Genomic DNA, 56,818 nt, shown 5'->3' with positions numbered 1-56,818 from the left:
AGAACTGTTTGAAGAGCCGCGCCATGCCGTCCGCGTCCCGGGTGACGTCCGGGTAGGTCTGTGTGTATGACCCCTCCAGCCAGGAGTTGGCCACCACGGCCGGTCCGCCGTGGCCGGGGCCCCAGATGCACAGGGCGTCCAGATCGCGGGCCTTGATCACCCGATTGAGGTGGGTGTACACGAGGTTCAGGCCGGGTGAGGTGCCCCAGTGGCCGAGCAGCCGTGGCTTGACGTGCTCGGGCCGCAGCGGCTCGGTCAGCAGCGGGTTGGCCATGAGGTAGATCTGGCCGACGGCCAGGTAGTTGGCCGCGCGCCAGTGGGCGTCCAGTGTCTTCAGTTCCTCGTCGGCGAGCGCGGCGGGCGCCTGCCGGGTGTCGACGGACATGGAGAGTCCCTTCCGGGTCGGGGCGTCGGTCGGAGGTGCGTGCGGTCCGTTCTTCCCACCCTCCGCCCGCTCCCGGGTACCCGACAGGGCCGTTCGGACCACCCTCGGGGGGTCACAGTGCCCGCAGGCCGTGTTCCCGGAACTGCTCGCGCACGCGCTCGGTCGGTTCCCGGTCGGGCGTCGGGTTGTCGCGCAGAAGGAAGGGCAGGCCGAGGGTGTCGTACTTGTGGGCTCCGAGCTTGTGGAACGGCAGGACGTCGACCCGGTCGACGTCGCCCAGCCCGGCCAGGAAGGCGCCGAGGCCGTCATGGCTTCCGGGTCGTCGGTCCAGCCGGGGACCAGGATGTAACGGACGTGGAGCGGGAGGCCGAGCCGGTCCAGGCGGGTGGCGAAGCTCAGGGTGGGGGCGAAGGAGCCGCCGGTGAGCCTGCGGTAGGCGGCGACGTCGAAGGACTTGATGTCGAGCAGGACCAGGTCGGTGTCGGCGAGGAGTGCGTCGGTGGCGCGGGCGCCGAGGGAACCGGAGGTGTCCAGGGCGGTGTGCGGGCCGGCCTCCTTGCAGCGGCGCAGCACCGCGCCGGTGAAGGCGGGCTGGAGCAGTGGCTCGCCTCCCGTGAGGGTTACTCCCCCGTCGGCGGTGGTGATGAAGGGCCGGTACTTGTCGATCTCGGTCATCATCTCGTCGACGGTGGCCCGACGCCCGTCGCGCAGGTGCCAGTGTCGGGGTTGGCGCAGTACAGACAGCGCAGGGGGCAGCCCTGCGTGAACAGCACGAAGCGGGTCCCGGGCCCGTCCACGCCGGTGGACAGGTCCCAGGAGTGGATCCGGCCCGAGACCTGCCCCGTGACGTGTGCCGTCGCGGTGTTCACCGTGCTCCGTGGAAGGTACGGCTGATCACGTCGAGCTGCTGCTCGCGGGTCAGACGGACGAAGTTGACGGCGTATCCAGAGACCCGGATCGTCAACTGCGGGTACTTCTCCGGGTGTTCCATGGCGTCCTCGAGCGTCGCCCGGTTCAGCACATTGACGTTCATGTGGAAGCCGCCGCAGGCCATGTACGCGTCGAGGACGCCGGCCAGGTTCGCCGCGCGTTCGGCCGGGTCGGTCACCACGGTGGCCCTGCCGGTCACGACGACACTCCAGCCGGCGCGGGCGGAGGTGTCGACCTCGTCGGCCTCGAAGGCGACCACGGCACCGTTGACCGCGCGGGCCGGTGCCGAGGCCCCGGAGGTGAGAGGCCATCGGTCCCGCGTGCGCAGGAGAGCGGCCCTGAGCGCGGCGAGATCGATCTGCTCACGGCGGCCCCCATTGCCGCCCGTCTCGACACGCTGACCGCTCGTCCGCATCCGGGCCCGGTCCGGCCGGCGCTTTCGAGGTGCTCCCCTGCTTGCCCGAGGCTCTTGTCCATATGGTCGAGGCCGGTTTCCTCGGCGCCATGGCCGCGCTCGCCCTCGGAGGCGCGATCTTCGGTACCGGTTCCGCCGTACGGTGGTGGCTCACTCGGCGGCGCATCGACCGGTGGGGCAGGGAGTGGGAGCTGGTCGGCCCGAAGTGGGGGCACAAGATGGCCTGGCCCGCGGCCTCAGCGAATGGCGCTGAATACCCGACAACGGCCGCCGGCCCTCCGAGCAGGGCACCGACGATCGTCTGGCTTCGGGGAGTCGCCGCTGGGGACTGTCCGATTGTCAGCCGTCAGCGTGAGGGAGGCTCTAGTGTCCTCGCTCGTGACCGAACTTTCCTCGCATCACCGTGCGACGGCTGACGCATACGATGCCGTCGCCGTTCGCTATGCCGAATTGCCCCGCGATGACCTCCACACTCTTCCGCTGGATCGCTCGGTGCTCGCCGCGTTCGCCGAGACTGTGCGGGCAGCCGGCTCCGGCCCCGTCGCCGAGTTGGGATGTGGCCCTGGACCTGTCACCGCACACCTGCGGGATCTGGGGCTGGACGTCTTCGGCGTCGACCTGTCGCCCGTGATGATCGATCTCGCCCGCGAGGCATACCCGGACCTGCGGTTCGAGGTCGGTTCCATGGACGCCCTGGACCTGGCCGACGGCCGGCTGCAAGGCATCGTGTCCTGGTATTCGGTCATTCACACCCCGCCGCAGGACGTGCCCCTGTACTTCGCCGAGTTCCGTCGGGTACTCGCGTCCGACGGAACTCTCCTGCTCGCTTTCTTCGAGTCGGAAGGTGAGCCGACCACGGCGTTCGACCACAAGGTGGCGACAGCCTACCGATGGCCGATCGACGACCTCGCCGAGCTGGCCGGTGAAGCCGGCTTCACCGAGGTCGGCCGGATGCTGCGTGAGCCACGCGAGGGGGAACGGTTCCGCCGGGGGCATCTGCTGATGCGCGCAGGCGAGTAACGCGGGTTGTCGCATGCCGCCGTGGAGGGCATGCGACACCTGGACTGCCTCAGCCGCGTTGGTCCAGAGCTCTGGTCAGGTCCCGGTTGGCCGACTGTTGCGGGCCTGGGCGTTGGCGAGGTCGGCCTGGAGCGAGGCCCGGCTCACCGGCGAGCCGCCGGTCGGATCCTGAACTGCCGGTTCGAGCTGGGCGGCATGGACGAGTTCGAGCGGGGCGCGGTGACGGTGGAGGAAGCCGCGGTCCACTACTCCAACTTGCCTGGCGATGGCCGAGTACTCCGGCTTGCCGGGCGATGGCCGAGACGCTGATCGGGGTGCCGTTCTTCGCGGCGTTCTTGACCACCATGGCCACCCGCCGGCGGCGGCGCTCGATGTCGGCCTGGCGGCCATCGCGCCTGGCGGGGATCACGGCGGCCTCCAGGGCCTACCATCGGGAAGTGGCCGGCCGATGCGGGGCATGCCTGAGCCCGGCTCTGACCCCGACGAGCTCGCCGAGACTGTCCTGTGCCTCCGACCCTGAGCAAGTGCCGAGGGACCTTGAGCGGTTGGAGTCCGGATGCGACGCGACGAAGGGGAGAGCCGTGGCCAAGGTCAACATCAGTCTGGACGCCGAGTTGGTGGTAGAAGTGATGGTCCTGGCCGGGGTTGGATCACCCCAGGACGCCATCGAAGTGGTCGTGCGCGACTACATTGCCCGTGGCCATCGCACGGAGGCACGTACCGAACTCAAGGACCAGGGGCTGCGTGAGGTCGAGGTGAAACCGCAGGACCCGCAGGGCTGATCACTTGGCGGCCATGTGGTGCCTCCATGCGGTGTGCTGCTGGTACCTCCCGATGGACGACCTCGCTGTCGATTCCCTGTGGAGCGATCGTTCGCAATTCCTCATGGGCAGCCGAGTCGTCGTGGGGCGTCGAGCGGCCAATCGGTCGAGCGGCCAATCGATGGAAGCCACCAGCGGCAGAAGTTCGAAACCCACACCCGACGCCCCTGCGTGGGCCAACCGTACGAAGGGCTCGCCCGGTCCCGGAGAAGAACGTAGGGAAAGTCGATGACCAGCGAGTTCCTGCCATTGAAGTGGAGCGGCACGGAGTGCCACGTCACAAACGGCGGGTCACCCGCGACTACCGTGGCTCCCCATGACCCACACCGAGATCGAGATCACCGCAGAACTGGTTCGGGATCTGCTGCGCGATCAGCACCCCGACCTGGCCGATCATCCCTTGAGACTCGGCGCGCGTGGCTGGGACAACCAGCTGTGGCGGCTCGGCGACGATCTCGCCGTCCGGTTGCCCTGGGCGACGCAGTCCGCGGACGCGTTGCTGCGCAAGGAGCACACCTGGCTGCCCGCCCTCGCTCCGCGGCTTCCCCTGCCGGTCCCCGTTCCGCAGCGTCTTGGCGAGCCCTCCGAGCGGTTTCCGCGGCCCTGGATCGTCACCACCTGGGTGCCGGGCTCGCCTGCCGACCGCGCCCCCGCCACGCGTGCTGCGGAGGCGGCCGACACCTTGGCCGCCTTCCTGACGGCCCTTCACCGACCTGCCCCCGAGGGGGCGCCCGCCGGCCGTGACCGCGGGGGGCCGCTGGCCGACCATGCCGAGGGTTTCGCCGAGGGGCTCGCCTCGGCCGCCGAGTTGGGGCTGCTCCCCGACCCGGACGCCGTCCGCGCGGTCTGGGAAGACGCCGCCACCGCGCCCGAGTGGGCGGGCCCGGCGCTGTGGCTCCACGGCGACCTGCATCCGGCCAACGTCCTGACCGCGGACGGCACCTTCTGCGGCGTGATCGACTTCGGCGACCTCTTTGCGGGCGATCCGGCCTGTGACCTGGCCGCCGCGTGGATACTCCTGCCGGACGGCGCCGTAGACCGCTTCTACGACGCCTACCAGCCGGCCCCGGACACAGCGACCCGACGCCGCGCCCGTGGCTGGGCGGTGTTGAAAGCCCTCGCCTGCATCTTCATCGGAGAGGCAGGCGTCCACGGCCGCCCGGGCGGCAAGCGCACCTGGGGCCCACCCGCCCACGCCGCGCTGCGACGCCTCACCACGACGATCCACCGCTGATCAAGCCTTGGGATCGCGTCGCGGCCGTTTTGGCCGCGCGAGCACCGTCGCCGGCTGCGGGCGCCGTTACGAGAAGGGCGGGGTGATGGGTCGGTTCGTCGAGGCGGCCTGGTTGTGGTCGGTGTCGTTGTCCTGGCCGGCCGTCCAGGAGGCGAGCAGGGACAGGTTGTCGTGTGAGGCCGTTCAAGGACGTTCGCTTCGTCGACGCCGGCGACGAGGTCAACGCCGGATCGGAGAGCGTGCTCTTGCGGTGCTCGCCCCAGCCCGGACAGAAGGTGATGCCGCCGATGGGCGACCAAGCCTGGGCGAGGATGCCGGACCAGCGGGCCGGCGGGGCTGGTGCCGGCTGGTCTACTCCAGCTCCGCGAAGGTCTCCACGGCCCGGGTCCTGCCCGTGACGATGATGACGTCCCCGGGCTGGACGACCGTCTCGGCGGTGGCGTGGGTGAAGTCGGCGCCCGGACGCTTGACGCCGACGACGGTCACGCCGTACGTGCTGCGCACCCGGCTCTCGCCGAGCGGCACCCCGCCGACGACCTTCGGGGCGAGGGTCTTGATGAGGGCGTAGTCGCTGTCGAAGGTGATGAAGTCCAGCATCCGGCCGGTGACCAGGTGGGCCACACGCTCGCCCATGTCGTGTTCGGGCAGGACGACGTGGTGGGCACCCACGCGTTCCAGGATCTGGCCGTGCTGCCGGCTGGTGGCCCGGGCCCAGATGTTGGGCACGCCCGCGTCGACGAGGTTGGAGGTGGTCAGGATGCTGGCCTCCAGGTCGGTGCCGATGCCGACCACCACCCGGGAGAACCGGTTGACGCCCAGCTGGTCCAGGGCGTGGGGGTCGGTGCAGTCCGCGGCGGCGGCGTGGGTCAGCTCGTCGCCGACCCTCTGCACGACTCCGGCGTCGGCGTCGACGCCCAGCACGTCCCAGCCGCGCCGCATCAGCTCCAGCGCCACGGAGTGGCCGAACCGGCCAAGACCGATGACGGCGACCTTGGAGTCCTGGGAGGGGCGCCGCTCGGCGGCGAGGCGCCGACGGCGTACGAGCAGGGTCTTGAGGTAGTCAGCCAATGACGGGTCGCTCCTCGGGCAGGGTGTATCGACGGTCGCGTCGGCGCAGGGCGAGCGCGCTGGCCAGAGAGATCGGGCCGAGGCGCCCGGCGAACATGAGCAGGATGACGACCAGCTGGCCCACGGCGGGAAGGTCGCCGGTGATGCCGGTGCTCAGCCCCACCGTGCCGAACGCGGAGACGACCTCGAACAGCGCCGCCTCGAAGGTCTCCTCCGTGACGGTGAGCAGGACGAGAGTGCCCGACACGACGAGTCCCACACCGACGAGCGCCACGGTGAGCGCCTGACGCAGCGCTGCCGCGGAGATGCGGCGGCCCATGATGTCCACGGCGGTGTGCCCGCGGACCTCGGCCAGGATCGCCGCCCCCAGCACCGCGAAGGTGGTGACCTTGATGCCGCCCGCGGTGCCCGCGCTGCCGCCGCCGATGAACATCAGCACGCAGATGCCCAGCAGGGTGGCCGGTTCCATGGCGCCGATGTCCACGGTGTTGAAGCCCGCGGTCCGCGCGCTGGCGGCGGCGAAGAACCCGTTGAGCAGCTTGTCCCACCACGGCATCGGGCCCAGGGTTCCGGGATTGCCCCACTCCAGGACGCAGGTCATGACCGTGCCCAGGACAAGAAGAACCGCCGAGGTGACCAGGGTGAGCCGGGTGTGCAGCGACCAGCGGTGCCGGGTGCCGCCGCGTACCGCGCCCGCGCGTCCGCGGCGCCGTAGCTCCAGCAGCACCGGGAAGCCGAGGGCGCCGAGGATGCAGGCGACGGCGATCGGCAGGACGATCCAGGCGTCCTGCGCGTAGTCCACGAGATTGTCGTCACGCAGCCCGAAACCGGCGTTGTTGAAGGCGGAGATCGCGTAGAAAAGGCCGTGGTAGAGGGCCTCACCGACCGTATCGCGATAGCCGAGGCGGAAACGGAGCGCGAGGATCGCGGCCACGGTCAGCTCGATGGCGAGGGTGGAGCCCGCGATGCCCACGAGCACCCGACGGATGTCACCACCCCCCAGGCTCGTGGTCTCGGCCTGAGTGGTGAGCTGCGTCCGCAGCCGCAGCCTTCCGGAGACGAGCAGAGCCAGCAGGGAGGCCAGGGTCATGATGCCGAAACCGCCGGCCTGGATCAGGGCCAGGACCATGACCTCGCCGAACGGAGTCCAGTGGCTGCCGGTGCCCACGATGGACAGGCCGCCGCTGATCGCTCCCGTGGCGGTGAACAGGGCGGTCAGCACGCCGGTGTCCCTGCCGGGCTCGGTGGCGGCCGGCAGCATCAGCAGACCGGTGCCCACCATGACGACGAACGCGAAGGCCAGCACGACCCCGCGCGCGGGGTGGACGGCCAGCCGGGACCACCGAGCCCCCGTAGTACCCGCCGCCACCGAACGCCTCCCGACTTCCCCGACACCACGCCTCGACCGTGCTCCGTCACCGCACGACCGGTGAACGCGGCAGTGCTGACACAGCATCCCCGCCAGGGCCGGTGTCCGGAACGCGGCACGGCGTCAAGAAAGCGCAGGACAACACGCGCGCCGTACCTGGCGACCTGTGCGTCGGTCACTGTGCGGCGTCAGGAACTCAGCCGCTCACCGGAATACGGGGCGTGTGCGGGTGGGCAGGGTGGTGCGGGCGGCGGGGCCAGAACGGGGGCGTCGCGGCGGCGTACGCGCTCCGCTGGCCGTCGCCGACACCGTCAAGGACGACTCCGTGCAGGCGATCGGTGCCCTGCACGACCTCGGCCCGGACACCGTCATCCTCACCGGCGACAACGCCCGCACCGCCGCCGCGATCGCCGCGCGGGTCGGCGTGCGGCGATCGCGGCGGCCGAAGTGCTTCCCGAGCACAAGCCGACGAGATCCGGCGCCTCCAGGGCGAGGGCCGCACCGTCGGGATGGTCGGCGGCCTCGTCTCCGGCTCGCCCGCCGGCGTCGTCACCGCGATCCGGCTCTCACGCGTCACCATGCGCAACATCGAGCAGAACCTGTTCTTCGCGCTGGTCCACAACGCCGTCGGGATCCCCCTCGCGGCCGGCGGCCGACCGTCGAGTCCGCCGCCGACCGCGTCGCGCACGAAGGGCACGAAGGGCACGAAGGGCACGAAGGGCACGAAGGGCACGAAGGAGAGGGGAACAGCGGGACACAAACCGCGACGGATCCGGTGTGCGGCATGCAGATCGCCCCGGCGACCGCACCGGAACACCGAGAGGCCCCCGACGGCCGGCTCCCCTTCTGCTCCACCCACTGCGCGACCACCTACGACCAGGACCCCGATCGCTACGCCGCTCTCTCGGCCGCACACGGCCACGCGCACCACCGCAGCACAGAACACTGAGCGAGCGCATGGGCAGGACGGCGTGTCAGTGAGGCGGTCGGGCCTCCTCCGGGGCGCGTCGCTGGGCTGGAGCGGAGAGCCGGCGAGCGTCTGAGTCGCTCGCGGCGTCGTCCGACTCCGGGCGCAGACACTCGATCAGATAGTCGCCGGTGTCGGGGTCGAGGGTCACCCCGTGGGTCTCGCTGCGAAAGCCGGGGAAGCGGCGGTCGAAGGACTCCAGCGCGGTGAGGTAGCGCAACAGCGGGCCGTCCTTGTCGCCGACACTCTCGCCGGGCATCAGCACGGGGATGCCGGGCGGCGTGACGGTGACCATGGCGGCCGCCACCCGGCCGGGCGCCTCGGCCAGCCGCACCCGCTCGGTGCCGCCGCGGATCAGGCGCTGGTAGCACAGTTGGGGCGGGGCGACGGGCTCCGGCAGTTGCTGGAAGGCGGTGTCCAGCAGCTCCACCAGGCGGACCGAGCGCAGATGGTCGTGCATCTCCTGGCACAGCTCGCGCAGGGTCAGGCCGGAGTAGCGCCTCGGGTGCTCGGCGATCAGGGCGGGCAGGACGCGGTCGAGCGGGGCGTCACCGTCGTAGAGGGCCTTGAAGTCCATCAGGGCGTCCAGCAGGGTGCCCCACTTGCCCTTGGTGATGCCCATGGAGAACAGCACCAGCGTGGTGTAGCTGTCGGTCTTCTCCACGACGATGTTCCGGGTGCCCAGGTAAGCGGTGAGCACCCGGGCCGGGATGCCCCAGTCGGCCATGTCGCCGGTGGCGGTGATCCCCGGGCAGGTCAGGGTGACCTTGATCGGGTCCAGCATGCAGTAGCCGTCGGTCAGCCCGGGGAAGCCGTGCCAGTCCGCTCCCGGTTCGAGGTGCCAGCAGGACGGCTCGGTGCGCAGCAGGTCGGCCGGGGCCTCGTCGAAGGGCAGGCGTGCGCCGCTGTCCGCGTCGGTCACCGTCTCGGGCTGCCACACCCCGAAGAACCACGGCGGCCGGTCCCCGGCGGCCTCGATGCGCCGCCGGAGGCGCACCATCTCCTGACGGAACCGGATCGCCTCGGTCACCGCCTCGTCGACCAGCCAGTGGCCCTGCGGCCCGTCCATCATCGCGGTGGCCACGTCCAGCGAGGCGATCATCGGATACAGCGGGGACGTGGTGCCGTGCATCATCAGCGCCTCGTTGAACCGGTCGTGTTCGACCGGGGCCCGGGGCGCCGGCCGGACGTGCACCATGGCGCTCTGCGACAGCGCGGCCAGCAGCTTGTGGGTGGACTGGGTCGCGAAGACGGTGGGACGTTCGGGGCCGGGGAAGGTGTCCGGGCCCACCGACATGCCGTAGCGGCCGGCGTAGAGCGGATGGAAGCGGGCGTAGGCGAACCACGCCTCGTCGAAGTGCAGCCGGGGCGTGCTGGGGGCGAACGCGCGGGCCGCCGCCACTGCGTCGTAACAGACGCCGTCGTAGTGGAGTTGGTGAAGACGGCGTACTGGGCTCCGCTCGGGAGGGCGTCCCCGGCCAGCGGGTTCGCGGCGATCCGGGCCGTCACCGAGCCCGCCTCCGTCTCGGCCGGGGCAGTGGCCCGGCGAGGCCGTAGCCGTTGCGGGTGGGGATCAGTACACCGGCCGGCGCCGAGACGACGAGGCCTGCAGACGACTTGTGGCAGTACGTCCACAGCGCGATCTCGTCGCGCGTGACGCTGAAGTGGCGACCAGCCGTTGCAGTGAGTCGCCGTGCAGACGAAGTAGGTGTGGTCGGAGCCGAAGACCCGGGCGGCGTTGTGCTCCGCCTCGCCGATCGGGCCGGTGTGCTCGAACAGCGACCCGAGCTCCCCGACCGAGATCGACAGGTCGCTGCGCAGCAGCCGCTCACCGAAGTAGTCGTGGAACGCCCGGCCCACGGGCGACTTGAGGAAGGCGACGCCGCCGGAGTGGGCGGGGGTGTGCCAGGAGTACTCGTGCGCGTCGTCGAAGCGGCGCAGCGCGCGGAAGAACGGCGGCAGGACGGCTTCCCGGTAGGCGCGGGCCGCGGTGGTGATCCGGCCCGCGATGAACGCCGGCGTGTCCTCCAGCGGCCAGACGTAGCCCACCACCGACTCCGACACCCACAGCGGCAGGTTCCGCATGTCCTCGTCGGTCATGACCAGGAACACCGGCAGGTCCTGGAAGCGGCGGCCGATCCGGCGCAGGACCGCCGCACCGCCCGGCTCGCTGTCCGCCCCGGGACCGGGTGGAAGGTCCCAGGCCACCAACGCGGCGGCCAGACCCGCCTCGGTGCGCAGCACCGCCTCGGCGTCGGCCGCGCTGACCGCCCAGCGGGTCCCGAACCCCGCTGACTCGATCGCCTCACGGATCTTCACCAACTGCTCGGCGCCGGCGCCCTCGTCCTGCGGATGCTCGCGCACCGCCACCAGAATCCTGCTGTCGGCCATCATGTCCCTCCCCGGCGGCGGGCGCCGCCCAGGCCAGTGTCCGGACGGCACACCGGGCCGACGGAGGTCACAGCGATAAACCACCCCGACGACGGAATGCCCCGCACCCGCCTTTGACCAGGGGTGCCGGTCAGCGCCGGTCACCAGGCCGACGACTCTCGGACGCCGGGCACCTTCGCGCGCCGGCCCAGACCGACCGCCCCCGTACACCCGGCACCTCGGACGGCCTCATGGAACACCCTTGAGTGTTCGAGGGCAGCGTCAGCCGCGCACCAGGCGGATCATGTTCCAGGACATGGGCTCGAGTTCGGCGCGCAGGACACCGTCGGTGACGGTGGTGCCGTTCGCGGGGTGCGGGGCGACGCGGTCCTGGTGGTCCAGGGTGTTACGTGCCTCGGGGTCGGCATCGGCCAGGACCAGGTGCTCGGCGACGGTGTGGGCCTCGACCCCGCGCAGGTCGATCTCCAGCGGAAGCGCGGTGCTCTGCCCGCGGTTCACGGCGAAGACGGTGACCGCGCCGGTCTCGTCGTCGGTCACGGCGGTGGCGTGCAGCAGCGGCACCTCGCCGAACTTGGCGGTGGTGTACGTCGGGCTGTCCGCCTCGACGCGCAGTACCCGGCCGCGCCCGTACGTCGCCGCCTGGGCGAAGGGGAAGAAGGTGGTCTGCCGCCAGGCCGGGCCACCGGGCTCGGTCATGATCGGGGCGATGACGTTGACGAGCTGGGCGAGGGAGGCGGCGGTGACCCGGTCGGCGTGCCGCAGCAGGGCGATGAGCAGCGAGCCGAAGACGACGGCGTCGGTGACGGTGTAGACGTCCTCCAGCAGGCGCGGGGCCTGCTGCCAGTCCTCGACCTGGTGGGGGTTGGGGCGCTTCTGGTACCAGACGTTCCACTCGTCGAAGGAGAGGTTGATGCGCTTGGTCGCCTTCAGGCGGGCGCGGACGTGGTCGCAGGTGGCGACGACCGACTCGATGAAGTGCTCCATGTCGACGGCGGACGCGAGGAAGGAGTCCCGGTCGCCGTCGATCTCCTCGTAGTAGGCGTGCAGGGAGATGTGGTCCACCAGGTCGTACGCGGCCTCCAGCACGGTGGCCTCCCACGCGGCGAAGGTGTCCATGCCTGACCCCGAGCTGCCGCAGGCCACCAGTTCCAGATCGGGATGGATCATCTTCATGGCGCGAGCCGTCTCGGCGGCGAGCCGCCCGTACTCCTCGGCCGTCTTGTGGCCGATCTGCCAGGGGCCGTCCATCTCGTTGCCCAGGCACCACATCTTGATGCCGTACGGCTCCTTGCCGCCGTCGGTGATGCGCCGGTCGGACAGTTCGGTGCCGCCGGGGTGGTTGCAGTACTCCAGCAGCCGTACGGCGTCCTCGACGCCGCGGGTGCCGAGATTGACGGCCATCATGGGCTCCATGCCCGTCTTGGCGCAGAAGTCCATGAACTCGCCGAGGCCGAACTCGTTGGTCTCGGTGGACTTCCAGGCCAGGTCCAGCCGGGTGGGCCGCTCTTCGCGCGGGCCCACGCTGTCCTCCCAGCGGTAGCCGGAGACGAAGTTGCCGCCGGGGTAGCGGACGGTGGTGACGCCCAGTTCCCGGACCAGTTCCAGGACGTCCTGGCGCAGGCCGTCCGCGTCGGCGGTGGTGTGGCCGGGTTCGTAGATGCCGGTGTAGACGCAGCGGCCGAGGTGCTCGACGAACGATCCGTACAGCCGGGGGTGGACGGCACCGACGCCGAACGCCGAGTCGAGGGTGAAGCGAGCGGGGGTGGTGGGGCGGGACATGACTGCCCTACTTTCTTGATTGTTGGGTTCGAACTGGTCATTCGTAAGATCAGCGGGACCCAGGGGCTCTGGGTATGGCTGTCATGGCGGCGCCGTGAGATGGCTGGAAAGGCTTGGCCGCCCGGAGCCCCGCGACGACTCGACCGCCAATTGGGAGATGCGACTCGATCGCTGCGTAGGGCAACGTCGGCGAGGTCGTCTGCTGGGCTGTGAACGCGCGACGAGCTGGCGGAGGTGACCGTGCCCCGGATATGGGCCGGAGTGGACATCGGCAAGGAACATCACCACTGCGTGGTGATCAACAGTGACGGCGAACGGCTGCTGTCCCGCCGGGTCCTGAACGACGAGTCGGCCCTGCTGGAACTGATCGGGGACGTCCTGGCCCTCGACGAAGACGTGCTGTGGGCCGTCGACCTCAACCACGGTGGCGCCGCCCTGCTGATCGGACTGCTGCTCGGCCACAGCCAGCCGATGGTCTACATCACCGGCCTGACCGTGCACCGCGCATCGGCCTCTTACCGGGGCGAGGGCAAGACGGACGCCAAAGACGCCTTCGTCATCGCCGGCCAAGCCCGCATGCGCCGTGACCTGGGCCTGCTGCGGCCTGGCGACGAGATCGCCGTCGACCTGCGCACCCTGACCACCCGCCGCACCGACCTCGTCTGTGACCGCACCCGGCAGATCAACCGGCTCCGTGCCCAACTCCTGGAGATCTTCCCCGCGTTGGAGCGGGCGCTGGACCTGACCAACAAGGGTCCGGTCTTGCTGCTGACGGGTTACCAGACCCCGGCGGCGATCCGCCGCGCAGGCGTGAAGCGCATCGAGGCGTGGCTGAAAAACCGCAAGGTCCGCGGAGCTGCCGCACTGGCCAAAGCGGCTGTGGAGGCTGCCGAGGCCCAGCACACGGCCCTGCCCGGCGAGCAGCTGGCCGCCGCCATGGTGGTGCGCCTCTCGAAGGGGGTGATGGCCCTCGATGAGGAGATCGCAGAACTCGAAGCCCTGATCGAGGCCCGGTTTCGCGAGCACCCGCACGCCGAAGTGATCGTGAGCCTGCCCGGGATGGGCAAGCTGATGGGCGCTGTGTTCCTCGCCGCGACCGGTGGCGACATGGACGCCTTCGGCAGCGCCGACCGGCTCGCCGGCTACGCCGGCCTGGCCCCGGCCCCACGCGACTCCGGCCGCGTCAGCGGCAACCTCCGCCGACCACGCCGCTTCCACCGCGGCCTGCTCAACGCGATGTACCTGTCGGCCCTGTCGAGCCTGAAGAGCTGCCCGGCCTCGAAGGCGTACTACCAACGCAAACGCGCCGAGGGGAAAGGCCACAAGCAGGCGCTGCTGGCGCTCGCGCGCCGTCGCGTCAACGTCTTGTGGGCCATGATCCGCGACGGAGCGTGCTACCAAGCCACACCACCTGTCACAGCAGCGGCTTGACATCAGCATTGGGAAGCCTTTCATTGGGCTCTTACAGCCCGTCATGAGGGCTCCCCCCGCTCGAACACGGTCGAGAACCGGGGGGAGTCTCAGGGCGAGGCCGTTCAGGCCGATGGTGATGGTTGGGTCCGGGGGCGGCAGCCCCCGGAGAAGGGAGGAGCGGCGAGGGCGGAAAGCGGGGGCTGAAACGGTGGTGTCAGAGGGCGAGCGCGCAGACCACCGACGGAAGGGACGTCGCCGGGCCGGCCTGCCGCAGTGCCCCGTCGTCCAGGACGCGCAGCGCGGCGAGGGTGCCGCTGTGCTGGTTGGCGACCAGCAGATGACCGGCCGCGTAGGTCAGGCCGCGGGGCCAGGTACCGCCGGCGGACACCTCGTCGACCGGTTCCAGGGCGGTGCCGGTGACCCGGAACGCGGCCACCGTGTCCGCGCCCCGGTTGGTCACCCATACGAAGCGGCCGCAGGGCGAGGCGATGATGCCGCCGGGCTGGTTGGGGATGTCACGGGCCGCTGTGGCGGGCACTGAGGACAGGCCCGTCAGGGTGCCCGTGGCGGCGTCGTACCGGTGGCAGGTGACGGTGGAGGAGAGTTCGTCCGCGCTGAACACCAGCTCACCGCCGGGGGCGAAGGCGAGGTGGCGCGGACCGGATCCCGCGCGCAGCCGGTTCACCGCGACCGGCTCCAGGATGCCGGTCCGGGTGTCGAGCCGGTAGGTGAAGACCGCGTCGGCGCCCAGGTCGGTGGCCAGGATGAAACGGCCGGCCGGGTCGACGAGTACCTGATGGGCGTGGCTGCCCTCCTGCCGTCCGGTGACCGGGCCCGATCCTTCGTGGACGGTGACGTCGCTCTGCTCCAGCAGGCTTCCGTCCGTGCCGAGGCGGTGCACGGCCACGCTGCCGGGCGCGGTGTCGCTGCCGTAGTTCGCGGTCAGCAGCCAGCCCCCGTCCGGGTGGACGGTGAGGTGGCAGGGGTTGGCGCCGCCGCTGGGCAACTGGTCGCCCAGCGGGGACAGTTGGCCGTCGCCGTGCCGGACGAGGGCGCTGACGGTGCCCGGATCGGTCTCGTTCGTGCTGTAGACGACGTCGAGCGAGGGGTGCGCGGCCAGGAAGGACGCCCCGCTGACGGGTACCGGCGGCACTTCGGTGTCGTACGTCAGATGGCCGGTCGCCGTGGCGAGTCGCAGGGCGGCGACCCCGGCGCCGTCCCCGCCGGAGTCGGGTGTGTAGGAGCCGGTGAGGACAGGGATCTCGTCGGCGGAGGAGCTCGTGGGCATGGGCGTGTTCCCCTGGAATTTCCTTGAGCAGGTGGGTGAGTGAGCGGGTGGGACGGTGGGAGGGCTCAGCGCACGATGTCGTCGTGGTGGTCCAGCAGCCCCAGTTCGGAGCGCCGGGGCAGGCCTTCCCAGTCGCCGGTGGTGCTCACGGCGAAGGCGCCGAGCAGGGCCGCCGTCCGCAGCCGCCGCTCCGGCGGTTCACCCGCGAGGAGTTCGGCGAGGTATCCGGCGGCGAACGCGTCGCCGGCCCCGACGGAGTCCTGCACGGTGACGGGCACGGCGGGCTGCCGGTACTCCCGGCCGTCGAGGAGGGCGTACGCACCCTCGGCGCCCAGCTTGATCACGGCTCCGGCGGGACCGAGGTCGCAGATGCCCTTGGCGAGCTCCTCCGGTCCGTCGACGTCGGGCACCATGAGCCGGCCTTCGTGCGGTCCCGCGAAGACCACGTCGCTCCGGCGCAGCAGCGGCAGCAGGGTGCGCCCGGCATCGGCCTCGTTCCACAGCAGGGAGCGGAAGTTGATGTCCAGTGAGACCGGTACGCCGGCGTCGACGGCGATGTCCACCGCCCGGGTGACGGCCCGGGACGGTCCCTCCCCCAGCGCCGGGGTGATCCCGGTGATGTGCAGCACCGCCGCTCCTGCGACGAGTTCCTCGGGGATGTCGTCGGTGGACAGCCGGGAACCCGCGGTGTGGGTGCGGTAGTAGCGCGTACGGCTGTGGGTGGCCGTACGGCGTTCTCGCAGCAGCAGCGAGGTGGGGGCGGGGTCGCGTACGGCGACCGTGGTGACGCCTTCCGCGCGCAGTTCGCGGAGGATGAGGTCGCCGAGTGCGTCGTCGCTGACGCGGCCGATCCACGTGGCGGATCCGCCGAGCCGGCTGACACCCACGGCGACGTTCGACTCCGCTCCGGCGAGCCCGAGACGCAGACCGGAGCCCACGGTCAGCGGGCCGGTGTCGGGCGCGGCCAGGACCGCGAGGGCCTCTCCGACGGTCACCAAGTAGCGTTGCCGGGCAGGGGCGTTCATGGGCCCACCTCCTGACCACGGGGCGTGGCCCGGATCGCGTCGAGCAGTGTGCGGGCCCTCGCGGTGAGGGCGTCCAGGTTCTCCGGTGCCGGGTTCCGGTCCGCCCCTCGCAGCAGCGGTGAGCCGATGCCCAGGGCGTAGGCGCCCGCGTCGAGGTAGTCACGCGCCTGGTCGATGCCGACTCCGCCGACGGCGACGAGCGGGACCTGTGGCAGCGGGGCCCGCAACTGCCGCAGGTGAGCCGGGCCGCCGGTGCTCGCCGGGAAGAGCTTGACGGCGGCGGCGCCCGCCCGCCAGGCGGTGGACACCTCGGTCGGCGTCCAGGCGCCCGGGTAGCAGGGGATGCCCCTGGCCGCGGCGGCGCGGATCACCTCGGTGTCCACGACGGGAGCCACCAGGAACTCGGCCCCGGCCGCGAGCGCGTCCCTGGCCTCGTCGGTGGTGATCACCGTGCCGGCGCCGACCGCCACCTCGGGACCGAGTTCGTCCCGGATGGCGGCCAGCGCGTCAAGGGCGCCCGAGGTGGTGAGGGTGACCTCCAGGCAGGTGACGCCGCCGTCGGCGAGGGCCCGGGCCACGGCGGGCAGTCCCGTCGCGTCGGCCGACCGCAGGATGGCCATGACGCGGGTCCGGTCCAGCTGCGGGGTGAGAGCCGGACGCTCCGTCATGACCCCACCGCCGCGGACGGCGTGCCTGAGCCCTGGGTAGTGGTCATGTGAAGTTCCTTTGCAAGATGGTGCGTTGGTAAACAGCGTTACTTCAGTCCGGAGGTGGAGATGCCCGCGACGAAGCCGCGCTGGAGGATCAGGAAGAGCACCAGCACCGGCACGACGTACATCACGGTGCCTGCCGCGACCAGGTTGTTGAGCTGGGCACCGTGCGCGTTGACGTAGCCGTAGGTGAGCTGGACCGCGAGGGTGGTGCGGCTGGTGTCCAGCAGCAGTGCGGGCGCGATCCAGTCGCCCCATGTCCAGGAGAAGGACAGGATCAGGCTGGTGGCGATGACCGGCCACGACTGGGGCAGGAAGATCCGCCAGAAGATGCGGATCTGCCCGCAGCCGTCGACGATCGCGGCCTCTTCCAGTTCCTTGGGCATGTTGGAGAAGAACTGCCGGAAGAGGAAGATCAGATACGGTGCGCCGCACAGGCCCCACAGCACCCAGGGCATGTAGGTGTTGATGAGGTTGACCTTGGCGAACAGCAGGTAGGTCGGGATGAGGGTGATGATCTGCGGCAGCATCATCGTCGACAGCAGCACGCCGAAGATCACTCGTTTGCCCGGTGCCTCGAGCCGGGCGAAACCGTACCCCGCCCAGGCCGAGGCGAGGGTGGCGAGGACCGAGTAGATGACGGCGATCGTCAGGGAGTTGCGGGCGTAGCCGAAGTAGTCCCAACTGGTCAGCGCCTCCACGAAGTTCCCCGGGCTCGGGTGGTGCGGCCACCAGTGGATGGGGACGGCACGCAGCTCGGAGGGGTCCTTGAACGCGGTGATGACGAGCCAGGCGAAGGGGCTGAGCATGAGGACGAGGACGCTCACCAGGAGCATGTAGACGGCACTGCGCCGGGAGAGCACCATCACGCGCCTCCGATCGTGCGGGTCTTGGTCTTCGCGCGCTCCGGCTCCACGGAGTAGAAGACCGCGCCTTTGCTGAGTTTGAAGACGAGGAAGGTGACCGCGATGATGATCAGGAAGAGCACCCACAGCAGGGCGGAGGCGTACCCGTAACGACCGTCGACGAGGTATTGGTTGAGCACGTGGATCATGAAGAAGGAGTTGCTCTCCGGGACGGTTCCGATGCCCTTCGGGGTGGGGTCGAGCGAGATGAGCAGCGGTGCGAAGGTCTGCAGCGCGGCGATGATCCCGGTGACGACCTGGAAGAAGATGACGGGTGAGAGCAGCGGCAGGGTGATCCGGGTGAAGGACTGCCAGGGGCTGGCGCCGTCCACCCGGGCCGCCTCGTGCAGTTCCTTGGGGATGTCCTGCAGTCCCGCCAGCGAGATGATCATGACGTTGCCCACGCCCCACATGGTCAGGGCGATCAGCACCCAGCGGGCGTAGGGATCCGCCAGCCATGCGAGCCCGTTGACGTTGAAGAGGTCCAGAAGGCCGTTGGCCGCCCCCGAGTCACGGTCGAAGATCAACTTGAAGGTGACCGCGGCGCCGACCGGTGGCATCACGGCGGGCAGGTAGAGCAGCGTGCGGAACAGGCCGCGGGCCCGTATCGGCTGGTTCACCAGCACCGCCAGGAACAGTCCCGCCACGATCGTGAGCGGCACGGTCAGCGCGGTGAACAGTCCCGTGCGTGCCAGGGAGTGCAGCGTCTCCGCGTCGGAGAAGACCTCCTTGTAGTTGTCCAGTCCCACGAAGCGGGTGGTCGGGGAGAGTCCGTCGGAGTTGGTGAGGCTCAGCCACAGCGCGTACGCGAGCGGAAAGGCCGTCAGTGCCACGAACCCCAGCACCCAGGGACCGGCGAAGACATAGAAGGCCCAGGCCCTGCGCGTCGTCAGCGAGCGGTGCCGGCGCGGCGGCCCGTCGGCCGCCGCCCCGGCCGGGGCCGGGCTGTGTGCGCCCGACCCGGCAGTGGTTTCGGTGAGCTGTCCGGTGCTCACCCCAGTGTCTCCTTGCCCTTGGCGAGCAGGTCGTTCATCTGCTTGTTCAGCTCGTCCGCGACCTTGCCCGCGGAGGTGCCGGACTTGACCGCGCCCGGCAGCGCCTTGCTGATCACTCCGTCCAGGGCCGCCAGCTGGGCGTACGGGGTGAACGGCAGGACCGAGAAGTGGGCGAGCTCCTGCTCCTGCACCTTGAAGGCCTGCTTCTGGTACGGCTTTTCCTGCGGCATCTTCGAGCGCAGCGACTTCAGGGTGGGAATGCCCCAGCCGCCGGCGGCCCGGGCCTGGGCGGGCTCTCCGCCGAAGAACCACTCGAAGAACTTCCAGGCCTCGTCCTTGTTCTCGGCGTCCCTGGGGATCCAGAAGCCGGTGGCGCCGAAGCAGGGGCTGACGCGGTTGCTGCCGAGCTGGGGTGCGGGCGCCAGGCGCGAGACCTCGGCGACCTTGGCGTCCGCGGCGATCGCCCCGCCGAACCAGTAGCCGTCGGTGGCCATCGCCATCCGGCCGGCCTGGTAGGTGGGCCAGTCCCAGCCGTCCGGGTTGGGGTTGACGACGCTCGGTCCGATGTCGGCCTTGGTGTACTCCAGGTACCACTTCAGCGCCTTGAGCGCCTCGGGGGACGAGAAGTCCACCGAGGCCAGGTCCTCGGCGAACAGGCTGCCGCCGGCCGACGCGGTCATGCCCATCATCTGGCCGAAGTAGCCGAGTCCCGTGGCGTTCATGCCGTACACCTTCACCTTGCCCAGCCGGCGCTTGACCAGGCGCTTGCCGAGGTCCAGCCACTCGTCGGCGGACAGCGGCTCGGTCTCGCTGGGCAGGTCCAGCTTCGCGGCCTCGAGTATGTCGGTGCGGTACCAGAACATCGAGTCCTGCGAGAAGTCCTTGGCCATGCCGTAGCGGGGGCCCGCGCCCTGCTTGCTGCCGTCGTAACGCCAGAGGTCGTTGACCGGGTCGAGGTCGGAGGGCTTGAGCACCGTGCTCTTGGCGAAGTACGGGTCGAGGTCGGTCATCAGCTTGCGGGCGGCGAAGTACGGGGCTTCCGTGGCACCGAGCCCGCGGACCACGTCCGGTGGGGTCTTGCTGGCCAGCAGGGCGTTGAGCTTCGTGGCGTCGGTCTTGAGCCACCTGATGTTCACGCCCAGCGCCTTCTGGGCGGCCTTGATGTCGATGTCCTCTTTCTCGCACATGACGGTGAGCGTCTTCCTGCCTCCGCCCGAGCTGCTTCCGTCGTCGACGGAGGCGGCACATCCGGGCAGGGCCGTGGCCGCGAGCGCGGCACCGGCGGAGGCGGCGAGGAAACGCCGTCTGTCAAGAGAACCTGTGGTCGGAATGGGCACGTTGGGGACCTTTCGTGCACTGCGCTGGACACGCGGGAACGGTGTACGGGGGTTGCTGCTGGGGTCGGCAGACTCAGGGAACCCGGGTGAGTGGAGGCAGGCGCCACACTCACCCGGCGGTGCGAGGCGTGTCACGGACCGGGTGCGCGTACGTTTCCGCGCACAGGCACCCGAACCGTTGTCGTGAAGACCGTGAGCGCGACGGTGGTCGCCTCCGCGGCACGCCCCTCAGGGCGCTTCATGACACACCTCAGTCGGCATCGGTTTCGGCCGACGCACGACTATGGGTGAATTGACCGGCTTCCTTGGCTCTGCCCGGACTTATCGTCTATTTCCGTCCGGGGAAACCGGTTGACTGAAACTTCGGCGAACGTTAGGTTGCGACGCCAGAAGGTGTCAAGAGGTCAGAACGCGTCAGTCGCCGCACACCCCGAGCGGCCCCGGCGCACAGCGGAAAGGGGGGGACCCACGTGCCTGAACAGCCCGTCAGGGCCAGGCTGGTGGACGTGGCGGAGAGGGCAGGAGTCTCCAAGGCCACCGTGTCCAAGGTGCTCAACGGCAAGCAGGACCTGTCCGTACGGCCCGAGACCCGACGCCGTGTCCACGAGGCCGCCGAAGCACTGGGCTACCGTCCCCACTCGGGGGCACGCGCCCTGGCCGGCGCCAGCACGCACGTCCTGGCCCTGCTGGTCCCCGCCCTCGCCAACCCCACGTACGTCACCATCGCTCGCGGCGCCTACCAGCGCGCCCGTGAGCTGGGCTATCTCTCCCTGCTGGCCGAGGACTTCGACGGTCAGGAGGCCGACGAGTCCTTCAACGACCTGGTGCAGGAGGGCAGGGTGGACGGACTGCTCATCGCCTCCGCCCGCCCCGGTCACCCCCTGCTGGACGCCTTGAGCCGCAGCCCCGTCCCGCATGTCTTCCTCAACCGCTCGGTGGAGGGATCCGGCCGCAACGTCACCATGGACGTGGCCCGCTCCAGCGTCACCGCCCTCGACCATCTGCACGGCCTCGGCCACCGGGCGGTCGGCCACATCGCGGGCCCACCCGGGATCACCCCCAGTGAGGTCCGCAAGGAAGCGTTCCTACGACGCGCCCGGGAACTCGGCCTGGACGCCGCGCCGGTCGCCTCCGGGGACTTCACCGAGGACGGCGGCGGGTCCGCGGCGCGGGAACTGCTGCGCACCGCCGACGGCTCCGCCCACCCGCCGGTCACCGCCCTCTACACCAGTTCCCTCGCCCAGGCGATAGGCGCCATGGCCGCGATCCGGGAGCTCGGCCTGCGGATCCCGGAGGACGTCTCCGTCGTGGGCAACGACGACCTGCCCGTCGTCGCGCATCTCCACCCTCCGCTGACCACCGTGGCGATGCCCCTGTACGAGCTGGGGACCGCGGCCGTGGACTCCCTGGTGGCCACCATTCAGGGCGCACCGATGGGGGACGTCGTCGTACCGACCGAGCCGCGGCTGGTGCTGCGCGGCTCCACGGCAGGACCGGCAGGACCGGCAGGACCGGCAGGACCAGGAGGAACGCCATGACCGTCGCCGCCGCACCGGCGCGTTTCACCGGCCGTACGGCCCTGCTCACCGCGGCTGCCTCGGGCATCGGGGCGGCCACCGGCCACCGGCTGGCGGCGGAGGGAGCGTCCGTGCTCGTCACCGACGTCGACGCCGAGGGCGCCCACAAGGTGGCCGAGGAGATCCGCGCCCGGGGAGGACACGCCCGGGACCGGCGGCTCGACGTCACCTCGCCCGACGAGTGGGCCGCCGTCGTCGCCGAGGCCCGGTCCTGGACCGGGCGCCTCGACGTCCTGCACCTCAACGCCGGCCAGAACCTGCGCGGCGCGGCGCACGAGTTGGACGACGCCACCTGGCACGACCAGCTGCGGCTCTGTCTGGACTCGGTGTTCTACGGTGTCCGGGCCACGGTCCCGCTGCTCCGGGACGCCCGCGGGGCAGTGGTGATCACCTCGTCCATCCACGCGGCCATCGGCTTCAAGGGCTTCCCGGCGTACGCGGCGGCCAAGGGCGGCATCGACGCCCTGGTGCGCCAGCTCGCCGTCGAGTACGGCGGACAGATCAGGTTCAACTCCGTTCTCCCGGGGGCCGTGGTGACGGCCCTGTGGGCGCAGGTCCCGGCGGAGTACCGGGCCCTGACCGCCTCGTACGCACCGGTCGGCAGGCTCGGCACCCCGGAGGACATCGCTGCCGCCGTGGCCTTCTTCGCCTCCGACGACGCCTCTTTCATCACCGGCCAGAACCTGCTCGTGGACGGCGGTCGCAGCATCAGCTCGCACGAGTAGCCCGGGACGGCCACCACCGGCCGGAAACGGCCCGCGAGCCCGTTCCTCTCCCCTGCCCCACCCTCGATCCGACTCAATCCGACAACAGCGTGAACCCCTGCACACGCACCCGCACCCCATCGGCCTTCGGGCCGTGCTCCAGGACCCGGAGGTCCGCACCGTGAAGATCACTGGATACGAACTCTTCCTCGTCGAACCGCGCTGGCTCTTCCTGCGTGTCGACACCGACGAAGGCATCTCCGGCTGGGGAGAGCCCATCGTCGAGGGCAAGGCCCACACGGTCGCGAAGTGCGTCGAGGAGATGTTCGACTACCTCGTGGGGCAGGACCCGGCCCGCATAGAGGAGCACTGGCAGGTGCTCGCCAAGAGCGGCTTCTACCGTGGCGGTGTCGTCCTCAACAGCGCCCTGGCCGGCATCGACCAGGCCCTGTGGGACATCGCGGGCAAGGCCCACGGCGTCCCGGTGTACCAACTGCTCGGCGGCCATGTGCGCGATCGGGTACGCGTCTATGGCTGGGTCGGCGGGGAGAACCTGGAGGAGCTGGCCGAGTCGGCGGCCTCGCAGGTCGCCAAGGGCATGACCGCGGTCAAGCTCAACCCCTGCGGGCAGCTGGAGCCGCTCGCCACGGCCGCCGCGATCAACGCCATCGTGGACAGTGTGACCACGGTCCGCGAGGCCATCGGCCCGGACCGCGACGTGGCACTGGACTTCCACGGCCGCTTCAGCGGCGCGATGTCCCGGCGCGTACTGCCGCTGCTGGAGCCCCTGCTGCCGATGTTCGTGGAGGAACCGGTACTGCCCGAGTTCACCCAGGACCTCGGGGCCGTCGTACGCTCCACCTCGATCCCCATCGCCACCGGTGAACGGCTCTTCTCCCGTTGGGACTTCCGCTCCGTGCTCTCGGACGGCATCGCCGTGGCCCAGCCCGACATCAGCCACGCCGGAGGCATCTCCGAGACCCGGCGCATCGCCTCGATGGCCGAGGCGTACGACGTCCTGGTGGCTCCGCACTGCCCGCTCGGCCCGATCGCGCTGGCCGCGAGCCTGCAACTCGACTTCGCCATCCCCAACTTCCTCATCCAGGAACAGGCGCTCGGCATCGGCTACGGCGACAGCAGCGGGCTGCTGGACTACCTCGTGGACCCCGAGACCTTCGCCTTCCGCGACGGCTACATCGAGCGCCCGACCGCACCGGGCCTCGGCATCACCATCGACGAGGACGCGGTCCGCGCCGCCGCCGAACGCGGCCACCGCTGGCGCAACCCCGTGTGGCGCAACGCCGACGGCTCGCTGGCCTCCTGGTAGCACGGCCCGCCGGCCTTCTGGTGGCGACGGCGGGCCGGCCTCCGGGTGCCAACAACCGACTCGCCGTACGTCCGTGATCTCCGCTGACCCCTACCGCTCCTGATCTCCCCTGCTCTCCTCGGAGAACCATGTCCCCCTCTGCCTCACCCCCGCCCCGCCCTCCGCCATCGGTCCGGTCCGCCCCGGACCCGGCGACCGTCTCGCGCTGCGCCCCGCCACCGCCGAGGTGAGCACCGGCTCTGGAGGCCGCCTCCTGGCAGCTCGCCCAGGCGCCGACGACTCACTGGCCTCGGACGTGGACCGCGTCATCTCCCTGGTCGCCGCCGCCCAGGAGCCGGACGGCTATCTGAACACCTGGTTCCAGACCGGTCGTGGCGGCAAGCATTACCAGGGCCTGCCCTGGAGCCATGAGTTGTACTGCGCGGGACACCTCATCCAGGCGGCGGTGGCCCATCGACGGCGTCGACGGCCACCCAGAGGTCGAGACCGCCCTGGTCGAGTTGTACCGGGAGACCGGCGAACGCCGTTGCCTGGACCTGGCGGGCTACTTCGTCGACCGCTTCGGCCACGGCCTGCTCGGCGGTGGCGCCTACAGCCAGGACCGGGTACCGCTGCGTAAGGCGACCACCGTCGAGGGGCACGCGGTGCGCCGGCTCTATCCGCTGGCCGCCGCGGCGGACCTGGCCGCCGAGACGGGTGACGTCGAACTGCGCACCAGCACCGAGCGGTTGTGGCAGGCGATGACCGCCACCAAGACCCATCTGACGGGCGGACTCGGCGCACACCACCAAAGGGAGGACTTCGGCGACCCGTTCGAACTGCCCACCGAGCGCGCGTACTGTGAGACCTGCGCCGCCATCGCCTCCGTGCGGTGGAGCTGGCGCATGGCCCTCCTCACCGGCGAGACCCGGTACAGCGACCTGATCGAACGGACCCTCTACAACGGCTTCCTCGCCGGCGCTCCGGTCGCCGTACGCACCGCGACCGAGTACCCCTGGCAGGGCACGGTCCGCCTCACCGTCGAGGAGACCCCGTCCGACCGGCCCTGGACGCTCTCCCTGCGCGTCCCGCAGTGGTGCCGCCGGTTCCAGGTGCGGTGCGGGGACCGGACGTACGACCAGGCGGACGCCCCCGTCACCGACGGCTGGCTGCGCCTGGCACGCATCTGGGCGGTGGGCGACGAGGTCGTCCTCGAACTCGATCTGGAGCCCAGGCTCACCGTGGCCGACCCGTGCGTGGACGCCGTACGAGGTTGCGTGGCGATCGAACGCGGGCCGCTCGTGTACTGCCTGGAACAGGTCGACCACCCCGGCGGCGGCCTGGACGACATCGTCATCGACACGGCGCGCCCGCTCACGGTGAAGCACCGCCCGGACCTGCTCGGCGGGGTCACGACCGTGGTGGCCACCGGCGCCCGGCGCCGCATCCCCGATGAGCCGTGGTGGCCGTATGCGTCCCTGGACACCGCGGTCCCCGTTCCGGACGGCGACCCCGTCGAACTGACCGCGATCCCCTACTACGCCTGGGCCAACCGCGAGGACGGCAGCATGCGCGTCTGGCTGCCCACGTCCTGACCTGCCGACGCGGCGTGGGGCCGGGCGAGCTCGGCGGTCACCGCTCCCGGCGGTGGGACTTCCGCAACCGCTGCACCTGACGGGTGACGTGGGAGGCCGGGACGGGCGCCCTCAGCCGGGTTGTGCCCCCTCGCGTGCCGACGGGTCTGCGAGGGTGTGCGGCGCTGTCGAGGAGGATTCGCGCACCCGCAGGACGAACCCGGCACTCTCACAGCGGCCCTGGAGCTCCCGGAAGTCCTCCGCGTCCATGCGGGAGCGCAACAGCGCCACGGCCCTGCGGGCGATCGACTCGCGCTGCGGGTCGACGGTGGTCACCGGCGGGGAGGTGAAGCGGGCTGCCTCGATGTCGTCGAAGCCTGCCAGGGCCACGTCGTCGGGCACGGCGACGCCGCTGCGTTCCAGTACCGACAGGGCGCCGATGGCCACCACGTCGTTGTGGCAGAACAGAGCGTCGAAGCGGACCCGGGTGCGCAGCAGCCGGGTCACCGACCCGGCGCCGGAGGACCACAGGTCGGCGTTGTCCACGCCGATCACCAGCGAGTCGTCGTAGGCCATTCCGGCTTCCGCGAGGGCTCTGCGGTAGCCGCGCAGGCGCCGGGCGCCGGCACGTGGCTCTGCCCGTTCGCAGATCGCGGCGATACGGCGTCGGCCCTGGGCGAGCAGATGGGTGACGGCCGCGTGCGCGCCCTGTTCGTCGGCGATCTCGACGTAGTCCAGGCTCCGCCCCGCCGCGTCGGCGGGGCGCTCGCCGAGGACGACCGTGGGCCGGGTGACGGGGAGGGACAGATACTCCTCGGGAGTGAGTGCGTGGGGCACGTAGATGACCCCGTCCACGAGTTCGTCGTGGGACGTGGACAGGGCGGCCCGCTCACGGGCGGCGTTCCCACGGGTGGGCTCGACCACCACTTTCAGTCCCCCGGCCTCCGAGACCCTGATGACCTGTTCGGCCAGCTCCGCGTTGAACGGCTGGTGGACGTTCGGGAGGGCCAGCGCGATGGTGCCCGTGCGCCGCGAGCGCAGACCACGGGCGAAGGGGTTGACCTGGTAGCCGAGTTCCTCGATGGCCGCGCGGACACGGTGTTCCGTCTCGGGGCTGAACGAGCCGGTGCCGTTGACGACGTTGGAGACCGTCTTGGCCGACACGCCCGCCCGTTCGGCCACGGTGCGCATGGTCACGCTCCGCCCCATGCGGCCATCCCTCCCAACGTCGATTCGCGGACCATCAGTTCGAAGTCCGCGACGACGAGCCGCCCCGCTTCCTGGCCGGCGGCATCGTTCATACGGTCGTTCAGCAGGGCCAGCGCCTCCCGGGCGATCTGTGCCGTGCCCGGGGCGATGGAGGTGAGCGCCGGGTAGGAGTAGCGGGCTTCGTCCGTGTTGTCGAATCCGGCGATGGCCACCTCCGTGGGGACCCGCAGCCCCGCCTCCCGCACGGCGTGCAGGGCACCCAGCGCCAGTGCGTCGGCGAAGGCGATCACGGCGTCGAACGGTATGCCCCGTTCGATCAGCCGGCGGATGCCCGCGGCTCCCTCGGGGCGGCTCCAGTGGGCGTTCACGTCGATGACGAGTTCGGGGCGGTAGGACAGGCCGGCGTCGCGCAGCCCGTCCTGGTAGCCGTCCAGGCGCAGGTGGGCCGCCGACCGCTCGGGCCGGCCGGTGTGGTCGGCGCCGAGAGCCGCGATCCGGGTGTATCCCAGGGACACCAGGTGCCCGACGAGGGCGCGGACGCCTTCCCGGTTGGCCATGGCGACCCGGTCGACGGGCGCGTCGTAGGCACGCTCGGACATGAACACCGTCGGCACGATCCTCGCGATGGTCCGGGCCTGTGCGTCCGACAGCCCCACCGGGTACATCAGCAACCCGCCCAGGTGCGGACCGTGTTCGCGCACCAGCGCCAGTTCGGCTTCGGCGTCCCCGTCGGTGAGCTCGATCAGCACGGTGAGCCCGTGGCGTTCCGCCTCCCTCATGATCGCTTCGGCGAGCGAGGAGAAGTACGGCTGGGACAGGTGCGGCAGGGCGAGGCCGACGACGTCGATCCGGCCGGTGCGCAGGTTGCGGGCGACCGAGTTGGGCCGGAAGTCCAGCTCCGCTATCGCGGCGTCGACCTTCTGCCGGGTCTGTTCGCTGACGCTCGGCTCACCGTTGACCACCCGGGAGACGGTCTTCAGTGACACCCCGGCCCGCAGGGCCACGTCATGCATCGTGGGCATGGCTGAACTCTAGAGCTTCAGGCTCCGGTGGGGATCAAGGTGTGCAGCGCGGAGCATTCCGCCTCGGTGAGCGGCAGCACCGACCCGTGGCGGAGCCCCGGCGGCAGCACGCAGACGTCCGGGTCGGCTGCGGGAAGCCACACCGGGCTGTCCAGGCGATCGGCCCGGAAGGGCACGTATCCACGGCCGCCGAACTCGTCGAGCAGCAGCACCCAGCCCTGCCCGTCCGGTTCGGGGAGCACGATCGGCCCCTCGGCGTGCGCGAGTCCCGCGCCCCCTTCGACGCCGCGGCCCACGCCCTGCGCCACCGGCTCGTACTCCGGGGAGGTCAGGTCACGGGAGCGCTCCACGAAGACGAACTTGGCGTCGGGTGCGTCCGGTGTGCCGGGCAGGCGCTCGTCCTTGGTGAACCGGTAGAACCATCCGTCGTGCTCGACGACGGTGGAGTCGATGACGGGGTGGCCCCTGTCCAGCCACACACACGGGTCGCCGAACGTACGGAAGTCCTTGGTGGTCGCGTAGTACATGCGCTGGTACGAGGGGCTCCGGTGCGCGGGGTCGTCCTCCGGGTAGACGGTGGAGGCCCAGAACACCAGGTACTCGTCACGGCCGGGGTCGTAAACGGCCTCCGGTGCCCACACGCAGCCCGCCTGCTCCGGCATGACCTCCACTCGCCGCGGGCCCTCCCAACTGCTCAGGTCGGCCGAGTCCCACACCAGCAGGCTGCGGCTGCCGTGCGTGATCGCCTGCTCCCAGCCGGCGCTGCCGTGGATGCGCAGGTCGGTGGCGAGCAGATGGAAGCCGCTGCCGTCCGCGGCCCGGATCAGGAACGGGTCCCGGGCACCGCCGTCGGCCGGGGCCAGCGGTGGGATGGCCGCGAGCTCCGTCCAGTGGACCAGGCCGGGACCGTCGGAGAGCGCGAAGCGGACCCGCTCGCCGTCGGCGCGGTGCTCGCCGGTGAAGTAGGCGAAGAGGTGACCGGCGGGCCGTGTGTGATGGGTGCTCTGTGGCACGGGGGTGTCTCCTCGTGTGCGGGCACGGATGGTGACGGTGACGGTGGGAGCATCACATCGGAGATTCATCGTTGTCAAAGGCTCGGACCGTTGCATGCACGGAGAGGGTCGGTGCGAGTGCAGGCACAGCTTGGACACCGCTCTGGAGAGAGGTCATGGCAGAGGTTGACAACGATGAACCTACTGGACATGCTGATCCCGGTTCCCAGCCGTAACCTCCGGTTCACCGGTTTCGGCGCACTTCTCCCACGAAGCCGGCGGTCGCCGGCAGAAGAAGGTCGTCATGGCCTCCCTGGTCCCCGCCCCGGCGCCCCTGTACGAAGACCCTGTCCACGCGGGCCCGACCGATCCCGCCGTCGTGCACGACGGCGGGCAATGGTGGATGTTCTACACACAGCGTCGCGCCGACGTGGTCGCGCCCGGTGTCGCCTGGGTGCACGGCACCGCGATCGGTGTGGCGACCAGCACCGATGGCCGCGACTGGCTCTACCGCGGGGCGCTGGACAGCCTGCCGTTCGAGCCCGGAACCAACACGTTCTGGGCTCCGGAGATCATGCGGGCGCCCGACGGGGTGTTCCACATGTACGTCAGCTACATCAGAGGTGTGCCCGACCGCTGGGAGGGCCACGACCGGCAGATCGTCCACTACACCAGCGGCGACCTGTGGCACTGGGTCCACGTCGGAGCGGTGCCGCTCAGCTCCCGCCAGGTCATCGACGCCTGCGTCCACCCGCTGCCGGACGGCTCCGGGTGGCGTATGTGGTACAAGGACGAGGCTCACGGCTCGCACACCTGGGCGGCGGACTCGACCGACCTGTACGACTGGCGGGTGCGGGGCCCGGTCCTGGAGCACCGGCCGCACGAGGGGCCCAACGTCTTCCAGCTGGGCGGCCGGTACTGGATGATCGTGGACTGCTGGGACGGCCAGGACGTGTTCCGCTCCACCGACCTCGACGAATGGATCCCGGCAGGACGCGTCCTCGACGGGTCGGGCACCCGCGAGGACGACCAGGGCGTGGGCCACCACGCCGACGTCGTCGCCGGGCCCGACGCGGCCTGGATCTTCTACTTCACCCACCCCCAGCGGGACGCGGTCCCCGCGGACGGCCACGGCCCGGGCCCGCGCCGCTCCGTTGTCCAGCTGGCGCGGCTCACCGCCGACGGCGACCGGTTGCTGCTCGACCGCGACACCGTGGCGTTCCACGCACTGCCCCGCCCCTGACGGTGCCGCCCTCGCCCAGGCCGTCCAGGCCGCCGTCCAGGCGCTCGGCCCGATCCGCACCGCGGTCAACTGCGCGGGCGTAGCGGGCGCCATCGCCGCCGAGGACATGCCCGCCGAGGACTTCCGCCGGGTCGTCGACATCAACCTCACCGGCGTGTTCCTCGGTGCCCAGGGCGAGGCCCGCGTGATGCTCGCCCACGGTGGCGGCTCGATCGTCAACATCGCCTCCATGTCCGACACCATCGCCAACCGCGGACTGCTCCAGACCCACTACAACGCCTCCAAGGCCGACGTCATGCACCTCACCAAGAGCCTCGCCACCGAGTGGGCCGACCGCGGAATCCGCGTCAACTCGATCAGCCCGGGCTACACCCTCACCCCGATGAACAAGCGGCCCGAGGCGGCCGAGCGTCTCAAGGCGTACGCCGCCGACACCCCCCTCGGCCGCATCGCCGAGGTCGAGGAGATGGCCGGCCCCGCCGTCTTCCTCGCCTCCGACGCCGCCTCCTTCGTCACCGGCTCCGCCCTCATCGTCGACGGCCGCTACGTCTGCTGGTAGTCGGCGCACATCACCCGCTGAGCTCCAGGCGCCCGCAGCCCACCACCCCGTTGGACAACCGCCTTCGCCGCCCGCCTACAGTCTCCGCGCAGGTCTGGCCGCCTTCGTGGGCCCCGCCCTGGTCGCCGTCTTCCGCCCGCTGGTCGGCGTGCACGGCCTGGTGTGGATCTTCGCGACCCTGTGTGCCGCGTCCACGCTCATGACGCACGTCCTCAAGAGCCCGGCCGACCCGCAGTACCGCGTCGACGCCGCTCCGGCCGAGGTCTTACCCGAGGCTCAGGCCATCGAGGCCGCTCAGGCCGCCGCTCAGGCCATCAAGGCCGCCGCCGTCTCCTGATCCGTCACCAGCACGTCCACCAGGCCGCCGGTCACGGCGGCACGTATCGCGTTGTGCTTACGGCTGCCGCCCACCACCCCCATCTTCCGCCGGGCGGCGGCCAGTTGCTCACGGGTGATGCCGACGACCCGGGAGTCCAGCTCGGTCTCGACCGGCCGGCCCTGAGCGTCGTAGAACCGCAGACACACATCACCGACCGCACCCAACTGCTCCAGAGCGGCGCGCTCCTCGTCGGAGAAGGCGTTGCCGCTGCGGACGAGCGTGCTGGACGGGGTGATCTCGCCGATGCCCACCAGCGCCACGTCCAGATCGCCGAGCTCGCCCAGCGCCGCCGACACGAACGGGGCCCCGCGCAGCGCCTCCGCGCTCTCCGCGGACCCTGCCCACACCCGGCGCCTGGAGATAGACCGCCTCACCGCTCACCAACTGCGCCGGCTGCCCGGTCATGCGCGAGGCGTGGCCCGCCGCGGCGGAGTCACCGATGCCGCCCGCCGCCTGCACTATGCGCACGTCCTTCAGCCCGGCGACCGGCTGCGTCGCCTGCACCGTCGCCGGCGGACTGGCGCTCCACGACGAAATGCCCACGGTGTCACCCGACCGCAGCGTCGTCTGCAGTAGTAGGCGGCAGCGGCGCCCAGGTCGCCGAGCATCGTGCGCTCGTTCTCCGGAGCGGTGTCGACGACCAGGGCGAGCTTGAGCCCGTACCGCTCCTGCAGGCCGTCCTCCAGCTCCGGGTACGTGCCGGAGGGCGGGGTCACGGTGATCCGTACGATGCCCCGGTCCTGTGCCTTCCTCAGCAGCCGGGACACCTCTTCAGTCGTCTTACGCATGCACGCTTGGCCCACCGGACCTGCATGGATATTCGCATACGCCGACGGGACTCGGCCCGACCGGGCGTGCCACCGTATGCGCATTCACCGCGCCATGCGGGGTTTCATCTTCGATCTCCTGGCGCCCCCCGTACCGAAGTGAGCTGCGGGGCGGCTGCAGCCGCCCGCTCCTCTATCCGGTGCACAGCGGCCTGCAGGTCGTTCAGATGTCGCCGTGCGACTTCCTGCGCGGACATGACCGTCCTGCGCCAGGTCACGTTGACGCACCCCAGCACCTCCCCGTGCACGCGGATCGGAACGGCGATCGAATTGCGGCCGTCGAAGTCGTACTCCGGTGCGCGCACGCTGTACCCGCGTGCACGAGCGGTCGTCAGCAGACGATGCAGCCACCTCGGGTCATGGGCGTACTGATTGCCGGGGGCGTCGTGTTCGCGAAGGCGGCGGAGGACCGCTTCCCGTTCCCGTTCGGGACAGAAGGCTATGTAGGCCCGGCCGGAGGCGCCGAGCAGCATGTGCGAGCGGAAGCCGATGGGGGCGACGGGGACGACCTCGTCGAAGTACGCCTTCGGGCTGTTGGTGTCGATCGTCTCCATGTAGTCCAGCCGTGGCACGGTCAGCACGGAGGGCCACATCACGCGTTCGCACAGCTCTTCCAGGACCGACGAGGCCAACTCACCCAGCCACTCGGAGTCGTCGTACGGGACGCGCTGCGGTCTCGGACTCGCGATGAAGGCCCCGTCGGCGAGCCGCTGCCAGACCAGGCCCTGCTGATTGCACGTGTGAAGAATTCGAATCAGGGTGGCTTTGGGGATGCCGGTGACCTGGTGCAGATCGTGGAGGCTGGCTGCGCGCATCTCCTGCAGGGTCCGCAGTACGCGCAGGCCGCGTTCGAGTGAGCTGATCGTTTTCACCTGGTACTGCCGCACGAGACCTCCTCTCACCTGCGGAGATGGTGACTGGATTTCACTGGGCGAAAAGTTAGCAGGCAGTGGTTGCCTGCGCCATGGCCTGTCGGCGACCGTTCCTTCCGTGACGCAAGGAGGCGACATGGCCGTCGAGGCAGCAGTGGGCTCCCCAGCCCCTGATTCGGAGCACAGCAAAGCCGGCGAGCCCGTCATGGTGGCCGAAGGCGAGCTGCTGTGGACGCCTGACTCGCAGCGGGTTGCCAAGGCGAACGTGACGCGTTTCGCGGACTGGCTGGCCCGCGAGCGGGGGCTGCGGTTCGACGGTTACGACGAGCTGTGGCGCTGGTCCGTCACCGACCTGGAGGGTTTCTGGGGCGCGCTGTGGGACTACTTCGGCATCCGGTCCTCGACACCGTATTCCGCGGTGCTCGGCAGCCGGGACATGCCGGGCGCGCAGTGGTTCCCCGGGGCCCGGCTGAACTACGCCGAGCATGTCCTGCGCCACGAACACCCCGGGACCGATGCTTTGCTGTTCTGCTCGGAGAGCGCCGCTCCGGCCGGAATGGCGTGGGAGGACTTCGCGGGTCGGGTGCGCATCCTGGCGACCCGGCTGCGCGCACTCGGGGTGCGTCCCGGCGACCGGGTGTGCGGGTACCTGCCGAACGTGCCGCAGGCCGCGATCGCGATGCTCGCGACGACGGCCATCGGCGCGGTGTGGGCGAGCGCCTCCCCGGACTTCGGGTCGCGAGGCGTGGTCGACCGGTTCAGCCAGCTGCGTCCGAAGGTCCTGTTCTGCGTCGACGGCTACCGCTACGGCGGGAAGACCTTCGACCGCAGGGAGGAGGCGCGCCGCATAGCCGGGGCCCTGCCGGGTCTGGAGCATGTCATCCACCTGCCCTGCCTCGACCCCTCGGACCCCCGACCGGTTGTCGACGGCGGCCTGCCGTGGGACGAGGTCCTCGACCATCCGCCCGTTCCGCCCGAGGACTTCTCCTTCGAGCACGTTCCCTTCGACCACCCTCTGTGGGTGCTGTTCTCCTCGGGTACGACGGGGCTGCCCAAGGCGATCGTGCACGGACACGGCGGCATCCTGCTGGAGCAGCTGAAGCTGCAGACCTTCCACATGGACCTGCGGGAGGGCGACCGGCCGCTGTTCTTCACCACCACCGGCTGGATGATGTGGAACTTCCTGATCAGCTCCCTGCTGGTCGGGGCCTGCCCGGTGCTGTACGACGGGAACCCGACCCACCCGGAGCCGGACGTGCTGTGGCGGATCGCGCAGGACACCCGGACCACCTACTTCGGCGCCGGCCCGGCCTACGTCGACCTCATGACCAAGGCCGGCATCGTGCCCGGTGAGCGCTATGACCTGTCGGCCCTGCGCACGGTCATGCCGGCCGGCTCGCCGGTGTCGCCGCAGTGCACCGCCTGGTTCTACCGCAACGTCAAGGCCGATCTGTGGGTCGCCACCGGCAGCGGCGGTACGGACTGCTGCACCGGCTTCGTCGGCGGGGTGCCGACCCTGCCCGTGTACGCCGGGGAGATGCAGGCACGGTCGCTGGGTGTCGCCGCGTACGCGTACGACGAGAGCGGCCACAGTGTCGTCGACGCGGTCGGCGAGCTGGTGATCACCGAGCCGCTGCCGTCCATGCCGGTGACGTTCTGGGGTCCGGACGGGGACGAGCGGTACCGTCGCTCGTACTTCGAGGACTTCCCGGGTGTATGGCGGCACGGTGACTTCTTCAAGGTCAACGCACGCGGTGGCTGCTTCGTGCTGGGCCGTTCCGACGCCACCCTCAACCGGCAGGGTGTGCGCATCGGCACCGCGGAGATCTACCGGGTCGTCGAAGCCCTGGACCAGGTCGCCGCGGCCCTCGTCGTCAGCCTCGACCTGCCGGACGAGAAGTTCTTCATGCCCCTGTTCGTCGCTCTCGACGACGGCGTGGTCCTCGACCCCGGGCTGGAGGACACGATCCGTGACCTGCTCCGCCGGGAGTACAGTCCCCGGCACGTACCGGACAGGATCATCCAGGTCCCGGCCGTCCCGACCACCCTGACCGGCAAGAAGCTCGAGGTGCCGGCACGCAGGATCCTGCTCGGCACGCCTGTCGAGCAGGCGGCCGACCGCAGCACGGTGGCCGACCCGCGCGCACTCGACGCCCTCGCCCAGTACGCCCGTACCCAGCGCGACTATCCGCCGGCCACCGCACCTGCCTGAACGGCCCCGTCGTCGAACCCAAGCTCCCTCCCCTGCTGAGCCGCATCCCCTGGAGAGCACCGTGAACGATGCCAGACCCGCCGCCCGCTTCCCGCTGCCCTCGGAGCTCACCGATGTGGCCGGCGCCGAGGGCTGGGCGTCGATGTACCCCTACTACACGCGGTTCCAGCCCGAGGACGACCAGCGGTTCTGGTTCTACAACGCGATGCACTTCCCCGAGCCGATGCCCGCGTTCGACGCCGTCACTGCGGAGATGCCCTACACCGCTCTCGGCGCGAACACAGCACGCGTGTTCGTCTTCCCCACCACGCTCGGCATCGAGCACCGCATCGTCAACGGCCGGGTCTACATCACCGCGAACCCGGTCACCGACCCCGAGGAGATCCAGCGCAGACTCGCCCTGTTCAGCGAGCGGGCGGGCCACTACTACGAGAACTGGGACGACCTCTACCAGGGCTGGGTCACCCGGATCACCGCGCTGATCGACGAGGTGCAGCGCATCGAGGTGCCCCGGCTGCCGGAGTTCGAGGACCCGGAGGTCGTCTTCCAGGCCAAGGGCGTGGCCCAGAACCACTACGTCCGCGAGAACTACCACCGGCTGATGGACCTGTACTCCAAGATGTGGCACCACCACACGGAGTTCCTGATGCTGGGTTACGGCGCCTACGTCGTGTTCTTCGAGTTCTGCAAGACGTCGTTCCCGGAGATCCCCGACCAGGACGTGGCCCGGATGGTCGCGGGGATCGACGTCATCCTCTACCGCCCCGACGACGAGCTGAAGAAACTGGCGAAGCTCGCCGTCGAGTACGGCGTCGACGATCTCTTCGTGGAGGGCTGCGAGCCGGACAAGGTACTGGCCGCGCTCGCCGCCCGCGGGGACGGCGGCCGGCGCTGGCTGAAGGCCATGGACGAGGTGCGCGAGCCCTGGTTCAACATGTCGACCGGCGCCGGTTTCTACCACCACCACCGCAGTTGGAACGACGATCTCACGGTGCCGTTCGCGGCACTGCCCGGCTATGTCGAGCAGGCCCGGCGCGGCGAACCGCTGGACCGCCCCGTGGAACAGCTCACGGCCGAGCGCGAACGGATCGCCCGGGAGTACCGCTCACTGCTGCCCGGCGAGGCGGAACAGGCCGCGTTCGATCAGATGCTCGGTCTGGCCCGGGTGGTGTTCCCCTTCGTGGAGGACCACAACTTCTACTGCGAGCACTACTTCACCACGAAGTTCTTCGGCAAGGTCCGCGAGTTCGGAGAACTCCTGCGCGACCAGGGTGTCCTTGCCGACGCCGAGGACATCTTCCAGCTGCACCACACCGAGGTCGGTCAGGCCCTCACCGATGTGATGCTCGCCTGGGCGGCCGGCACCAAGCCGGTGGGATCGGCCCGGATACGGGAGACGGTCGCCGAGCGCAAGCGGATGCTGGACGCCCTGGCGGGCTGGTCCCCGCCGCCCGCGCTGGGCCCCGTCCCCGAGGCGCTCAACGACCCGGCGGTGCGCATGCTGTGGGGCATCACCACGGAGACCATCGAGGCCTGGTCGAAACCGGTCGAGCACGGCGACGACGAGATACATGGCTTCGCCGCCTCGCCGGGCGTGGTCGAGGGCCCCGCCCGGGTACTGCTGAGCGCCAACGACATCGGCCGGATACGCGAGGGCGAGGTGCTGGTCTGCCCGGTGACCGCGCCCAGCTGGGGCCCGGTCTTCGGCAAGATCGCTGCCGCCGTGTCGGACATCGGCGGCACCATGTCGCACGCGGCGATCGTGGCTCGCGAGTACGGGCTGCCCGCCGTCGTCGGCACCGGCCACGCCACCAAGCGGATCACCACCGGCCGGCGACTGCGCGTGGACGGCGACCGCGGCATCGTCACCATCCTCGACTGAGCCTGGGGAGCACCACCATGAACACCTCTGCCTACGTCCGCCGGTTCGGGGAACTCCGGCTCGCCGACCGGCCCACCGTCGGCGGCAAGGGCGCCAGTCTCGGCGAACTCACCTTCGCCGGAGCGCCCGTACCACCCGGCTACGTCGTGACCACCGCGGCCTTCGAGACATTCCTCGCCGCCCTCGACCCGGGCGGCGAGATCCGCGCCGCGGTAGAGGCCCTGGACGCCCAGGACGCCGAGGCGATCGCCCGCGCGGCCACACCCGTCAGGGAACGCATCGAAGCGGCTGAGCTGCCCGAGGAGGTGGCGGCGGCGATCCGCGGCCCCTACCGGGACCTGGACAGCGAGTCCGACGACCCCGGCGAGCCCGCCCCCGTAGCCGTACGGTCCAGTGCCACCAGCGAGGACGCGGAGGACGCCAGCTTCGCCGGACTCCAGGACACCTACCTCTGGGTGCGCGGCGAGGACTCCCTCATCGAGCACGTCCGCCGCTGCTGGGCCAGCCTCTACAGCGTGGAGTCGGTCAGCTACCGGCGGCGGCTGGGCCTGCCGGAGCGGGACCTCGCCATGGCCGTCGTCGTCCAGCGCATGATCGACCCGCGCTGCGCCGGCGTCATGTTCACCCGCAGCCCGCTCACCGGCGACCGCTCCGTCGTGGCCCTGGAAGGCTCCTGGGGCCTGGGTTCGGCACTCGTCAGCGGTGACGTGACACCCGACAAGTACGTGGTCGGCAAGGTCACCGGGGACATCGCCTCCCGTACGGTCTCGCAGAAGCTGCGACAGCACCGGATGGACCCGAGCGGATCCGGGGTGCTGGAGGAGGACGTACCCGAATACCTCCGGGGCGAGCCCTGTCTGTCCGACGACGAGATCCACGAGCTCGTGCGGATCGCCCGGCAGGTCGAGTCCCACTACGGGACCCCGCAGGACATCGAGTGGGCGATCTCCCGCAATCTCGTCCCCGGCAAGAACATCTTCCTGCTCCAGAGCCGCCCCGAGACGGTCTGGGCGAACCGCGAGAAGACCCCGGTGGCCGCACCCAAGGCCAGGGCATTCGATCACGTGCTGTCCCTGCTCGGCGGTGCCGGCGTCGGCGGAGGCACCACGTGAGCCTCACCGGCGAGGACGTCCAGGACATCCTGCGGATCATCGATGACATGGAGGTCGACCGCCTCCATCTGCGCACCGGCCGGTTCGAGCTGTTCCTGAGCCGTGACGACGCCGGCGAGTGGACGCAGTCCGCCCGCACCACCGCCGAGCCGGTGCTGGTCGACGACCACGAACGCCGGTCGCGGTCGGCGCACAGCGGCGACACCGCTCAGGGGAAGCGGACGCTGCCCGCGCGCGAGGGCCTGACCGAGGTACGTACCCCCTTGCCCGGAGCCTTCTACCGCTCGCCGAAACCCGGCGCGCCCCCCTTCGTGGAGACCGGGGACGAGGTCACCGAGACCACGGTGATCGGGATCGTCGAGACGATGAAACTGATGAACTCGGTGTGCGCGGGGGCGGCCGGCACGGTGGCGGAGATCTGCCTGAGCGACGGGGAGTTCGCCGAGCAGGGCGCCGTGCTGATGTTCATCGACACCCGAGCGGGAGGGACTGCGCCGTGATCCTGCGACGTGTCCTGATCGCCAACCGGGGCGAGATCGCCCTGCGCATCCTGCGGACCTGTCGGCGACTCGGCGTCGAGGCGGTGCTCGCCGCGTCCGACGCCGATCTCGCCTCCGTACCGGCCAGGCTGGCCGACCGGGTGGTCCGCCTCGGCCCTCCCCCGCCCTCGGCCAGCTACCTGGATGTGGACGCCGTGATCGCGGCGGCGAAGACCGCCGGCGTCGACGCGGTCCACCCCGGCTACGGCTTCCTCTCGGAGAACCAGCGGCTGGCCCGGGCCTGCGCCGAGGCGGGCATCGTGTTCATCGGCCCCACCGTGGATCAACTCGCCGCCGTCGGCGACAAGTTGGAAGCCCGTCGGCACGCCATCGCGGCCGGGCTGCCGGTCGTACCCGGCGGACCGCTCGATGACACCGCGGACGCGGCGCGACTCGCCGCGGAGATCGGCTTCCCTCTTCTGATCAAGGCGGTCGGCGGTGGTGGCGGCCGGGGCATGAAACAGGTGCACGATCCGGCGGCGCTGGCCTCCACCATCGACCTGGCCGTGGCCGAGGCGGGCGCCGCCTTCGGCGACCCCCGCGTCTACCTCGAACGCTTCGTCGCGACCGGGCGGCATGTGGAGGTCCAGCTCATCGCGGACGGCGAGAACGTCGTCCACCTCGGCACCCGGGACTGTTCCGTGCAGCGCCGCTACCAGAAGCTCATCGAGGAGGCGCCCGCGCCCGCCCTCGATCCGGTACTGCGCGAGGAGATGCACCGCGCCGCGGTGGCTCTCGGCAAACACCTGGAGTACCGGGGTCTGGGCACGGTGGAGTTCCTTGTCGACGTCGACCGGGGCACCTTCTACTTCCTGGAGATGAACGCCCGCATCCAGGTCGAACACCCGGTCACCGAGGCCGTCACCGGGCTGGACCTCGTCGCCGAGCAACTCGCCGTCGCCGAAGGACGACCGCTCTCCTTCGGTCAGGCGGACGTCTCCTTCACCGGCCACGCCATCGAGTGCCGGATCAACGCCGAGGACTGGGCACGCGACTTCCAGCCGAGCCCGGGCACCGTCAACGATGCGGTCTGGCCACTCGGCGAGGGCATCCGTGTCGACACCCACCTCCAGGCGGGCGCCACCGTGCCGCCCTACTACGACTCGCTGCTGGCGAAACTGATCGTTCACGGTCGCGACCGCGCCGAGGCACTGACCCGGCTGCACGGCGCCCTCGGTCGCTGCGCGATCGACGGGGTCACCACCAACGTCCCCATGCACCAAGCGGTGCTGGAGGACGCCGAGTTCACCGAGGGCGGCGTGGACACCGCCTGGTTCACCCGGTTCCTGCGGGACCACCCCGTGACCGTACCGACCGGCGTGGCCGGATCGGCGGCGACCGGATCGGCCGAGGCTCCCGGAGTGATCGAGGCAGCCGGATCGATGGCGGCGGGAGGCAGTCGTGGCTGAGATCCAGCTCGTCGACGTGTCGCTGCGCGACGGCAACCAGAGCCTGTGGAGTGCCACCGGACTGGACACCGGCAAGATCCTCCAGATCGCGCCGGTACTGGACCGGGTCGGCTTCCGGGCCCTCGACTACACCTCCAGCACCCACATGGGCATGGCGGTGCGCACGCACCGCGAGGATCCCTGGGAACGCATCCGGCTCACCCACCGCGCCATGCCCAACACCCCCCTGCAGTTCATCGGCACCGGGCTGCGCTTCATCTCCTGGGAGGTCGCCCATCCCGAGTTCATGCAGCTGGTCTACGACCGGCTGGTGGCCAACGGGGTGACCCGGTACGTCGTACTCGACCCCATGCACGACATGGACGCCGTACGCGCCTCCGCACGGATGATCCGTGCGGCCGGGGCCACCGAGACAGTCGGCGCGCTGACCTACACCGTCAGCGACGTGCACGACGACGCACACTACGGCTCCCTCGCCGCCCAGATGGCCGCCTGTCCCGACATCGACCGCGTCTACATCAAGGACCCCGGCGGACTGCTGACCCCGGAACGCGCCACCACACTCATCCCGGCCGTCATCCGTGACCTCGCCGGCAAACCGCTGGAACTGCACTCGCACTGCACCGTCGGCCTGCCCGGCCTGAGTTATCTCAAGGCCGCCGACCTGGGTGTGCAGGCGCTCCAGGTGGCCTGCGGAGCCCTGGCGGGCGGAACGTCACTGCCCAACGCCCAGCAGGTCGTGGCCAATCTGCGCGAACTCGGCCACACCGTGGACATCGACGACCGGCTGCTCGGCGTGGTGGCGGACTACTTCCACCACATGGCCGCGGCCGAAGGACTGCCCGTGGGTGGTCCCCGGGACTTCGACGCCGCGTTCATGCGCCACCAGGTGGCCGGCGGCGTGATGACCACCTTGCGCCGCCAGCTCGACGAACTGGGTTTCAGCGACCGCTTCGACGCGGTCATCGAGGAAGTGACCCGAGTCCGTGCTGAACTCGGCTTCCCCATCATGGTCACTCCGTTCCCGCAGATGGTCTGCACCCAGGCGCTGTACAACGTCATCGGCGCCGAACGCTACGAGAACGTCTCCGACCAGGTGATCCGGTATGTACTGGGCAGCTTCGGCCGCCCCACCGCCCCCGTGGACCCGGACATCGCCGACCGCATCCTCGACCGGCCGCGCGCCAAGGAACTCGCCGAAGAACCGCCCCCGCCCACCGTCGCCGAACTGCGCAAGCGGTTCACGCGCGGCATCAGCGACGAGGAACTGCTTCTGCGGGCCACCATGCCGGCCGAGCAGGTGGACGCCATGGTGGCGGCCGGACCGGCCCGGCGCCACTACAACCCCCGGCTCAAACCGGTGCTCGACCTGCTCCACGGCCTGCGGACGCGCCCGGCGACACCCGAACTGATCCTGGACCGGCCCGACTTCCGACTGGAGCTGCACCGTGACCGCCGAACCGACTGACGAGGCCGCCGCCTCCTTGAGCGACCGTCTGCGGAGCATCCGCGGCATCGTCTTCGACATGGACGGCACTCTCGTCCTGGGCGACCGACGCAACCACGGGCTCGCACCCCTCCCCGGAGCGCTGGAGATCACCGCTTCCCTCACCGCCCGCGGCCTTCCCTGGCTCACCTTCACCAACGGCACCACCCGCACGCCCGAGGTGTACGCCGAGACCCTGCGCCGGATCGGCTTCGACCTGCCCGACGACGCCATGCTCACCCCCGCCACCAGCGCCGTCGACCACTTCCTGGCCATGGGCCACCGCAGCGTGCTGGTACTCGGCGGCGAAGGCCTGACGGAGCCGCTGCGCCGGGCCGGCATCGAGATCATCGCACCCAAGGGCAAGCCGGAGGCCGACGCTGTACTCGTCGGTTGGTACCGCGAGTTCACCATGGACGACCTGGAGGCGGCCTGCCATGCCGTCTTCGGCGGCGCCACCCTGTACAGCAGCTCCCAGTCGGTGTTCTTCGCCAGCGCCGACGGCAGAGCACTGGGCACCTCCCGGGCCATCTGCGCCATGATCAGCAGTGTCACGGGCGCCGCCGAACAGATCGTGGGCAAGCCGTCCCTCATCGGTCTGCGCTGCGCCGCACAACGATTGCGCGCCGCCCCGCAGGACCTCGCCGTCGTAGGAGACGACCCGGAGCTGGAGATGGCGATGGCCCATCACGCCGGCGCGCTCGCCATCGCCGTGGCCACCGGCATCCACCCGGCGGGCCACTACACCGCCCTGCCGCCCGAGCAGAGGCCGCATCTCACCCTCGACGGTGTCGGCAAGCTCCTCGACCTCTTGCCTCCGGCGGCCTGAGAAAGGCCGGCCGGGCCACCTCGGCGTCTGGTCGGCGGTGCCGGCCGAGGCCCGGCGCCCACCAGCACGCCGGGCCTCGACCGGCACGGTGCGTGCCCGGGCATGACCGGTCACCGCGGCCGACGTGCAGGACCCGGTCGCCGGCAACCGCCTGCCCGACCGGGTCGCCGTCCGGCGCCGCGAACCTGCGGCGGACGGCTGGCGGCCCGGCTAACCGGTCCGGTCGGCGAAACTCGTCCGTAGCACCTCGACGAGGCGGTCCGCGCCGTCCCGGACGACGCCCTCCCGGAACTCGGCGGCGATCTGCCGCGCGGTCATCCGCCCGGTGGTCAGGCACCAGTGCCACCAGCGTCCCAGCTCACGCCCGTCCAGCCGCTCCGCGGACACCAGTGCCGGCCAGTCACAGGCCCGTGCCTGCGCGGTCACCTTCGCCCCGCCCTCGACCGGGTCGACGGCCAGCGCCGGAACTCCCGCGCGCAGCGCGAGGACCAGACCGTGCAGCCGGTCCGTGACGACGAGGTCCAGCCGTGTGAGCACGGACTCCAACTGGGCCGGCGTCGCGCACAGGCGCCAGTCGTGGGTGTCGAGCCGGGTGTCGAGCTCCAGACGGGCGCAGTCCTGCCGCGCCAGCCAGTGGGTGACCTGCTCGGCGACCTGCTCGTGCCGCCGCTGCCGCCCGTACTCCTGCTGGCCGTGTGTGAGCACCACCCCGACGACCGGCCGCGACGGGAGGACCGGTGCCCGGGCCGCCAGGTCCCGGCCGGGCTCGGCGTCCACCGCGTCCCGGGCCAGCACCCGATGGAACCCGGTCACGGCGAGGCTGCCCGGGGTGACGACGGACGTCCCGACGGCGATCCGCACGCAACGCGCGAACCTCTGGTGCAGTTCCTCGATCTGCCACCCGTGCACCGGGCCGCACACGAACACGAGGTGGGAGTAGTCCTCGGGCCGCACATCCTCCAGATGGAGGGCGTCAGGGCGGAAACCGGGGCTCCAGGCGACGTCATGGGCGATGCCCGCACACTTCAGCACGTATCGGACCCGCTCCAGGGCCAGCACATCCCCGGCGGTCACCTCTCCGTGCAGGAAGCTGAACCACCCGGTCAGCAGCACTTTCCGGCGGATGTCCGGGAGTGCTTCCAGCAGTCGTTCGCGCACAGTGCGAGCGGGTTCCCGGCACGGCGGAAGGCAATCACCGGTGCCGACGGGATGGACGGGACGACTGATACGGCCGGAGCGATCATCGAAGGCTGGCGCCCTGTGAACGGAGTTCCCGCTGGACCGCGCTCGCCGGGATGTCCTGGGGCCGTTTGCCCTGGGCCGCCGCGAGGGCCGCACAGACACCCGCCGCCTGCCCGGTGGCCATCGAGATCGGCATGACCCGGTACGAGGAGTGGGCCACATGGTCACCGGAGATGCAGCGGCCCGCGACCAGGACGCGGTCCACGTCACGGGGGAAGAGGCAGCGCAGGGGGATGTCGTAGGACTGGCCACGCGGGAGGCGTTTCAGCGTGGTGCCGCGACCGCTGGGGTTGTGGATGTCGACCGGGTAGGCGCCGCGCGCGATGGCGTCGTCGAACCTGCGGGCGGTGAGCACGTCCTGCCCCGTGAGCTGGTACTCGCCGACGATACGGCGTGTTTCACGGACACCGACCTGTACGCCGCTCTGGACGACGTACGAGTCGGAGAAGCCCGGCACGCGGTCGCGCAGGAAGCGTGCGATCTGCGCCAGCTGGCGGTGGGCGGTGAACTCGGCGCGGGTGAGGTCCCAGACGCTGGTGCCGATGACTTCGGTGACGCGGGTGGAGTTGACCGCGACCTCGCCGGTGTTGGGGGTGGCGAAGAACAGTATGTCCTCGCGCGGCAGGTCGAGTTCGCCGGCGTCGGTGGCGGCGCGGACCAGGTCCCACAGGCCGTGCACGCCCTTCCACTGATCCGGGTTGGCGCGGGCGTACGCGGCGAATTCCTCATGGTGGAAGCGGACCATGCGGAACATGAGTGTCATGGGCTGGGTCCAGCCGTCCTCCGGCCGGCCGATGTCATACGCGGCTCCGGCCGCGGCGGCGATGTCGCCGTCCCCGGTGCAGTCGACGATGACGTCCGCGTCCATGACGAGCGGGCCCGACTTGGTCTCGAACACCACCCGCGCGCGGTCGGACAGGGGAAGGACACCGGAGGCGAAGGCATGCAGCAGCGTGCGTACCTCGTGTGTCTCCAGCAGGTCGTACACCACCAGCTTGAACAGCTCGGCGTCGAACGGCACCGTGTAGCCGGTTTCGAGCGAGGGGCGAATCGCCGCTCCGGCGCGCACAAGATGGTCGAGCAGCACCCACAGCACGCCGCCGACGACCGGCTCCCCCTCTCCGTGGTCGGGCGGCAGCAGGCGTGCGGAGTCGCCGCCGCCGGCCTGCTTGACCTCGTTGTGGAAACTCATCAGCGGCATCACCAGCGCCGCGGTGGCGTTGCCGCCGAGGAATCCGTACCGCTCGACCAGCACCACCTCCGCGCCCGCGTTCGCGGCGCCGAGAGCCGCGCCTATGCCCGCGGGGCCGCCGCCGACGACCAGCACCTGGGTGGAGCCCGCGTGCAGAGCCTGGCGCGGGGGCAGCTCCACGCTCCGGGGGATGCGGGGTGGCATCAGGTAGGACACGGTTCCTCCCTTGGAGTCGGCGGCTCCTGCGGTCAGCCGATGGCGGCGGCGGTCGGCGCGGTGCTGGGGACGAGGGGACGGGGAGCGGCTCGGTCCAGGTAGGCGATGAGTCGGTCACCGGTCTGGGCGGCCCTTGTCCTCATCACCGCCGTACGAGCGTTCATGTGGGCGACACGGGCCGGCCGCTCGTCCCAGAGGCGGTCCAGCTCCGCCAGGAGGGGCCCGGCGGCCTCCCTGATCACTCCGCGAAGGGCGGGGGCGCCGATCTGCTGGGCGAAGTCGAAGACCTTGCCCGCGTAGGGCAGAGGCAGCAGGGGGATCCCCGCGAGCGCGGCGAAGATCAGGAAGTGCAGTCTCATGCCGATGGCCAGGTCAAGCTGTTTGACGATGTCGAGTACTTGCTGCGGACGGTAGGCGCCGTGCAGCACTCTGCAGCGCTCGGCCTCGATCATGTGGGAAACCACCGCGTGCGCGTGCCGGATGTCATCGCGTTCCATCGGGACGAAGACGACATGGGCCTCCAGTCGGTGGACGAGGAAGTCTCCCACGCTGGCCAGCAGTTGGTGGTAACCGTCTTCGTCGAGGTGCTCGGCCGCGCGGCCGGGCTCCCGCACGCTCATCCCCACGAGTCGCACTCCGCGCGGTACGGCCTCGGCCCGCAGGAGTTCACCGCCGCCGTCGCCGGGCTCGAGCAGCAGCGCCGGGTCACCGGTGACCGTGATGGCCCGGTTCAGCCCGGCGTCTTCCAGTACCAGCTTCGACTCCTCGTCGCGGACCGTCACCTCTGCCGCGTCGGAGAGGGTCGCGCGGACCGACGCGCAGTCCGCTTCGTCGGTGAGCGGACCCGCGCCGACGGCATAGGTGAAGACGGGAACGCCGTGGTCCTGGGCGGTCCGGACCAGTCGCAGATAACGGCGCGCCTCGGTGTTGTAGAGAATCCCGCCGCCGCCGAGCACGAGCACACTCAGCCGGCGCATGTGCTCGGAGATCTGCTCCCTGCAGACCCCTTCCCAGCCGATCACCTCGATGTCCGGGTACATGGCGCGGCTGTGGTCGGGATTGCGGGAGAAGACCAGGAGGCGTGCGTCCGGACGTCCGGCCAGGATGCGGTCCAGCATGGCGGTGAGGATCGCCTCGTCGCCCACATTCCGCCCCCCGTAGGATCCCAGCACCCCCACGGTCACGCTGCTTCGGTCGCCCATGGTCGGCTCCTCGCGATTCACCGGAGATGTTCCCCGTGGCCCTGTGCGACGACAGGGCGACCCGTACGGACCCGGCCGTGACCGAGAGTGCCGGCCCGCACGGAGCTGATGGGCGCCCGCGGCCTTCCGTACCGCCCACTTCGCGCGCTCCTAACCAGTTCACCCCATCGCGGCATTTACGCATCTCGGGACCGAGGAGCGGCCCGAAGGCGTGCCGGTCGCCCTCCCCGCCCGTGTCACCCGCATGGCCGTCACAAGGCGTCAGCCCTTCGCGGCCGTGGTGGCATGGGAGTGACCTCCATTGCTGCGGAGGGAGGGACCATGCACGAAATGTGGTGCGGCGCTGACACCTCGGGAGAACCGATGTGGCATGTGCTGAGGACGGACGAGCCCCTGACGCTGTGCGGGATGAGGAAGCGGGAGGAGCCCGGCAGACGGGCGCCGACGGACAAATACTGTTTCCCTTGCATGCAGGCGTTCCAAGCGGCCATGGCATCCACCAAGTCCTGAACGCGGGAGAGGAGCGGACGAGAGCTTCCGCCCCCTGTCCGGAATTCGAATGATTCGTCCTGTGTTTCCGTAAGTGACAGTCACCGGAGCTTCGCCTTGTGGCGGAGGAAGTCACAGGCGCGTGAGGGGTTCGGCGATGGCCTGGATATCTGCGCTCGTTTCGGCGGCCGGCCGAGGTGGTGGCCGCGTCGGCCAAGCCGCGGTCGACCTGCGGGGTCTCCTGCTCAGCGGGCGGCTGCTGCGGCGACAGCCCGCGGCGGGGCCAGCCGGTGAGTGGGGACACGTCGTCGTCGAGCCCCGGACGGCATGGTTCGTAGAGGGCCAGGCCGCGAATCTGTACCCCGTGACGGTGGCGTACGAACGGCAGGGGACCGGGGAACCCGTGGTCCTGCTGCACGGCCTCGGCTCCCACCGGCTGACCTGGGACTCGGTCGTCCCGCTGCTGACCGAACAGCGGGAGATCATCGCGATGGATCTGCCGGGATTCGGTGAGTCCCCCGATCTGGATCCCGGTGTGCCCCGCGACCTGGATACGGCCGTGCTCTGGCTGGGTTCGGTGTTCGCGGCCCTGGGCGTGGAGCGGCCACATGTGGTGGGCCACTCCCTGGGCGGGCTGATCGCGCTGCGCCTGGGGCAGGCCGGACTGGCGCGCAGCGTGACGGCGATCGCTCCGGCCGGTTTCTGGACCGGCATGGAACGGCGCTACACCTACGCCGTGGTGAGCGCGGCCCGCCAGGGAGTACGGCTGCTGCCGGACTCCGCGCTGGGAGCGCTCGTGCGCACCGCGCCTGCCCGCGCCGTGCTGACCGGCACCCTGTACGGCCGGCCGGAGCTGTGCCCACCCGAGGCGGTGGTGGCGGCGCTGCGGACGCTGAGGAGTTCGGCGGCGTTCAAGGCGACCCTGGAAGCCGGGCGGGCACCGGGTCTGTTCAGCGGCGACATCCCCGATGTGCCGGTGACGATCGCCTGGGGCACCCGGGATCGTCTGCTGCCGCCTCGGCAGGCGGACCGGGCCCGGGCGATGATCCCGAACGCCCACCTGGTGGCGCTGTCCGGTTGCGGTCACGTTCCGATGCTGGACGCGCCCGACGTGGTCGCCCACACGATTCTGCGTGCCACCGATCCCCGCGCCACCGAACCCGCGGAGGAGCCCGAGCCGGGATCCAGCAGCACCGAAGGCCAATAGGGATAAAAAGTGCCATGCACACCAAATAGGATCGCCCCGGCGGTGTCAGGCCCAGCTGGAGGGAAGCCTGAGAAAGGCAACCCAAAGAGGGCATTCACCGCGGAGGTGAGCAGGGATGACACTGCCTGTACGACGGCGCGGCGCCTCTGGTGGGCTCGCCGAGCGGCGGTCCCCCGGCTGGAGCACCGATCCGCTCGCCGAGTTCAACGACCTCTTCGGCCGACTGGGCAGCCTCATGGAATCCGCCTTCGGTGGCCCCTTGGCATCGGTGGCGGAAGGCATGGCCTGGTCCCCGTCGGCCGACATCGAGGAGAGTGACGACGCCTACTTCATCGAGGTCGACGTCCCGGGCGTCAAGCGGGACGACATCAATGTCGAGATGAACGACCGGGAGATCTCCATCACCGGCGAGTACAAGGAACGCGAACGCACCGGCGTCCTGCGCCGCAGCACGCGCCGGACCGGCCGGTTCGAGTACCGCACCCTGCTGCCGGGCGAGATCAGCACCGAAGGCGTCGACGCCACCCTGAGCGACGGCGTGCTGACCGTCAAGGTCCCCAAGGCCGAAGCCGCCAAGCCGCGCCGCATCGAGATCACGGCCGGGGAGTGATCCTCCCCGCAGAGGGAGCGCCGAAAGGGGCGCTCGGGCGCTCTCCTCATGTCCGGCCGCCTTCTCATGTCCGGCCGTCTTCGCCGCTGGGGGAGCCACCCTGGGCCAGTCCTTCAGGCCCAGGGTGGCTCTGGGTCAGACCGACACACGTGCCTCGGAGGCGGCGATGACCTCCGGGCGCTGCCGGTGGCGCTGTTCGTACTCCAGCACCTGGCGGGCCACGTGGGAGGGAGCGTCCCGCAGGCTCGCGGTGACCTCGGCGGTGTTCATGGCGTCGTAGCCGGTCCACGGCTCGGCTCCGCGCAGGTGCTGGATGGCGTCCAGGACCCTCTTCCGGCGGGCGTGTGCGCGTTCGTATCCCTCGACCACCGTCAGATCCAGCTGGGAGAGCGTGCGCAGCCCCATCTCGATCTGATCCGTGCTGAGCTGACTGAAACCGGGAATCGGCAGATCCTCCTCGCGCCTGACCGCTCCCAGTACCTCCTCGGCCATGGGTCCGGGCTCGGGCATCTCCCGCTCGGCGCCCTCGGCCGCGCCCCGGGCCCGCCGGACGCCGCGCTCGGCGAACTCACGCGCCCGGTCGAAAACGATCCGCACCGTCTGAGCCGCTGACAGACCGCCGTTCCCGCCTTCGCGCGGGCCGAAACCGTTGCCGGCCGCCGCCACGGCGCGGGCCTGTTCGGCAAGGCTCCTCTCCAGTTCCCGCAGCAGTTCCTCGTCCTGGCGGCGCAGCGAGCCGAGCAGGTCGGCGGTGGGCTGGTCGTCCATCTGCTCGGCGAGGACCTCTCCGGCCCGGCACGCCGCCAGCGCCCGGGCCGCAGCCGCGTACTCGTCCTCCGCGTTCCTCAGCAGCCGGCGGGGAGCGGCCGGGCCTCCGCCGGGCATCATGCCTCTGACGACCACCGATCCGATGGTCAGCGGCAGCATCGCCGCGCGTACCGCGCCCGACGAGACGGACCGCGTCACACTGACCACGGTCCCCAGCACGCCCCGGGGTTGCAGAGCGCGCTCCTGTCGTTCGATGCGCTGGAGGCTGATCTTGACTTCGGCGGCCTGGCGTTCGAGCAGCTGCCGGTGCGGGCCCGGCGGCATGACCGTCGCATCCGCCCGGAACCGGTCGAGGACCGCGGCGTGCGCCTGGCGCGCGTCCTCCAGCGCCGGTACGAGTTCTTCCGTCATCACTGCCATGTGGTGCTCCCTGAGGAAAGGTGGGGCGACAGTTCGCCGCATACGAAAGCGGCTGCCCTGAGTAGCGCACCCACAGCCGGGCAACCCGGCACCATCCTGCGGGACCCGCGACAAGATCGCCCGACGGACCGAATCGGACATGCCCGGGGTCGCCCGGCCGGCGTAAGCCGCCGCGACGCGGGCGGGCACTGGCCGCGTCGGTCCGCCCGAGGGGCGCATTGGTCTGTTCGGGGGAAGCCCAGGCCGCCGTACGGCGCGCACGAGGCACATGGGCATCCTCGGCGTGGCACGGTCGTCGACGCCCGTTTCCCTGGGGCGAGGCATCAAGCGGCATGGGCGGTGTTCGGTGATCGGCACCGCCCGGCCACGACCATACGGAGGAAAGGTATCTGTGGAGGCGCCCCCGTCGTCCTGGGCCGACCGGCCCTCTCGTGTCACCGAGAGCGCGAGGTCCGTCCCTAGGGCCCGCGCGTCCGCCGAACCGGACGACACACCCGGTGTTGTCATCGGTGACGCCACCGTCATGGCGCTCTACGGCCTGATCTTCGCCTCGGTGGCCGCCGGGAGGCCGGACATCTGTGGTCATCGCGACGACGCGGGTGGCAGCCCGCCGACCAGCCGATGCGAGAGACGTTGAGAGCGGGAGACTCAATCCGGGAGATGGGGCGGCGTTGGTGGTGCGGGTACAGGTGGAGGGCGATCAGCTGGTGGCCCGCCTGTCCTGGGGGCTGGCGCTTGCCGCTGGGAGACGGACACTGCGCGTGCCGGTGGACCGGGTGACGGACGTGCGTGTCGAACCGTCCTGGTGGCGGGCCCTGCGGGGCACGCCGGGCCGGCACTATCGCTGCCGCCCGGGACGGTGGTGTGCCGGGGAACTGATCCACCCGAAGGGCCGGGACTTCGTCGCGCTGCTCGAAGGCGAGCCCGCCCTGGTGGTCGATCTGCGGCACTGGCGCAGCCCGTACGCCCGCTTGGCGTTGGCCGTTCACGACCCGTACGGGTCCACCGCACTGCTGCGGCAGCATGCGACAGGGTGAGTCGACGCCGTCGCGGCCCACGCGGCACGGCCGTACTCAGAGGGCGGCCAGGTCCTCGACGTCGTGGTAGCGCAGCACCACGCCCACCCCATCGGCCAGAGGCGTTTCATCGGGCGGCAGTACGACCAGGTCGGCTCCCGTACGCAGGGTGGCGTGCAGCAGTGCCGTGTCGGCGGGCTCCTCCAGCACGGTGCTCGCCCCGAATGCCACCAGTTCCTGCGCCGAGAAGGCGATCTCGCTCGGCTGGGTGCCCGTCCAGAGCCGTTCGGGGAGCCGGGTGGGCGGGCTGAGCAGGACGGCCTGGGCCTGGCGGCGCTGCAGGGCGGTGACGACAGCCCTCGCCCCCTGCGACTTCGCGCGATGCCGAGCGCGCTGGGCGAGGAAGACATCCAGGTGGCGCTCGTCCGCCTTGCTCAGCAGCCCGTCCAGGACGCCGGCCACGCGCTCTTCGATCAGGGCCCGACCTTGGCTTCCGCCGACGTCGGTGCCCTGGTCGTCCTCGACGACCGTCAGGCTGTTCTGGAGGTGCATGGGCAGGCGGTTGACCAGGACGCCCGACAGCCACGGCTCACCGGCGTCCCGGCGCAGTACTACAGCCTCGGCGCGGTGCCGGTCGGCCAGATCCGCCAGTTCCTGGGCGAAGCGGCGGGCGGCGTGCTGCCACTCCCCCACCTGCACCAGGTGAGTGGTACGGCGTCCCGGGGCCACCCTGCTCATCGGCCACCGGCCGGCCTCGTAGGCGATCAGGACCTGGTCTGTCGGGCTCTGTCCATTCTCCTCACCGGCGGTCAGGAGCGGGTCGTCGCGGGTGAGGGCCACGGAGACGTACGGGATGTCAGGTGCGTGTTGCCGGGCGAGGACCATGGCGTCGGGCAGGCGGCCGAACCTGGCCGTGTCCCGTACGGGCGGGTCGGGCAGTTCTTCCGCCAGGGCCACATGTCCGTGCGTGGCGAAGAGGGCCTGTCCATGCCGACCGGGCAGATCGCGGTCCGCTCCGGCCACGTCCTCCAGGGCGGAGACGGTGGCAGGATCGGCGCCCTGGGCCCGTAGGGTCTCCCGCTGGTGTCGCCAGCGCAGGCCGATGGCCTTGTCGGGATCGTCGACGTCCCGGGAGGTGTCGAGACAGACGCTGGCCCAGGGACCGGGCTCATCGGTCAGAGGTTGCAGAAACGACAGCTTCATGACGACACCACCAGGGGCTTGGCCGACTGCGACGGCCCACGCGCGGCCGGGAAGTTTCCTGCTCCGGCCGCAGCATTCATGACGTCGGGCGAGCTCCCCACGTCCGGCGGGTTCCCCGTCGCGGCGGCCGTGAACCGGCCCCGGCGACGCAACCGCCTGTTCGCGGACTTTGTGTCCTGGCCCAGCCGACCCCCTCACCGCCTGGCCGTTGGTACGGCGACCTCTGCCTGAGCGGGCCGCAGGAGCTGGTCGCCGACCCGGTAGCCGGGGCGCAGGATCGCGGTGCAGGTGGGCTGTTCGACCTGGTCGGAGGGGGTGCAGGAGACGGCCTCGTGCACGGTGGGGTCGAAGGCGTCGCCCGCCGTGCCGAACGACCTCAATCCCAGGGCCGCGAGCTCGGTCTCCAGTACGTCGGTGACGCGCTGGAAGCCGCCGGTGACCTCTCCCTGCTTGTGTGCCTGGTCTATGGCATCGAGGACGGGAAGGAGGCCGGCGAGCACGTTGGCCACGGCTATCCCGCCGACCGTGCGGCGGTCGCGGTGGACCCGCCTGCGGTAGTTGTCGTACTCGGACTGCACACGCTGCAGCTCCGCCGTGCGCTCACGCAGCTTCGACCGCAGGACGTCGGCCTCACCGGCGGCCACGTCCGCCTGCCGGGCGGGCTCGACGTCGCCACGGCGGCGGGGCTCCAGGCTGGTTCCCGGATCCCGCCGCCGGTCATCCCGGACGATCGACAGCCGATGTTCGCCGGAACGGCGGGTGTCGCTCGGGCCGGTCATCCGGCGCCCTCCTGCCGCTTGTCGTCGTCGACGATCTCGGCGTCGACGACATCCTCGTCCTGCTCGGCGGTGCCGGCCTCGCCACCGCCCGCGCCACCGGTGGCCGTCTGCCGGCCCTGAGCCTGCTGTGCCTGGGCGTACATGGCAGTGCCCACCTTCTGAGCCGCGGTGGTGACCTTGTCGGTGGCCTGCCGCAGGGTCGCGGGGTCTGCCGACTCCGCCTTCAGCGTCTCCTTGAGCTCCGCCAGAGCGCTGTCGACCTCGCCCTTGACATCGGCCGGGATCTTGTCGGCGTTGTCGGTGAGCAGCCGTTCGGTCTGGTAGGCGACCTGCTCGGCGCGGTTGCGGGTCTCGGCGGCCTCGCGCCTGCGCCGGTCCTCCTCGGCGTGCTGCTCGGCCTCGCGCATCATGCGGTCGATGTCGTCCTTCGGCAGCGAGGAGCCGCCGGTGACGGTCATCTTCTGCTGCTTGCCCGTGCCCAGGTCCTTGGCGGTCACGTGCATGATGCCGTTGGCGTCGATGTCGAAGGACACCTCGATCTGCGGCACGCCACGCGGGGCCGGCGGCAGACCGGTCAGCTCGAACATCCCGAGCTTCTTGTTGTACGCCGCGATCTCGCGCTCGCCCTGGTAGACCTGGATCTGCACGGACGGCTGGTTGTCCTCGGCGGTGGTGAAGGTCTCCGACCGCTTGGTCGGGATCGTCGTGTTCCGCTCGATCAGCTTGGTCATGATGCCGCCCTTGGTCTCGATACCGAGGGACAGCGGCGTGACGTCGAGGAGCAGGACGTCCTTGACCTCCCCCTTGAGCACACCGGCCTGCAGGGCGGCGCCCACAGCCACGACCTCGTCGGGGTTGACGCCCTTGTGCGGGTCCTTGCCGGTCAGTTCCCGCACCAGATCGGTCACGGCCGGCATCCTCGTCGAGCCGCCGACCAGGATGACGTGGTCGATGTCGGACACCTTGATCCTGGCGTCCTTGATCGCGTTGTGGAACGGACCCTTGCACCGCTCCAGCAGGTCCGCGGTCAGCTGCTGGAACTGGGCGCGGGTGAGCTTCTCGTCCAGGTGCAGCGGGCCCTCGGCGGACGCGGTGATGTACGGCAGGTTGATCGTCGTCTCGGAGGACGACGACAGCTCGATCTTCGCCCGCTCCGCGGCCTCGCGCAGCCGCTGTACGGCCATCTTGTCCTTGCCCAGGTCCACGCCGTAGTTGTTCTTGAACTGCTTGATCAGGTGGTCGACGATCCGCTGGTCCCAGTCGTCGCCGCCCAGGTGCGTGTCGCCGTTGGTGGCCTTGACCTCGACCACGCCCTCGCCGATCTCCAGCAACGACACGTCGAAGGTGCCACCACCGAGGTCGAAGACCAGCACTGTCTGGTCGCTCTCCTTGTCCAGCCCGTAGGCCAGGGCGGCGGACGTGGGCTCGTTGATGATCCGCAGCACCTTCAGCCCGGCGATCTCCCCCGCCTCCTTGGTCGCGGTGCGCTGGGAGTCGTTGAAGTACGCCGGAACGGTGATCACCGCGTCCGTGACGTTCTCACCGAGGTACGCCTCCGCGTCCCGCTTCAGCTTCTGCAGCACCCGCGCGGAGATCTCCTGCGCCGTGTACCGCTTGCCGTCGATGTTCCCGCTCTCCGGGAACCGCCACTGCGCGTCGCCCATGTGGCGTTTCACGGAACGCACGGTGCGCTCCACGTTGGTGACGGCCTGGCGCTTGGCCACCTCACCGACCAGCACCTCACCGTTCTTGGCGAAGGCGACCACTGACGGGGTGGTCCGCGCCCCTTCCGTGTTGCTGATGACCGTGGGCTCTCCGCCCTCCAGCACGCAGACCACCGAGTTCGTCGTACCGAGGTCGATTCCCACTGCACGTGCCATGGTCCTCTCCTCCCTCTGCTCCCTCTGCGTCCCTGCTAAGAGTCTGGATAAAGTTCACGCCGCGAGTTGTCAAGAAATGCCGGTTTCCACCTCCTTCTGCGCATTTGTCACGGGTGGAACGTAGTCACCCATCAGCGTGCGGTCCCACCAGACGCCCGTCGAACGCAGTCGGCGCCAGGAGGTGAACCGGTAGCGGTAGAGGCGGACCCGGACAACGGTGGGCGGTGCGTGGGGGAACGGGTTGCCGCGCAGCAGCCTCAGGACGGCGGGATTGCCGTCGAGGAGGGCGGCGAGGAAGGCCGGCAGCCAGGGCGCGGCGTACGCGGGCGAGAGGGCCGCGAACCACATGAGCCAGTCCAGACGCAGGTGGTACGGGGCCACCTGCCGGGGCAGGCGCCGGACGTCCCCCGGCTTGCCCTGGAAACCGTACTCCTTCCACATCGTGGCATCGGTGATCTCCCGCTCGTCGGTGCCCTCGACGACCAGCTCGTAGCGGTGTCGGCCGACGCTGCCGAAGGCGCCGTAGGTGTTGACCAGGTGCAGGGGGATGAAGGAGGCGTTCATCAGCTGGTGGCGGGAGAGCAGGTTCCGGGCCGGCCGGTAGCTCAGTACCGCCACCAGCACCGTGACCGCCAGTACCGCCCCCTCGTACCACGCCGGCGCGTCCGCGAACCGAGGCGGTGCGGGAAGGTTCAGCGCATCGGTGGTGGCCGACCCGCCGACGACGGACAGCGCGAGCACGATCGTCAGCCAGTTCAGCCACGCGAAGTTCCCGGACGCGATGAGCCACAGCTGGGTGACGATCACGAACCCGGCAGCCGCGCTCGCCACCGGCTGCGGGGCGAACAGCGCGAACGGCACGACGAGTTGGGCGAAGTGGTTGGCCGCGACCTCCACCCGGTGCGCCGGCCGGGGCAGGTGATGGAAGAACCAGCTGAGCGGGCCCGGCAGCGGCTGGGTCTCATGGTGGTAGTAGAGGCAGGTCAGGTCGCGCCAGCACGGGTCGCCGCGCAGCTTGATCAGCCCGGCCCCGAACTCCAGCCGGAACAGCAGCCAGCGCAGCAGCCACAGCATCAGTACCGGCGGCGCCGTGTCGTCATTGCCGAGGAAGATCGCGAGAAAGCCGGCCTCCAGCAGCAGGTACTCCCACATGAACGCGAACCAGGTCTGACCGACGTTGACGACCGAGAGGTACAGCACCCACAGCACCGCCCACATCAGCATCGACGCCCAGAGCGGTACCAGGTCACCCGCTCCCGCCGCCAGGGCCGCGGCCAATGCCGCCCCCGTCCCGATCACGGCGGCGAAGAAACGGTCCGAGTAGTGGAGGTGGAAGATGCTCGGCGCCTGCCGGAAGCGGACCGATGCCAGGTACCGCGGCGCCGGAAGCAGACCGTGCTCGCCGATCAGCCCGCGGAACTGGCCGACCACGCTCAGGAACGCGACGAGGTAGACGACGGCCAGGCCCCGCTGGAACAGAAGCCTGCCCAGCCAGTAATCGGCATCCGTGAACCACTCCACGACGCCCTCCTCGAGGGAATCGCCACGTCCCACCCGAAGCAGACCACCGGAAGAAGGTTGCTGCTGTTTGGCTCAAGTTTACGTACGGAGCGGCGTAACCGGTCAACGTGCCGTGAGGACAAGCGGGCAGTGGGCGCAGTGGGCAGTCGGCGCAGTGGGCAGTGGGCAGTGGGCCACGCACTACCGCAGCCACGTACCCGTCTGCCGCAGCCACTGCCGCATCACCCGCATGACGAGGCCCTGGTCATCCCACCCCAGGGGGGCCGTGAACCGGGGGCCGACGCGCAGCGACGCGGAGAAGAGCAGTCCCTCCGGGGCATCCAGCGGACCGTACGCCTCGCGCCGCCCCCGACTCCGGGACGCCGGCCCTGCGGTGGCGGTCCGGGTGACACGGACGGGTACCGGCCGACCGGCAGTCGCCCTTGGCGTCGGACCGCGCCGCCCGGCGTCGTATGCCGCACGGCGTCCCGGGTCCCGCAGCGTGTCGTAGGCGGCGAGGACGTCGGCGAGATCCTCCTCCGCCGCCGGATCCTCCGGCCGGGCGTCCGGGTGCAGCGAGCGCACCAGCCTGCGGTATGCGGAGGTGATCTGCCGGGCGGAAGCCGAACGGGGGACGCCGAGGACCGTGTAGTGGTCACGCTGCGGTCGCTGTCCGGGCATCGTCCCCACCTCCACCGGCCACTCGACCTGCCTACGCACACCCGAAGAGGCTCCTACGAGAAGGGCATATATCCCTCACCCACCCATTGTCAATATGACTGATTTGAGCTATATGAGCATTGAGAACGGTTCGTGGAGGCGGCCGTCAAGGACGGCCCTGTCACTGTCCGAGAGGAGTGTGACGGTGATGCTGCTGCGCACCGATCCCTTCCGTGAACTGGACCGCCTGGCCGAGCAGCTCCTGGGTACCGTGGCCCGGCCGGTCACCATGCCGATGGACGCCTACGAACGCGAGGGTGCGTTCTGGGTCCACCTGGACCTGCCCGGCATCGACCCGGACAGCATCGATCTGAGCGTCGAGCAGAACGTGCTGACCGTGCGCGCCGAGCGCCCCGCGCCGCAGGTGTCGCAGTCGGAGTTGGTCGTGGCCGAGCGGCCGTACGGTGTCTTCCGGCGGCAGCTGTTCCTCGGCGAGACCCTGGACGTGGAGCACATCGAGGCCAGTTACGAAGCCGGGGTGCTGACGGTCAAGATCCCGGTGGCCGAGAAGGCGAAGTCCCGCAGGATCGAGATCAGTCACGGCGAGGAGAAGAAGGAACTCGCCGGCTGACGGCCAGGCGTCCGGACC

50 protein-coding genes and 5 pseudogenes (1 of these 55 cut by a window edge) are annotated in these 56,818 nt (G+C 70.5%); 25 read left to right on the top strand and 30 right to left on the bottom strand.

Annotated elements, in window-relative coordinates; translation table 11 throughout:
• The 3 genes and pseudogenes from STRIP9103_RS20255 to STRIP9103_RS50720 form a co-directional block, all read right to left on the bottom strand.
• A protein-coding gene (locus STRIP9103_RS20255) for a phosphoketolase family protein (RefSeq protein ID WP_048820633.1) crosses the window boundary here: on the bottom strand, positions 1 to 385 show its beginning. It extends 2,000 nt beyond the left edge of the window; only the first 385 of its 2,385 coding nucleotides appear in the window; the start codon lies at positions 383 to 385; its stop codon lies off the left edge, out of view.
• A 112-nt stretch (positions 386 to 497) separates the two neighbouring features.
• A pseudogene (gene pflA, locus STRIP9103_RS49025) lies at positions 498 to 1,254 on the bottom strand (pyruvate formate-lyase-activating protein).
• A complete protein-coding gene (locus STRIP9103_RS50720) occupies positions 1,251 to 1,730 on the bottom strand; it encodes a glycine radical domain-containing protein (protein ID WP_009315556.1) in 480 nt (159 codons plus the stop codon). The pseudogene pflA and the gene STRIP9103_RS50720 overlap by 4 nt, the downstream one beginning before the upstream one ends.
• A 378-nt stretch (positions 1,731 to 2,108) precedes the next feature.
• Here STRIP9103_RS50720 and STRIP9103_RS20240 point away from each other — a divergent pair, with 378 nt between their 5' ends.
• Positions 2,109 to 2,750: a class I SAM-dependent DNA methyltransferase gene (locus tag STRIP9103_RS20240; RefSeq protein ID WP_048820632.1), complete on the top strand. Its 642-nt coding sequence runs from the start codon at positions 2,109 to 2,111 to the stop codon at positions 2,748 to 2,750.
• Between the two features lie 75 nt (positions 2,751 to 2,825).
• Here the strand turns inward: STRIP9103_RS20240 and STRIP9103_RS50000 are convergent, their stop codons facing one another.
• The gene (locus STRIP9103_RS50000) at positions 2,826 to 2,996 is read right to left on the bottom strand and encodes a hypothetical protein (RefSeq protein ID WP_009315522.1); all 171 of its coding nucleotides are present in this window, start codon (positions 2,994 to 2,996) and stop codon (positions 2,826 to 2,828) included.
• A 335-nt stretch (positions 2,997 to 3,331) separates the two neighbouring features.
• On the opposite strand from STRIP9103_RS50000, the gene STRIP9103_RS20230 reads away from it, so the two are divergent.
• Entirely contained in the window at positions 3,332 to 3,532 is a 201-nt protein-coding gene (locus STRIP9103_RS20230) for a type II toxin-antitoxin system VapB family antitoxin (RefSeq protein WP_009315527.1), read from the top strand.
• Between the two features lie 355 nt (positions 3,533 to 3,887).
• A complete protein-coding gene (locus tag STRIP9103_RS20225) occupies positions 3,888 to 4,805 on the top strand; it encodes an aminoglycoside phosphotransferase family protein (protein WP_009315544.1) in 918 nt (305 codons plus the stop codon).
• Between the two features lie 351 nt (positions 4,806 to 5,156).
• On the opposite strand, the gene STRIP9103_RS20220 is transcribed toward STRIP9103_RS20225, so the two are convergent.
• Positions 5,157 to 5,873, bottom strand: a complete 717-nt coding sequence (locus tag STRIP9103_RS20220; protein WP_009315541.1) for a potassium channel family protein — start codon at positions 5,871 to 5,873, stop codon at positions 5,157 to 5,159.
• Positions 5,866 to 7,242, bottom strand: coding sequence for a TrkH family potassium uptake protein (locus tag STRIP9103_RS20215; RefSeq protein WP_009315536.1), 1,377 nt, complete (start codon positions 7,240 to 7,242; stop codon positions 5,866 to 5,868). Before STRIP9103_RS20215 ends, STRIP9103_RS20220 begins: the two co-directional genes overlap by 8 nt.
• 166 nt (positions 7,243 to 7,408) lie before the next feature.
• On the opposite strand from STRIP9103_RS20215, the pseudogene STRIP9103_RS53145 reads away from it, so the two are divergent.
• A pseudogene (locus tag STRIP9103_RS53145) lies at positions 7,409 to 7,609 on the top strand (hypothetical protein); the annotation flags it as partial.
• Positions 7,610 to 8,026: 417 nt separating this feature from the next.
• Positions 8,027 to 8,191 carry a hypothetical protein gene (locus STRIP9103_RS53140; protein ID WP_009315543.1) on the top strand — a complete coding sequence of 55 codons (165 nt, stop codon included), beginning with the start codon at positions 8,027 to 8,029 and terminating at the stop codon, positions 8,189 to 8,191.
• A 25-nt stretch (positions 8,192 to 8,216) separates the two neighbouring features.
• On the opposite strand, the gene STRIP9103_RS53760 is transcribed toward STRIP9103_RS53140, so the two are convergent.
• From STRIP9103_RS53760 to arfA, 3 genes and pseudogenes are all read right to left on the bottom strand, one after another.
• Positions 8,217 to 9,611: an Orn/Lys/Arg family decarboxylase gene (locus tag STRIP9103_RS53760; protein WP_234022247.1), complete on the bottom strand. Its 1,395-nt coding sequence runs from the start codon at positions 9,609 to 9,611 to the stop codon at positions 8,217 to 8,219.
• Positions 9,612 to 9,955: 344 nt separating this feature from the next.
• Positions 9,956 to 10,600, bottom strand: a pseudogene (locus tag STRIP9103_RS53755) (Orn/Lys/Arg decarboxylase N-terminal domain-containing protein); the annotation flags it as partial.
• A gap of 261 nt (positions 10,601 to 10,861) precedes the next feature.
• Positions 10,862 to 12,379 carry an arabinosylfuranosidase ArfA gene (gene arfA / locus STRIP9103_RS20200; RefSeq protein WP_009315513.1) on the bottom strand — a complete coding sequence of 506 codons (1,518 nt, stop codon included), beginning with the start codon at positions 12,377 to 12,379 and terminating at the stop codon, positions 10,862 to 10,864.
• Positions 12,380 to 12,619: 240 nt separating this feature from the next.
• Between arfA and STRIP9103_RS20195 the strand changes: the two genes are divergently transcribed.
• Positions 12,620 to 13,810 carry an IS110 family RNA-guided transposase gene (locus STRIP9103_RS20195; RefSeq protein WP_009315565.1) on the top strand — a complete coding sequence of 397 codons (1,191 nt, stop codon included), beginning with the start codon at positions 12,620 to 12,622 and terminating at the stop codon, positions 13,808 to 13,810.
• A 196-nt stretch (positions 13,811 to 14,006) separates the two neighbouring features.
• On the opposite strand, the gene STRIP9103_RS20190 is transcribed toward STRIP9103_RS20195, so the two are convergent.
• The 6 genes from STRIP9103_RS20190 to STRIP9103_RS20165 all read right to left on the bottom strand — a co-directional run bounded on the left by STRIP9103_RS20190 (position 14,007) and on the right by STRIP9103_RS20165 (position 20,052).
• The gene (locus STRIP9103_RS20190) at positions 14,007 to 15,080 is read right to left on the bottom strand and encodes a lactonase family protein (RefSeq protein WP_009315546.1); all 1,074 of its coding nucleotides are present in this window, start codon (positions 15,078 to 15,080) and stop codon (positions 14,007 to 14,009) included.
• 65 nt (positions 15,081 to 15,145) lie between these two features.
• Positions 15,146 to 16,105: a sugar kinase gene (locus STRIP9103_RS20185; protein WP_009315561.1), complete on the bottom strand. Its 960-nt coding sequence runs from the start codon at positions 16,103 to 16,105 to the stop codon at positions 15,146 to 15,148.
• Positions 16,102 to 16,773: a bifunctional 4-hydroxy-2-oxoglutarate aldolase/2-dehydro-3-deoxy-phosphogluconate aldolase gene (locus tag STRIP9103_RS20180; protein ID WP_009315530.1), complete on the bottom strand. Its 672-nt coding sequence runs from the start codon at positions 16,771 to 16,773 to the stop codon at positions 16,102 to 16,104. Before STRIP9103_RS20180 ends, STRIP9103_RS20185 begins: the two co-directional genes overlap by 4 nt.
• 86 nt (positions 16,774 to 16,859) lie before the next feature.
• Entirely contained in the window at positions 16,860 to 17,681 is an 822-nt protein-coding gene (locus STRIP9103_RS20175) for a carbohydrate ABC transporter permease (protein WP_009315553.1), read from the bottom strand.
• Positions 17,681 to 18,715 (bottom strand): carbohydrate ABC transporter permease, encoded by a 1,035-nt coding sequence (locus STRIP9103_RS20170; RefSeq protein WP_009315554.1) that lies wholly within the window; start codon positions 18,713 to 18,715, stop codon positions 17,681 to 17,683. The genes STRIP9103_RS20175 and STRIP9103_RS20170 overlap by 1 nt, the downstream gene beginning before the upstream one ends.
• On the bottom strand, positions 18,712 to 20,052 hold the full coding sequence (locus STRIP9103_RS20165) for an extracellular solute-binding protein (RefSeq protein ID WP_009315533.1): 1,341 nt from the start codon (positions 20,050 to 20,052) through the stop codon (positions 18,712 to 18,714). The genes STRIP9103_RS20170 and STRIP9103_RS20165 overlap by 4 nt, the downstream gene beginning before the upstream one ends.
• A gap of 470 nt (positions 20,053 to 20,522) precedes the next feature.
• On the opposite strand from STRIP9103_RS20165, the gene STRIP9103_RS20160 reads away from it, so the two are divergent.
• From STRIP9103_RS20160 to STRIP9103_RS53475, 4 genes and pseudogenes are all read left to right on the top strand, one after another.
• A complete protein-coding gene (locus STRIP9103_RS20160; protein WP_009315525.1) occupies positions 20,523 to 21,590 on the top strand; it encodes a LacI family DNA-binding transcriptional regulator in 1,068 nt (355 codons plus the stop codon).
• The gene (locus STRIP9103_RS20155; protein WP_009315551.1) at positions 21,587 to 22,354 is read left to right on the top strand and encodes an SDR family NAD(P)-dependent oxidoreductase; all 768 of its coding nucleotides are present in this window, start codon (positions 21,587 to 21,589) and stop codon (positions 22,352 to 22,354) included. The genes STRIP9103_RS20160 and STRIP9103_RS20155 overlap by 4 nt, the downstream gene beginning before the upstream one ends.
• A 160-nt stretch (positions 22,355 to 22,514) precedes the next feature.
• Complete coding sequence (dgoD, locus tag STRIP9103_RS20150) at positions 22,515 to 23,660, top strand: galactonate dehydratase (RefSeq protein ID WP_048820630.1); 1,146 nt, start codon at positions 22,515 to 22,517, stop codon at positions 23,658 to 23,660.
• A 239-nt stretch (positions 23,661 to 23,899) separates the two neighbouring features.
• Positions 23,900 to 25,234: pseudogene (locus tag STRIP9103_RS53475) on the top strand (glycoside hydrolase family 127 protein); the annotation flags it as partial.
• A gap of 111 nt (positions 25,235 to 25,345) precedes the next feature.
• Here STRIP9103_RS53475 and STRIP9103_RS20140 read toward each other — a convergent pair.
• From STRIP9103_RS20140 to STRIP9103_RS20130, 3 genes are read right to left on the bottom strand one after another with little or no spacing between them, the layout of a single operon-like run.
• Complete coding sequence (locus tag STRIP9103_RS20140; protein WP_048820624.1) at positions 25,346 to 26,404, bottom strand: LacI family DNA-binding transcriptional regulator; 1,059 nt, start codon at positions 26,402 to 26,404, stop codon at positions 25,346 to 25,348.
• Between the two features lie 2 nt (positions 26,405 to 26,406).
• Positions 26,407 to 27,444: a LacI family DNA-binding transcriptional regulator gene (locus STRIP9103_RS20135; protein WP_009315571.1), complete on the bottom strand. Its 1,038-nt coding sequence runs from the start codon at positions 27,442 to 27,444 to the stop codon at positions 26,407 to 26,409.
• Between the two features lie 17 nt (positions 27,445 to 27,461).
• Positions 27,462 to 28,457 carry a glycoside hydrolase family 43 protein gene (locus STRIP9103_RS20130; RefSeq protein ID WP_009315566.1) on the bottom strand — a complete coding sequence of 332 codons (996 nt, stop codon included), beginning with the start codon at positions 28,455 to 28,457 and terminating at the stop codon, positions 27,462 to 27,464.
• A 283-nt stretch (positions 28,458 to 28,740) separates the two neighbouring features.
• Between STRIP9103_RS20130 and STRIP9103_RS20125 the strand changes: the two genes are divergently transcribed.
• The 3 genes from STRIP9103_RS20125 (at position 28,741) to STRIP9103_RS20115 (ending at position 30,575) form a co-directional block, all read left to right on the top strand.
• Positions 28,741 to 29,679 (top strand): family 43 glycosylhydrolase, encoded by a 939-nt coding sequence (locus STRIP9103_RS20125; RefSeq protein ID WP_009315550.1) that lies wholly within the window; start codon positions 28,741 to 28,743, stop codon positions 29,677 to 29,679.
• A complete protein-coding gene (locus tag STRIP9103_RS20120) occupies positions 29,591 to 30,238 on the top strand; it encodes an SDR family oxidoreductase (protein ID WP_052315582.1) in 648 nt (215 codons plus the stop codon). The genes STRIP9103_RS20125 and STRIP9103_RS20120 overlap by 89 nt, the downstream gene beginning before the upstream one ends.
• A gap of 106 nt (positions 30,239 to 30,344) precedes the next feature.
• A complete protein-coding gene (locus STRIP9103_RS20115; RefSeq protein WP_009315545.1) occupies positions 30,345 to 30,575 on the top strand; it encodes a hypothetical protein in 231 nt (76 codons plus the stop codon).
• Here the strand turns inward: STRIP9103_RS20115 and STRIP9103_RS20110 are convergent.
• The 3 genes and pseudogenes from STRIP9103_RS20110 to STRIP9103_RS20100 all read right to left on the bottom strand — a co-directional run bounded on the left by STRIP9103_RS20110 (position 30,545) and on the right by STRIP9103_RS20100 (position 32,331).
• A complete protein-coding gene (locus STRIP9103_RS20110) occupies positions 30,545 to 30,964 on the bottom strand; it encodes a sugar-binding domain-containing protein (RefSeq protein WP_048820623.1) in 420 nt (139 codons plus the stop codon). The two genes, STRIP9103_RS20115 and STRIP9103_RS20110, sit on opposite strands and share 31 nt — an antisense overlap.
• Positions 30,965 to 31,022: 58 nt before the next feature.
• Positions 31,023 to 31,178, bottom strand: a pseudogene (locus tag STRIP9103_RS53470) (sugar-binding transcriptional regulator); the annotation flags it as partial.
• Between the two features lie 331 nt (positions 31,179 to 31,509).
• A complete protein-coding gene (locus tag STRIP9103_RS20100) occupies positions 31,510 to 32,331 on the bottom strand; it encodes an IclR family transcriptional regulator domain-containing protein (protein WP_009315520.1) in 822 nt (273 codons plus the stop codon).
• Positions 32,332 to 32,452: 121 nt separating this feature from the next.
• Between STRIP9103_RS20100 and STRIP9103_RS20095 the strand changes: the two genes are divergently transcribed.
• The 7 genes from STRIP9103_RS20095 to STRIP9103_RS20065 all read left to right on the top strand — a co-directional run bounded on the left by STRIP9103_RS20095 (position 32,453) and on the right by STRIP9103_RS20065 (position 41,785).
• Complete coding sequence (locus tag STRIP9103_RS20095) at positions 32,453 to 34,528, top strand: acetoacetate--CoA ligase (RefSeq protein WP_009315558.1); 2,076 nt, start codon at positions 32,453 to 32,455, stop codon at positions 34,526 to 34,528.
• A 61-nt stretch (positions 34,529 to 34,589) separates the two neighbouring features.
• The gene (locus tag STRIP9103_RS20090; protein WP_009315531.1) at positions 34,590 to 36,410 is read left to right on the top strand and encodes a PEP-utilizing enzyme; all 1,821 of its coding nucleotides are present in this window, start codon (positions 34,590 to 34,592) and stop codon (positions 36,408 to 36,410) included.
• A gap of 17 nt (positions 36,411 to 36,427) precedes the next feature.
• Entirely contained in the window at positions 36,428 to 37,522 is a 1,095-nt protein-coding gene (locus tag STRIP9103_RS20085; RefSeq protein ID WP_009315535.1) for a PEP/pyruvate-binding domain-containing protein, read from the top strand.
• Positions 37,519 to 38,022, top strand: coding sequence for an acetyl-CoA carboxylase biotin carboxyl carrier protein (locus STRIP9103_RS20080; protein ID WP_009315548.1), 504 nt, complete (start codon positions 37,519 to 37,521; stop codon positions 38,020 to 38,022). Before STRIP9103_RS20085 ends, STRIP9103_RS20080 begins: the two co-directional genes overlap by 4 nt.
• Positions 38,019 to 39,470: an acetyl-CoA carboxylase biotin carboxylase subunit gene (locus tag STRIP9103_RS20075; protein WP_009315539.1), complete on the top strand. Its 1,452-nt coding sequence runs from the start codon at positions 38,019 to 38,021 to the stop codon at positions 39,468 to 39,470. Before STRIP9103_RS20080 ends, STRIP9103_RS20075 begins: the two co-directional genes overlap by 4 nt.
• Positions 39,463 to 40,938 carry an HMGL-like protein gene (locus STRIP9103_RS20070; protein WP_009315547.1) on the top strand — a complete coding sequence of 492 codons (1,476 nt, stop codon included), beginning with the start codon at positions 39,463 to 39,465 and terminating at the stop codon, positions 40,936 to 40,938. Before STRIP9103_RS20075 ends, STRIP9103_RS20070 begins: the two co-directional genes overlap by 8 nt.
• Positions 40,919 to 41,785 (top strand): HAD-IIA family hydrolase, encoded by an 867-nt coding sequence (locus STRIP9103_RS20065; protein WP_009315567.1) that lies wholly within the window; start codon positions 40,919 to 40,921, stop codon positions 41,783 to 41,785. Before STRIP9103_RS20070 ends, STRIP9103_RS20065 begins: the two co-directional genes overlap by 20 nt.
• A 210-nt stretch (positions 41,786 to 41,995) precedes the next feature.
• On the opposite strand, the gene STRIP9103_RS20060 is transcribed toward STRIP9103_RS20065, so the two are convergent.
• The 3 genes from STRIP9103_RS20060 to STRIP9103_RS20050 all read right to left on the bottom strand — a co-directional run bounded on the left by STRIP9103_RS20060 (position 41,996) and on the right by STRIP9103_RS20050 (position 45,637).
• Entirely contained in the window at positions 41,996 to 42,943 is a 948-nt protein-coding gene (locus STRIP9103_RS20060; RefSeq protein ID WP_009315562.1) for a polysaccharide pyruvyl transferase family protein, read from the bottom strand.
• A gap of 82 nt (positions 42,944 to 43,025) precedes the next feature.
• Complete coding sequence (locus STRIP9103_RS20055; RefSeq protein WP_234022245.1) at positions 43,026 to 44,435, bottom strand: FAD-dependent oxidoreductase; 1,410 nt, start codon at positions 44,433 to 44,435, stop codon at positions 43,026 to 43,028.
• 32 nt (positions 44,436 to 44,467) lie between these two features.
• Positions 44,468 to 45,637: a polysaccharide pyruvyl transferase family protein gene (locus tag STRIP9103_RS20050; RefSeq protein ID WP_009315542.1), complete on the bottom strand. Its 1,170-nt coding sequence runs from the start codon at positions 45,635 to 45,637 to the stop codon at positions 44,468 to 44,470.
• A gap of 646 nt (positions 45,638 to 46,283) precedes the next feature.
• Between STRIP9103_RS20050 and STRIP9103_RS20040 the strand changes: the two genes are divergently transcribed.
• Entirely contained in the window at positions 46,284 to 47,333 is a 1,050-nt protein-coding gene (locus STRIP9103_RS20040; protein WP_078613977.1) for an alpha/beta fold hydrolase, read from the top strand.
• Positions 47,334 to 47,448: 115 nt separating this feature from the next.
• Positions 47,449 to 47,943, top strand: coding sequence for an Hsp20/alpha crystallin family protein (locus tag STRIP9103_RS20035; RefSeq protein ID WP_009315523.1), 495 nt, complete (start codon positions 47,449 to 47,451; stop codon positions 47,941 to 47,943).
• A gap of 135 nt (positions 47,944 to 48,078) precedes the next feature.
• Here the strand turns inward: STRIP9103_RS20035 and STRIP9103_RS20030 are convergent, their stop codons facing one another.
• Positions 48,079 to 49,131 (bottom strand): hypothetical protein, encoded by a 1,053-nt coding sequence (locus STRIP9103_RS20030; protein WP_009315569.1) that lies wholly within the window; start codon positions 49,129 to 49,131, stop codon positions 48,079 to 48,081.
• Between the two features lie 391 nt (positions 49,132 to 49,522).
• Between STRIP9103_RS20030 and STRIP9103_RS20025 the strand changes: the two genes are divergently transcribed.
• Together STRIP9103_RS20025 and STRIP9103_RS20020 are read left to right on the top strand one after the other, a co-directional pair.
• A complete protein-coding gene (locus tag STRIP9103_RS20025) occupies positions 49,523 to 49,768 on the top strand; it encodes a hypothetical protein (protein WP_009315534.1) in 246 nt (81 codons plus the stop codon).
• Between the two features lie 37 nt (positions 49,769 to 49,805).
• Positions 49,806 to 50,168, top strand: coding sequence for a hypothetical protein (locus STRIP9103_RS20020; protein WP_048820620.1), 363 nt, complete (start codon positions 49,806 to 49,808; stop codon positions 50,166 to 50,168).
• 36 nt (positions 50,169 to 50,204) lie between these two features.
• Here the strand turns inward: STRIP9103_RS20020 and STRIP9103_RS20015 are convergent, their stop codons facing one another.
• The 5 genes from STRIP9103_RS20015 to STRIP9103_RS19995 all read right to left on the bottom strand — a co-directional run bounded on the left by STRIP9103_RS20015 (position 50,205) and on the right by STRIP9103_RS19995 (position 56,190).
• Positions 50,205 to 51,350 (bottom strand): baeRF2 domain-containing protein, encoded by a 1,146-nt coding sequence (locus STRIP9103_RS20015; RefSeq protein WP_009315555.1) that lies wholly within the window; start codon positions 51,348 to 51,350, stop codon positions 50,205 to 50,207.
• A gap of 194 nt (positions 51,351 to 51,544) precedes the next feature.
• Entirely contained in the window at positions 51,545 to 52,129 is a 585-nt protein-coding gene (gene grpE, locus STRIP9103_RS20010; protein WP_009315532.1) for a nucleotide exchange factor GrpE, read from the bottom strand.
• Positions 52,126 to 54,009 carry a molecular chaperone DnaK gene (gene dnaK / locus STRIP9103_RS20005; protein ID WP_009315528.1) on the bottom strand — a complete coding sequence of 628 codons (1,884 nt, stop codon included), beginning with the start codon at positions 54,007 to 54,009 and terminating at the stop codon, positions 52,126 to 52,128. Before dnaK ends, grpE begins: the two co-directional genes overlap by 4 nt.
• Before the next feature lie 69 nt (positions 54,010 to 54,078).
• On the bottom strand, positions 54,079 to 55,530 hold the full coding sequence (locus STRIP9103_RS20000) for a lipase maturation factor family protein (protein ID WP_009315560.1): 1,452 nt from the start codon (positions 55,528 to 55,530) through the stop codon (positions 54,079 to 54,081).
• 180 nt (positions 55,531 to 55,710) lie between these two features.
• The gene (locus STRIP9103_RS19995; RefSeq protein ID WP_009315519.1) at positions 55,711 to 56,190 is read right to left on the bottom strand and encodes a J domain-containing protein; all 480 of its coding nucleotides are present in this window, start codon (positions 56,188 to 56,190) and stop codon (positions 55,711 to 55,713) included.
• Between the two features lie 184 nt (positions 56,191 to 56,374).
• On the opposite strand from STRIP9103_RS19995, the gene STRIP9103_RS19990 reads away from it, so the two are divergent.
• On the top strand, positions 56,375 to 56,800 hold the full coding sequence (locus STRIP9103_RS19990; protein WP_009315538.1) for an Hsp20/alpha crystallin family protein: 426 nt from the start codon (positions 56,375 to 56,377) through the stop codon (positions 56,798 to 56,800).
• Positions 56,801 to 56,818 lie beyond the last annotated feature (18 nt).

Source organism: Streptomyces ipomoeae 91-03, assembly GCF_000317595.1.
In the GTDB taxonomy this organism is placed as follows: domain Bacteria; phylum Actinomycetota; class Actinomycetes; order Streptomycetales; family Streptomycetaceae; genus Streptomyces; species Streptomyces ipomoeae.
Note: the sequence above shows the minus strand (reverse complement) of the source record. Positions and strands in the feature narration are given on the sequence as shown.

Excerpts from the sequence above, each read along its gene's own strand:
- STRIP9103_RS20185 (WP_009315561.1), bottom strand. The coding sequence starts at position 16,105 with ATGAACGCCCCTGCCCGGCAACGCTACTTGGTGACCGTCGGAGAGGCC.
- STRIP9103_RS20140 (WP_048820624.1), bottom strand. The coding sequence starts at position 26,404 with ATGCGCACCGTGGCCGAACGGGCGGGCGTGTCGGCCAAGACGGTCTCC.
- arfA (WP_009315513.1), bottom strand. The coding sequence starts at position 12,379 with ATGTCCCGCCCCACCACCCCCGCTCGCTTCACCCTCGACTCGGCGTTC.
- STRIP9103_RS20035 (WP_009315523.1), top strand. The coding sequence starts at position 47,449 with ATGACACTGCCTGTACGACGGCGCGGCGCCTCTGGTGGGCTCGCCGAG.
- STRIP9103_RS20190 (WP_009315546.1), bottom strand. The coding sequence starts at position 15,080 with ATGCCCACGAGCTCCTCCGCCGACGAGATCCCTGTCCTCACCGGCTCC.
- STRIP9103_RS20050 (WP_009315542.1), bottom strand. The coding sequence starts at position 45,637 with ATGGGCGACCGAAGCAGCGTGACCGTGGGGGTGCTGGGATCCTACGGG.
- STRIP9103_RS20040 (WP_078613977.1), top strand. The coding sequence starts at position 46,284 with ATGGCCTGGATATCTGCGCTCGTTTCGGCGGCCGGCCGAGGTGGTGGC.
- STRIP9103_RS20030 (WP_009315569.1), bottom strand. The coding sequence starts at position 49,131 with ATGGCAGTGATGACGGAAGAACTCGTACCGGCGCTGGAGGACGCGCGC.
- STRIP9103_RS20135 (WP_009315571.1), bottom strand. The coding sequence starts at position 27,444 with ATGCCCACGATGCATGACGTGGCCCTGCGGGCCGGGGTGTCACTGAAG.
- STRIP9103_RS20125 (WP_009315550.1), top strand. The coding sequence starts at position 28,741 with ATGGCCTCCCTGGTCCCCGCCCCGGCGCCCCTGTACGAAGACCCTGTC.
- STRIP9103_RS20095 (WP_009315558.1), top strand. The coding sequence starts at position 32,453 with ATGGCCGTCGAGGCAGCAGTGGGCTCCCCAGCCCCTGATTCGGAGCAC.
- STRIP9103_RS20225 (WP_009315544.1), top strand. The coding sequence starts at position 3,888 with ATGACCCACACCGAGATCGAGATCACCGCAGAACTGGTTCGGGATCTG.
- STRIP9103_RS20085 (WP_009315535.1), top strand. The coding sequence starts at position 36,428 with ATGAACACCTCTGCCTACGTCCGCCGGTTCGGGGAACTCCGGCTCGCC.
- dnaK (WP_009315528.1), bottom strand. The coding sequence starts at position 54,009 with ATGGCACGTGCAGTGGGAATCGACCTCGGTACGACGAACTCGGTGGTC.
- grpE (WP_009315532.1), bottom strand. The coding sequence starts at position 52,129 with ATGACCGGCCCGAGCGACACCCGCCGTTCCGGCGAACATCGGCTGTCG.
- STRIP9103_RS20015 (WP_009315555.1), bottom strand. The coding sequence starts at position 51,350 with ATGAAGCTGTCGTTTCTGCAACCTCTGACCGATGAGCCCGGTCCCTGG.
- STRIP9103_RS20175 (WP_009315553.1), bottom strand. The coding sequence starts at position 17,681 with ATGGTGCTCTCCCGGCGCAGTGCCGTCTACATGCTCCTGGTGAGCGTC.
- STRIP9103_RS20155 (WP_009315551.1), top strand. The coding sequence starts at position 21,587 with ATGACCGTCGCCGCCGCACCGGCGCGTTTCACCGGCCGTACGGCCCTG.
- STRIP9103_RS20180 (WP_009315530.1), bottom strand. The coding sequence starts at position 16,773 with ATGACGGAGCGTCCGGCTCTCACCCCGCAGCTGGACCGGACCCGCGTC.
- STRIP9103_RS53140 (WP_009315543.1), top strand. The coding sequence starts at position 8,027 with ATGCAGATCGCCCCGGCGACCGCACCGGAACACCGAGAGGCCCCCGAC.
- STRIP9103_RS50720 (WP_009315556.1), bottom strand. The coding sequence starts at position 1,730 with ATGCGGACGAGCGGTCAGCGTGTCGAGACGGGCGGCAATGGGGGCCGC.
- STRIP9103_RS19995 (WP_009315519.1), bottom strand. The coding sequence starts at position 56,190 with ATGCCCGGACAGCGACCGCAGCGTGACCACTACACGGTCCTCGGCGTC.